At 66.7% G+C, this 57,671-nt stretch carries 39 protein-coding genes, 1 tRNA gene and 1 pseudogene (1 of these 41 running past the window's edge); 16 read left to right on the forward strand and 25 right to left on the reverse strand.

Going from position 1 to position 57,671, the window contains the following annotated elements:
- The coding region (locus J5X86_RS42630; RefSeq protein ID WP_208521995.1) for a hypothetical protein at nt 1-229 on the reverse strand (229 nt) is incomplete at its 3' end.
- 52 nt (nt 230-281) lie between these two features.
- Here J5X86_RS42630 and J5X86_RS52195 point away from each other — a divergent pair.
- The gene (locus J5X86_RS52195) at nt 282-1,076 is read left to right on the forward strand and encodes a transposase (RefSeq protein ID WP_208521996.1); all 795 of its coding nucleotides are present in this window, start codon (nt 282-284) and stop codon (nt 1,074-1,076) included.
- 201 nt (nt 1,077-1,277) lie between these two features.
- Here the strand turns inward: J5X86_RS52195 and J5X86_RS42640 are convergent.
- Nucleotides 1,278-1,354 (reverse strand) — tRNA-Met (locus tag J5X86_RS42640).
- A 127-nt stretch (nt 1,355-1,481) separates the two neighbouring features.
- A complete protein-coding gene (locus tag J5X86_RS42645; protein ID WP_208521997.1) occupies nt 1,482-2,579 on the reverse strand; it encodes a winged helix DNA-binding domain-containing protein in 1,098 nt (365 codons plus the stop codon).
- Between the two features lie 1,217 nt (nt 2,580-3,796).
- Between J5X86_RS42645 and J5X86_RS42650 the strand changes: the two genes are divergently transcribed.
- On the forward strand, nt 3,797-4,081 hold the full coding sequence (locus J5X86_RS42650; RefSeq protein ID WP_208521998.1) for a hypothetical protein: 285 nt from the start codon (nt 3,797-3,799) through the stop codon (nt 4,079-4,081).
- Here the strand turns inward: J5X86_RS42650 and J5X86_RS42655 are convergent.
- The 4 genes from J5X86_RS42655 to J5X86_RS42670 form a co-directional block, all read right to left on the reverse strand.
- A complete protein-coding gene (locus J5X86_RS42655) occupies nt 4,078-7,092 on the reverse strand; it encodes a Tn3 family transposase (protein ID WP_208521999.1) in 3,015 nt (1,004 codons plus the stop codon). The two genes, J5X86_RS42650 and J5X86_RS42655, sit on opposite strands and share 4 nt — an antisense overlap.
- 94 nt (nt 7,093-7,186) lie before the next feature.
- Nucleotides 7,187-7,381 (reverse strand): hypothetical protein, encoded by a 195-nt coding sequence (locus J5X86_RS42660; RefSeq protein WP_208522000.1) that lies wholly within the window; start codon nt 7,379-7,381, stop codon nt 7,187-7,189.
- 107 nt (nt 7,382-7,488) lie between these two features.
- On the reverse strand, nt 7,489-9,081 hold the full coding sequence (locus J5X86_RS42665; protein WP_208522001.1) for an MFS transporter: 1,593 nt from the start codon (nt 9,079-9,081) through the stop codon (nt 7,489-7,491).
- Nucleotides 9,082-9,190: 109 nt separating this feature from the next.
- Complete coding sequence (locus J5X86_RS42670) at nt 9,191-10,213, reverse strand: NAD(P)/FAD-dependent oxidoreductase (protein ID WP_208522002.1); 1,023 nt, start codon at nt 10,211-10,213, stop codon at nt 9,191-9,193.
- 96 nt (nt 10,214-10,309) lie between these two features.
- Between J5X86_RS42670 and J5X86_RS42675 the strand changes: the two genes are divergently transcribed.
- From J5X86_RS42675 to J5X86_RS42685, 3 genes are all read left to right on the forward strand, one after another.
- On the forward strand, nt 10,310-10,897 hold the full coding sequence (locus tag J5X86_RS42675; protein ID WP_374229395.1) for a helix-turn-helix domain-containing protein: 588 nt from the start codon (nt 10,310-10,312) through the stop codon (nt 10,895-10,897).
- 128 nt (nt 10,898-11,025) lie between these two features.
- The gene (locus J5X86_RS42680) at nt 11,026-11,898 is read left to right on the forward strand and encodes a trans-aconitate 2-methyltransferase (protein WP_208522004.1); all 873 of its coding nucleotides are present in this window, start codon (nt 11,026-11,028) and stop codon (nt 11,896-11,898) included.
- A 204-nt stretch (nt 11,899-12,102) separates the two neighbouring features.
- Complete coding sequence (locus J5X86_RS42685) at nt 12,103-12,993, forward strand: recombinase family protein (RefSeq protein WP_308124883.1); 891 nt, start codon at nt 12,103-12,105, stop codon at nt 12,991-12,993.
- A 71-nt stretch (nt 12,994-13,064) separates the two neighbouring features.
- Here J5X86_RS42685 and J5X86_RS42690 read toward each other — a convergent pair whose 3' ends face one another.
- The 6 genes from J5X86_RS42690 to J5X86_RS42715 all read right to left on the reverse strand — a co-directional run bounded on the left by J5X86_RS42690 (nt 13,065) and on the right by J5X86_RS42715 (nt 17,293).
- Nucleotides 13,065-13,619, reverse strand: coding sequence for a DUF1524 domain-containing protein (locus J5X86_RS42690; protein ID WP_208522005.1), 555 nt, complete (start codon nt 13,617-13,619; stop codon nt 13,065-13,067).
- 183 nt (nt 13,620-13,802) lie between these two features.
- Nucleotides 13,803-14,198 (reverse strand): peptidase inhibitor family I36 protein, encoded by a 396-nt coding sequence (locus J5X86_RS42695; RefSeq protein ID WP_208522006.1) that lies wholly within the window; start codon nt 14,196-14,198, stop codon nt 13,803-13,805.
- A 151-nt stretch (nt 14,199-14,349) separates the two neighbouring features.
- The gene (locus J5X86_RS42700; protein ID WP_208522007.1) at nt 14,350-14,532 is read right to left on the reverse strand and encodes a hypothetical protein; all 183 of its coding nucleotides are present in this window, start codon (nt 14,530-14,532) and stop codon (nt 14,350-14,352) included.
- Nucleotides 14,533-14,629: 97 nt separating this feature from the next.
- Entirely contained in the window at nt 14,630-15,304 is a 675-nt protein-coding gene (locus J5X86_RS42705) for a hypothetical protein (protein ID WP_208522008.1), read from the reverse strand.
- Nucleotides 15,301-15,900, reverse strand: a complete 600-nt coding sequence (locus J5X86_RS42710; RefSeq protein ID WP_208522055.1) for a sigma-70 family RNA polymerase sigma factor — start codon at nt 15,898-15,900, stop codon at nt 15,301-15,303. Before J5X86_RS42710 ends, J5X86_RS42705 begins: the two co-directional genes overlap by 4 nt.
- A 295-nt stretch (nt 15,901-16,195) precedes the next feature.
- Nucleotides 16,196-17,293 (reverse strand): integrase core domain-containing protein, encoded by a 1,098-nt coding sequence (locus tag J5X86_RS42715; protein ID WP_208522009.1) that lies wholly within the window; start codon nt 17,291-17,293, stop codon nt 16,196-16,198.
- Between the two features lie 848 nt (nt 17,294-18,141).
- Here J5X86_RS42715 and J5X86_RS42720 point away from each other — a divergent pair.
- From J5X86_RS42720 to J5X86_RS42755, 8 genes and pseudogenes are all read left to right on the forward strand, one after another.
- On the forward strand, nt 18,142-18,363 hold the full coding sequence (locus J5X86_RS42720; protein ID WP_208522010.1) for a hypothetical protein: 222 nt from the start codon (nt 18,142-18,144) through the stop codon (nt 18,361-18,363).
- The gene (locus J5X86_RS42725; protein ID WP_208522011.1) at nt 18,360-18,794 is read left to right on the forward strand and encodes a type II toxin-antitoxin system VapC family toxin; all 435 of its coding nucleotides are present in this window, start codon (nt 18,360-18,362) and stop codon (nt 18,792-18,794) included. Before J5X86_RS42720 ends, J5X86_RS42725 begins: the two co-directional genes overlap by 4 nt.
- A 456-nt stretch (nt 18,795-19,250) precedes the next feature.
- A complete protein-coding gene (locus J5X86_RS42730) occupies nt 19,251-20,348 on the forward strand; it encodes an integrase core domain-containing protein (RefSeq protein WP_208522012.1) in 1,098 nt (365 codons plus the stop codon).
- Nucleotides 20,349-20,383: 35 nt separating this feature from the next.
- Nucleotides 20,384-20,815 carry a hypothetical protein gene (locus J5X86_RS42735; protein WP_208522013.1) on the forward strand — a complete coding sequence of 144 codons (432 nt, stop codon included), beginning with the start codon at nt 20,384-20,386 and terminating at the stop codon, nt 20,813-20,815.
- A gap of 191 nt (nt 20,816-21,006) precedes the next feature.
- Nucleotides 21,007-21,453 carry a hypothetical protein gene (locus J5X86_RS42740; protein WP_208522014.1) on the forward strand — a complete coding sequence of 149 codons (447 nt, stop codon included), beginning with the start codon at nt 21,007-21,009 and terminating at the stop codon, nt 21,451-21,453.
- A gap of 2 nt (nt 21,454-21,455) precedes the next feature.
- Complete coding sequence (locus tag J5X86_RS42745; RefSeq protein ID WP_208522015.1) at nt 21,456-24,680, forward strand: M48 family metalloprotease; 3,225 nt, start codon at nt 21,456-21,458, stop codon at nt 24,678-24,680.
- A gap of 240 nt (nt 24,681-24,920) precedes the next feature.
- Nucleotides 24,921-25,583 carry a hypothetical protein gene (locus J5X86_RS42750; RefSeq protein ID WP_208522016.1) on the forward strand — a complete coding sequence of 221 codons (663 nt, stop codon included), beginning with the start codon at nt 24,921-24,923 and terminating at the stop codon, nt 25,581-25,583.
- Between the two features lie 46 nt (nt 25,584-25,629).
- Nucleotides 25,630-26,720 (forward strand): annotated as a pseudogene (locus J5X86_RS42755) (integrase core domain-containing protein).
- 111 nt (nt 26,721-26,831) lie between these two features.
- Here the strand turns inward: J5X86_RS42755 and J5X86_RS42760 are convergent.
- The 3 genes from J5X86_RS42760 to J5X86_RS42770 all read right to left on the reverse strand — a co-directional run bounded on the left by J5X86_RS42760 (nt 26,832) and on the right by J5X86_RS42770 (nt 32,870).
- A complete protein-coding gene (locus J5X86_RS42760) occupies nt 26,832-30,794 on the reverse strand; it encodes an NACHT domain-containing NTPase (RefSeq protein ID WP_208522017.1) in 3,963 nt (1,320 codons plus the stop codon).
- 187 nt (nt 30,795-30,981) lie between these two features.
- Nucleotides 30,982-31,368 carry a DUF6193 family natural product biosynthesis protein gene (locus tag J5X86_RS42765; protein ID WP_243982931.1) on the reverse strand — a complete coding sequence of 129 codons (387 nt, stop codon included), beginning with the start codon at nt 31,366-31,368 and terminating at the stop codon, nt 30,982-30,984.
- Nucleotides 31,365-32,870 (reverse strand): NF041680 family putative transposase, encoded by a 1,506-nt coding sequence (locus J5X86_RS42770; protein WP_243982951.1) that lies wholly within the window; start codon nt 32,868-32,870, stop codon nt 31,365-31,367. Before J5X86_RS42770 ends, J5X86_RS42765 begins: the two co-directional genes overlap by 4 nt.
- Before the next feature lie 267 nt (nt 32,871-33,137).
- Between J5X86_RS42770 and J5X86_RS42775 the strand changes: the two genes are divergently transcribed.
- Nucleotides 33,138-34,223, forward strand: a complete 1,086-nt coding sequence (locus tag J5X86_RS42775) for an integrase core domain-containing protein (protein WP_208522019.1) — start codon at nt 33,138-33,140, stop codon at nt 34,221-34,223.
- Here J5X86_RS42775 and J5X86_RS42780 read toward each other — a convergent pair.
- From J5X86_RS42780 to J5X86_RS42800, 5 genes are all read right to left on the reverse strand, one after another.
- Nucleotides 34,198-35,913, reverse strand: a complete 1,716-nt coding sequence (locus J5X86_RS42780) for a lipopolysaccharide assembly protein LapB (protein ID WP_208522020.1) — start codon at nt 35,911-35,913, stop codon at nt 34,198-34,200. The two genes, J5X86_RS42775 and J5X86_RS42780, sit on opposite strands and share 26 nt — an antisense overlap.
- 117 nt (nt 35,914-36,030) lie before the next feature.
- On the reverse strand, nt 36,031-37,185 hold the full coding sequence (locus tag J5X86_RS42785; protein ID WP_308124885.1) for an integrase core domain-containing protein: 1,155 nt from the start codon (nt 37,183-37,185) through the stop codon (nt 36,031-36,033).
- Nucleotides 37,186-37,428: 243 nt separating this feature from the next.
- Nucleotides 37,429-37,818 carry a hypothetical protein gene (locus J5X86_RS42790; protein ID WP_208522021.1) on the reverse strand — a complete coding sequence of 130 codons (390 nt, stop codon included), beginning with the start codon at nt 37,816-37,818 and terminating at the stop codon, nt 37,429-37,431.
- 6 nt (nt 37,819-37,824) lie between these two features.
- The gene (locus J5X86_RS42795; RefSeq protein ID WP_374229399.1) at nt 37,825-44,097 is read right to left on the reverse strand and encodes a polymorphic toxin-type HINT domain-containing protein; all 6,273 of its coding nucleotides are present in this window, start codon (nt 44,095-44,097) and stop codon (nt 37,825-37,827) included.
- A 746-nt stretch (nt 44,098-44,843) separates the two neighbouring features.
- Nucleotides 44,844-49,109 (reverse strand): LamG domain-containing protein, encoded by a 4,266-nt coding sequence (locus J5X86_RS42800; protein ID WP_208522022.1) that lies wholly within the window; start codon nt 49,107-49,109, stop codon nt 44,844-44,846.
- Nucleotides 49,110-49,960: 851 nt separating this feature from the next.
- On the opposite strand from J5X86_RS42800, the gene J5X86_RS42805 reads away from it, so the two are divergent.
- Nucleotides 49,961-51,058 carry an integrase core domain-containing protein gene (locus J5X86_RS42805; protein ID WP_208522023.1) on the forward strand — a complete coding sequence of 366 codons (1,098 nt, stop codon included), beginning with the start codon at nt 49,961-49,963 and terminating at the stop codon, nt 51,056-51,058.
- Between the two features lie 324 nt (nt 51,059-51,382).
- Here the strand turns inward: J5X86_RS42805 and J5X86_RS42810 are convergent, their stop codons facing one another.
- Complete coding sequence (locus J5X86_RS42810; protein ID WP_208522024.1) at nt 51,383-53,140, reverse strand: UvrD-helicase domain-containing protein; 1,758 nt, start codon at nt 53,138-53,140, stop codon at nt 51,383-51,385.
- A 5-nt stretch (nt 53,141-53,145) separates the two neighbouring features.
- Entirely contained in the window at nt 53,146-55,203 is a 2,058-nt protein-coding gene (locus tag J5X86_RS42815) for an ATP-dependent endonuclease (RefSeq protein ID WP_208522025.1), read from the reverse strand.
- 207 nt (nt 55,204-55,410) lie between these two features.
- On the opposite strand from J5X86_RS42815, the gene J5X86_RS42820 reads away from it, so the two are divergent.
- Nucleotides 55,411-56,502: an integrase core domain-containing protein gene (locus J5X86_RS42820; RefSeq protein ID WP_208522026.1), complete on the forward strand. Its 1,092-nt coding sequence runs from the start codon at nt 55,411-55,413 to the stop codon at nt 56,500-56,502.
- A gap of 153 nt (nt 56,503-56,655) precedes the next feature.
- On the opposite strand, the gene J5X86_RS42825 is transcribed toward J5X86_RS42820, so the two are convergent.
- Entirely contained in the window at nt 56,656-57,447 is a 792-nt protein-coding gene (locus J5X86_RS42825; protein WP_208522027.1) for a hypothetical protein, read from the reverse strand.
- Nucleotides 57,431-57,671, reverse strand: the 3' portion of a protein-coding gene (locus J5X86_RS42830; RefSeq protein ID WP_208522028.1) for a hypothetical protein. Its footprint extends 1,802 nt past the window's final position; 241 of the gene's 2,043 nt are visible here — the last part of the coding sequence; its start codon lies off the right edge, out of view; its stop codon occupies nt 57,431-57,433. Before J5X86_RS42830 ends, J5X86_RS42825 begins: the two co-directional genes overlap by 17 nt.

Raw genomic sequence — 57,671 nt, forward strand, 5'->3', positions numbered from 1 at the left:
CAGGCGCAGGCAACGGACGCATCGACATGATCTCCCCCTCGCCCCCAGGAAACAGACCCGACAACGAGCAGTGTCCACCGCACCCGAAGGTCATTTCAGGTGAACCATCACATCGACCAACAGAGTCCTTCAGGTCAAGGAGGCCGCCCCGGATGCCCTGGAAGTTGCTGATCGCTGGCACCTGCTCCAGAACCTGTCCGCCGCGGTGGAGAAGACCTGCCACCAGCATCGCAACTGCCTGCGCAAACACAGCGAAGAGGAAGACAGCGACGCAGACGCAAGTGCCGGAGCCGATGCAGTTACCGCCCGCCGAGCTGCCCCGCACCCAGATCATCGAACGGACCCGCCACCGCTACGAGGACATCCACCGGCTGCTGGAAAAGGGCTGGACGATCAGCGCCATCGCCCGCCGGCTGGACCTCGACCGCAAGACCGTGCGCCGCTTCCGCGACACCGACCTCGACCAGCTGCTGGTCTCCGCCCGCGACCGACGGCCCAACGGCGTCCTGGAACCGTTCAAGGCATACCTCAACGCCCGCTTCACCGAGGCACAGGGCCAGGTCGGCGGCACCCGCCTCTTCCTGGAGATCCGCGAACGCGGCTACCTCGGCAGCCGCCAAGTCGTCCGCAAACACCTCGCCGCCCTGCGCGCGGGCACCGCCGAACCCGTCCGGGCCGACATCCCCAGCCCGCGGAAGATCACCTCGTGGATCATGCGGCCGCGCGACACGCTCACCGAGAGCCAGGAGGAGCGGCTGCTTCAGGTCCGGCTCGCCTGCCCCGACATCACCCGGGCCTGCGACCTCGCCCGCGCCTTCGCCGACCTGGTGCGTCACCAGCGCGGACACCTGCTCCAGCAGTGGATCCGCCAGGCCGAGCAGGACGCTCCCAAGCCGATGAGCGGATTCGCCGGCTTCCTCCGCCGGGACCTCGACGCTGTCACCGCCGGCCTCACCCTCCCCTGGAGTTCTGGAGCCGTCGAGGGACACGTAAATCGGGTGAAAACACTCAAGCGGGCCATGTATGGCCGAGCCTCATTCGAGCTCCTCCGGACCCGCATCCTCACCCAGCCATGACCTTCACGGAACTGCGGACAGAGCCATTTTCAGAGGTTCTCATCACTGCCAGATCATGGAAACGAGCAGACATCAGGCGATCCACGATATCGCGCTCACCGGGCGCCGGCCCCGCGCCGGGCCGCCATCGGGGCGGCTCCGTAGGGCAGCGCCCGGACGCGCACCGGCCCCCTCGACATGGCGTCGAGGGGGCCGGTGCGTTGGTAGCGGGGACAGGATTTGAACCTGCGACCTCTGGGTTATGAGCCCAGCGAGCTACCGAGCTGCTCCACCCCGCGTCGGTCCGCCTACCCTACACGGCGCGGGCGAAGGGGTTCGACGTACTCCACGCCCCTGGTGTTCGGTGCGGGAGCGCCTTCTCTGGCTCCGGCAGCCTGACGGATGCAGTCGAGTCAAGGGCCGAACTCAGCTACCCGCGAAGCGGACGGCATGGGCCGACGCCTGCGGATCGGTAGCCGCCAATAGCCGGGAGCCCTCCGCCTCCAGCGCCTCCCGGTCAGCGATCCCGAGCCGCCCGAACGGCTCGACCAGGACCGCCGCCTCACCTCGCCGCCGCTCGAACTTCCACGTACCGCCGACGAATCCGTCGACCAGGACCGTGCCGCGAACGATCCCGTTGGCCGTCATCACCCGGCCCGGAGCCACCTCCCCGAGAATCCGGGACCGGTCGGCGTGCGACAGCACCAGGTTGTCGAAGCCGGCGACGAAACGCGCGGGCACCGGGGTATCCGGGTCGGGCAGGCCCGCGTCCGGCAGGTCGTACAGCACCCGTCCCTGATCATCCCGGTACGTCCGCAGTCCCAGCCCGGCCACGACCTGGCGCAGCCCCGTCAGCCCGGACCACTTCTGCAGGTCGGCGACGCCCGCCGGGCCGAAGGCGCCGAGATACCGCCTGACGACGGTCTCCGGGTCGCGGCTTTGGACCGCCCGCCCCAGCCACTCCTCCACGGTCGCGTACACCGGCTGCCCGCCCTTGCCCCATACCCCGCGCGGCGGCAGCTGCACGAGGGGTATCCAGTTGCGCAGTGCGTTCACCAGTGAGCCGGGATCCGCCTCCGGCCACCGTTCGCCCAGTGCTGCCCGCAGCTCCGCCGGGTTCCGTGCCCGTTCCCTCACCAGCATCCGCCCGGCAGCTATCAGCTCCTCCCGGTCCACGCTCCGCATTCCGGGCGCCCAGGTGCTGCTACGGAACTGGCGGTCGAGCATCGGCTGCACCAGCGGCCGCAGCGCCAGGGCGTCCGACGCGCTCACCAGATGCACCGTTCCACGCATCAGCACGATCCGCACCGCGCGGCGTTCGGTCATCAGTCCCGCCAGTTCGGCGAACGAGAAGCGCTTCAGCCGGGTCCAGAGTCCGACGTATGGCGCGTCCGGCGCCTGCGACTGCATGCCCACCAGGTGCTCGATCGCATCCAGAGCGGACATCTCGGAGCGTTCCAGCAACAGCTGGCGGTCCAGCAGAGCCCGGTTGAGTGTGCGGCGGTCGAGCACGATGTTCGGCATGAGGGAACGCTACCGACCCTTGCGGACAGGTTCCGTCCGCACGATGGAGTGGCCCCGCAACGGCTGTTCCGTCTCACCGGTTGGCCGAGCTCACTGAAGATTGACCAGCTTCGTCGATTGGCGCTACCTGCGGTGATCTTTGAGATCGCCGGGCTTCATTGCCTCTGTGCAAGAGGCGAGTGGGCCCCTCCCGGGGAGGGGCCCACTCGTTCGGGTCGAGCTCTTCTTCAGGCAGATCACGAATCCGATTCGCAGAGCGCGTAGGCCCGGATCTGACCGCCGTACCCGGTCGTGTGGCTTTTTGCCACCCACGACTTCTGGTTGCTGGCAGACGGGGCGTTGGCGTCCACCGTGTCTGCGGGAGACCCGCCGTTGGTGTATGTGGGGTTCCATTCGTAGCCTCCACCGATGAGGTGGGTCCCGTCCGGGCAGGTCGCTCTGGAGAGCTCACCTCCGTTGGCCCAGTTCCCTGCTACGACCTGGGTAGACGAAGCTGCGGCCGTCGAGGCCGTTGTCAGTCCGAAGGCGGCAGCGGCAAGCAGGCTGCTGGCTACGGCAAGTCCAGTTCGCAGAGTCTTTCGAATGAGCACGATTCTCCTTATCCGTTTCGGTTCGATAGCGGAACTCGGACGATAGGGCGGCGATGAGCCCAAGATCATGACTTGGGCCGGGAGATCATCCGATTGAGGGGAGTACCGGCTTCCGAAGTTTGCTGTTGCCGCCGGGCCACACCAGTCGCTCAGCGCCGGGTTGCTACGCGCCTGCTTCTACCCATGGCAGCGACCGTTTGATGGCTTGCGCGTGATCAGGACTGGCCGATAAGACTGCGTTGAGACAGGACAACGACTGGTGATCACGCCTCGTCCTCCGTCACATACCGCCGAAGCGCCCGCCCCCGCCGCCGATGCGAGAGGCGCAATGGGCTCCCAACCCGGTGTACGCCCGGCTGGGCAGCGCGGGCGGACACCGGCCGGTCGGCCAGGGGAATCAGGCGCAGGTGTCGAGCATGCCGGTCAACGCGGCATGCTCCTCCTGGTCCGTGGTGAGGTCGTATCCGTGCTTCACCGAGATCCAGGCCCGCGCGTCAGTGCAGTGGTAGCTCGCGAGGTCCGGTTGCCAGTCAGAGGGGTCCGGGGTCCGAGTAGGAACGGAACAGAAAACCGGTGCAGCCGTCAAATCTTTTGACGGGCCGTGAGTTGGGCTGCCAGGGTGCGCCCATGAGTGACGACCCGACGATCGGCTTCCTGAAGGCGGACGTGGCGCGGTTCTGCGCCGGTCTGGAGGAACTGGCCCCGGCGATCCGGCTACGGCTGCTCGTCGAGCTGCGAGCCGCGCTGAACGAGGTGACGGACGCGGCCTTGGACGAAGGCATGGCCGCGGCGAAGGCGGAGGGCTGGGGGCTGAGGCAGATCGGCGACCAGGTGGGCCTCTCGCACGAGAAGGTCCGCTACCGGCTCGCCCAGGCCGCGGGCAGGGGCGAGCCGGCCGGGGAGCCGTGCTAGACCGTGGTGGTCTTCTCGGGCTTGGCGGTGGAGCGGAGCTGTCCGCCCTGGATCTCGACGGGCAGGGCGAAGCTGTAGCGGCCGTGGAAGTTGATGTGCGCGAACTTCAGCGGTGAGAGGCGGGCGATGTCCTCGTCGCGGACGTGGATGCCCTCGGCGCGCATCTCGCCAATGATCTTCTGGAAGTACACCGTGTTCCACAGGACAACGATGTTGAGCATCAGCCCCAGTGCCCCGAGCTGGTCCTCCTGGCCTTCGCGGTAGGACTGCCTGAGTTCGCCCTTCTGTCCGTGGAAGATCTTCCGAGCGAGTTCGTGACGCGATTCCTGCCGGTTGAGCTGGGTGTTGACCCTGCGGCGCAGGAGTTCGTCGGTGAAGTACGAGGACAGATACGCGCTGCGGTCCAGGCGGCCGAGTTCCATGACGGCCTTGCCCGTGGGGGTGGGCTTGCCGCCGGGCGCGAGGACGCGCAGGGCCTCGGAGGCTTTGATCGTGCCGGAGTGCAGGGACCCGGCCAGGCGGAGCATCTGATCCCAGTGGGCGGTGATGTGCTTGAGGTTGATCTTGTCTCGGGTGACCGGGTTGAGCGGGCCGTAGTCGGCGTCCGGATCGGCGCGGTAGAGGGTGGCGCTGCCGACGTCGGCCAGGCGCGGGGAGAACTGGTAGCCCATGAGGCGGAAGAGCCCGAAGACGATCTCACTGGCGCCGTGCGTGTCCGAGGTGATCTCGACCGGGCGCAGGGCCGTCTCCTGCTCCAGGAGGCCGTCGAGGATGTAGAAGGAGTCGCGCTGGGTGCCGGGGATCAGGATGCCGTGCAGGCCGCTGAACTGGTCCGAGAGGAAGTTGTAGAACGTCACACCGCGTCGGCGGGTGCCGAAGTACTTGGGGTTCGGGCCGGAGTTGAGGGTGCGGATCGGGGTGACGAAGCGCAGGCCGTCGGCGGAGGCCAGCTCGCCGCCGCCCCACGCCTGCACCAGCGGCAGGCGCATGTGGTAGTCGACCAGGCGGGCGTTGGCCGTCGACAGGGTCTGTGCGCGGATGTAGTTCTGCTCGACCCAGAACAGGCGGTCGCGGTTGAGGGCATCGACGCCGTCGTGGACGATCGGCTCGATGCCGACGTTGGTGGCCTCCGAGGTGAGGACCGCGGCCACGGACAGGGGAAGGTCGTCCATGCGCGAGTTGGCCTCGGAGACGTGGGTGAAGTCGGACAGGTAGGGCACCCAGGAGTCGACCTCCAGCACGATCTCGGGAAGGTCGACGGCGGGCATGCGCGCCTCGATCTCCTTGTTCAGGTCGATCAGGGAGGCGGGCTCGTCCAGGCGGTCCAGGCCGGTGAGGATGATGCGGTCGCGGCCGCCCTGCTGCTCGATGCGGACGTTGGGGTTGGCCGCCAGGCCGTCGGCGAACTCCCGGTGGGCCTTGTCGAGCCGGTCGGTCCAGGCACCCAGGATCTTGTCGGGCTTGGGGTCGAGGTCGAGTTCCTCGCAGACCCGGGTGCGGGCCGCCTCCCACGCGGCGTCTTGCAACAGGCGGGCGTTGGGGTCGCCCCACTTGCGCAGGCCCGGCACGAACACCTCGTGTCGGTGCAGGGCCGTGCGCAGGGCCTCGGCGGAGGCGACGACCAGGGCGCGCTTCTCGACGCTGCCCACGGGCATCGGCGGGGGCGGGAAGACCAGGCGCCGCCAGGCGGAGGTGAGCATTCTGGCGGGGACTTCCCACGCCTGGATGGGGCGGCGCCGGCCCTTGAGCGACTTCACGAAGCCGATCGCGTCCAGCACCGGTTCGCCCGCCGGGCTGGCCTCGAAGGTGAACGTCTTGAGCAGGCCGGGCAGGAAGCGGGCGATGGTGTTGTAGCGGGCGGCGAGCATCTGCTCGGCGCCGTCGTCGGGCTGCTGGGCGAGGACCTTGACGGTGTCGGCCGCCGCGTGGACGGGGCCGACGTCCATCGCGTCGAGCATTGCGCGTACGTCGCCGTCGGGGTCGGCGGCCGTGGTGCAGATGGCGAGCCAGGCTTTGCATAGCTCGATCGCGGCGGCGTCGAGGTCTTTGAGCGTCCGCAGTCTCTGCTTGGTCATCTTGGTGGCGGAGCTGCGGATGATGTCGCCCATCACCAAGTCGAAGACCTCGATCGCCTCGTCGGCGGCGAGCTGCGGCATGACCGCGGCGAAGGCGACCAGGGTGGCCAGGCGCCGGTCGCCGGCGAGGTCGGAGACGGCCTGGGCGCGGGCGGCCTTGGCGAACCGCACCAGTGCCTGGAGTCGTCCCGGCGGTATCGCGTCCAGGTTCCACGCGTGGCCGCCGAAGGCGCGCAGGGATTCGTAGCGCTCCAGGGCCTTGCCCACCCCGTTCGCGGAGATGTCGCGCGGTGAGCGGCGCAGGCGGTCCAGCTCGGACAGGCGCTTGCCGGCGGGGACGACGACCAGTTGCTGCAGACGTTCGGCCTGCTCCGTGGTCGGGGCGGCGGCGAGGATGGCCCACAGGCGTTTCTCGGCACGCTCGCGGGTGCCGGAGACCAGGCGTTCCAGCACGGTCACCCCGGGCAGCACCACCTTCTTGTCCACCAGGCGCTTGGTCGCGAGGTCGAACAGCAGGGTGGGACGTTCGTTGCCGACCCAGGCCCGCTGGTACATCCAGCGGGCGAGCGCGAACCACTGGTCGAACTCGAACTTCGTGTACTCGTACTCGGTGCGCATCTGCTCCTGGTGGTCCCAGCGGGCCTCACTTGTGCCGTACCCGGCGAGCTCGCCGGGGTCCAGGCCGAGCTGCTCGGCGACATAGCCGACCACGACCGCGGGCACGTCCTCGGGGTTCTCCAGGAAGGTGCCCAGATAGCGGAGGGTGCCGAGCTGGAGGGCCCAGCCGATCCGGTTCCGCGCGCTCCGGGCGGCCATTGCCCGGCGCCGTGCGGTCTGATCCAGCAAGAAGGACCCGGCGAGCTGTCCCTCGTCCGGATCTTCGGTGAAGTGACCGAAGCGTTTGCGCTGTTCGTCGCTCAGAAAGTTGGTGGGCACCGGACCGCTCCTTGATCCGTCGGCGTGATTCGCGCGCGACGGTGCCAGGCGGGCTGACAGTGCGTGAGGTGATCCCCGATTCCAGCGCAGAGCATCACCCCATGTGATAGGCGGGCGGGGCGGCTTTACGTGGCGGCGGTGGGCTCCAGCCGGTGCAGGTGAGCTGTCCACGGGCGGCACTCACGTCGGCGAGCACAGCCTCGTACTCGGCGCCGACGGGCGAGATCATCGAGACGGTCACGGTGAGCAGGGCCTTGGCGCGGCCTTCACGGACTTTGGTCCGTGTCACGAAATCGGCGCACGATCAGCCGGACCGGGATCCGTCGGCTGATCGTGCGCCGGCGAACGCGATGTTCACGGAGCGGTGTGTCTGGTGTGCGTCTGGCTCGTGTGCGGTCAGCGGGCGGCGAGGGTCTCGGCGGTTTCTGCCTCGGCGGTGACCGCAGGTGTTGTGTTCTTGGGGCCGCGGAAGACGATGTAGACGAGCAGGGCGCCCATGACGGCGGCGCCTGCCCACATGGACTGCTGCCAGCCGTCGACGAAGGACTGCTGGGCTGCGTGGAGCAGGTCCTGGGCGTGCGGGCCGGCGTTGCTGGCTGCTTCGACAGCGTTGGCAACGCCGTCGCGGGCGGTGTCCGCGGTTCCCTGCGGGATGCCGTGCAGCCGGTTGTCGATGGCGCTGCGGTAGCCGTTGGCCAGCAGCGCGCCGAGCAGAGCGACGCCGAGTGCGGTACCGAACTCGCGGGTGACGTCGTTCAGGGCGGAGGCCACGCCCTGCTTGGCGCGCGGCAGGGACGCGGTGATGGCGGTGGTGGACGGGGTCATCGACAGACCCATGCCCAGTCCCATGGCGAGCAGTCCGGGCAGGATGGACAGGTAGCCGCCCTTGGCGGAGACGAGCAGGGCCATCAGTACGAGACCGAGTCCGGCCAGCGCGATGCCCGCGGCCATAGTGGAGCGGGAACCTATGCCCGCGGCGAGCTTGGGGGCCAGGCCGGAGGCGGCCATCATCATGACGGCCATGGGCATCATGGCGGCCGTGGACAGCAGCCCGGACCAGCCGAGCACGGCCTGGAAGAACGGGAAGAGGACCACGCCGATGCCCGCCTGGACACCGAAGACCACCAGCAGTGTGATCGAGCCGCCGCTCAGGCCGCGCTCGCGGAACAGCCGCACGTCCAGCAGTGCGCTGTCGCGGCGGTGCAGCTCCCAGGCCACGAAGCCGATGGCCGCGAGGAGACCGACGGCGAGGCTGATCAGAGTGACGGGGGCGGTCCAGCCGCGTTCGGGGCCTTCCTGCAGGACGAAGATGAGGCCGGTCGCGGCGAGGGTGGAGAGCAGCGCCCCGGCGGTGTCGAAGCGGTGGGCCGAGGTCTCGCGGGAGTTGGGAACCGACTTCGCCGTCATGGCCAGGGCCGCGAGGATCAGGGCCACCGGCAGAGCGAACAGCCAACGCCAGGAGGCGACGTCGACGAGGAGGGCGGAGAGGAACATGCCCAGGATGCCGCCGCCGCCGGCGACGCCGGTCCATACGCCGATCGCCTTGCCGCGCTGTTCCTCGGGGAAGGTAGAGGTGATGACGGCCAGGGTGATCGGCATGATCATCGCGGCGCCGATACCGCTGGCGACGCGTGCGGCAATCATCACCTCCGCCGTCGGGGCCAGGGCCGAGACGACGGTGGCGACGCCGAAGAAGCCCAGTCCGGCGAGGAGCATGGGCTTGCGCCCCAGGCGGTCGCCGATGGCGCCGAGCGGCAGCAGCAGGGCGGCCAGGGCGAGGGTGTAGATGTTGATGATCCACAGGACCGTGTTCTGCGAGGCGCCGAACTCCACTGCCATGTGGGTCTGCGCGACGTTCAGCCCGGACACCGAGGCGATGACCGACATCAGCGCGAGGGAGACGGTGATCAGGACCGTCCGCAGCTGACGCGCGTCTGGGCTGCCTTCGCCACTGGCTGGCGCGGCTTGTGGGGGCTGGGGTGTGCTCATGGATTTCCTCACAAAATAGGCATGCCGAGCTGACGCCGGGCAGGGCCGGCCGGTGGGTGAACGGGGCGGGTTGGGCCGGGCTGGTCGGCCGGGCCCCCGGGAGGCGTTGTCAGGGGGCGGGTGTCTCGCCCCGCGCGGCGGCGAGCGCGGCGTCGGTGTCCGCGGTGACCAGCACGGCGTTGATGTGGGAGCCGGCCAGGGCGCCGGCCGCGGCAGAGGCGCCGACCTGGGCGGCAAGGTCGGTGGCGTTGCCTGCCACCCACACGCCCGGCACCTCGGTGGTGCCGGCCATGCCGGAGGCGAAGCGGCGGCCCATGTGGTCTGGCAAGTCCTCCATGGGCAGCTTCAGCGCGTCCAGGCCCTCGGTGCGGGCCTGCATCTGTGTGGCGACCGCGAGGACGCGGCGGCCCACAACCTGGCCGCCGGTCAGGCGCAGCCCGGCGAGGGTGCCGTCCTCGTGGTTGACGACCTCCTGCACCGGGGTGTCGACGATGGGGATGTTGCGGGCGGCGAAGCGGGCGCGGGTGTCCTCATCCAGGGCAGTGCCGTGGGTGAAGTAGGTCAGGTCCTCGGTCAGTTGGCGGAACAGGAGTGCGTGGTGGACGGAGGCCGGGCCGGTGGCGAGGACGCCGATGGGCTGGTCGCGGACCTCCCAGCCGTGGCAGTACGGGCAGTGCACCACACTGTCTCCCCAGTGTTCGGCGAGGCCGGGGACCTCGGGCAGCACGTCCCGCAGACCCGTGGCCACCAGGAGGCGGCGCGCGGTGATGCTGTGGCCGTCAGCCAGGGTGAGGGTGAAACGCAAGTCTCCGTCGGCCGACGGGGCGGCAGAGGCGGCAGAGGCGGCAGAGGCCACCGTGCCAAAGACGATGTGTCCGCCGTACTGGCGGACCTGCTCCCGGCCCCGCCGGAGGATCTCGCGCGGCTCGGTGCCGTCCAGCACGATGAAACCGTGCATGGCCGCAGCCGGCGCGTTGCGCGGGGAGCCGTTGTCGATCACGACGACCGACCGGCGGGAGCGGGCCAGAGTCAAAGCACCGTTCAGCCCTGCGGCGCCCCCGCCGATCACCACTGCGTCGACGGTTCCACCGGGCAGTGCGTCGCTCGCGTACGGAGAAGTCGTCACAGCCATGTCCTCCTGCTCTTTCGTCATGCGTGGTCCCAGACACTGCGGACCATCTACACAGACGCTAACCCCGCATTGCATCTAGGGCATATAATGTTGCCCATGACGCAAGAAAGTGGAGAGCTGGACGGCCTCGTACGCAAACGAATCCGCGCGCTGCGGGTGGCGCAGGGCCTGTCACTGGAAGAACTGGCCACCCGCGCCCACCTCAGCCAGTCCTCACTGAGCCGCATCGAGAACGGCCAGCGCCGCCTCGCACTGGACCAGCTGGTCACCCTCGCCCGCGCCCTGGACACCACGCTGGACCAGCTCGTGGAGACGGCCACCGACGACGTCGTCACCAGTCCGACGATCGACAGCACCCACGGCCGGATGCGCTGGACCCTGAAGGCCGACCCCGGCATGAGCGTGGTGCGCCAGCGCCTGACCGACCCCCCGCCCGACAACCCCGCCCGCATGCGCGCCCACCCGGGGCGCGAGTGGCTCGTCGTACTGTCCGGCACCGCGATCCTCATGCTCGGCCAGCGCCGCTTCCGCATCGAGACCAACCAGGCCGCCGAGTTCCCCACGATGATGCCGCACGCGATCGGCGCCGGGGGTGGACCCTGCGAGATCCTGGGTCTCTTCGACCGCGACGCCCGCCGCGGCCACCAGCGCGACGACGGCGACGCTCAAGGCCCTCCCGAATGACGGCGCGAGCCGCACGACGGCCTCCGCAGCGGCGCCCTTTTGCGTGTTACGCAGCACCTACGGCCATCGTCTTGCGCAAACAGGGAGACAGTACGCCTCTGGCGCATAGTCGACCTACGGTGAAGAGCATGAACCAAGCACACACGCACACCCCCCACCACGGCGTTTCGCACGGCCACCACCACGAGCAGGACACCAGCGGCCAGGCGGAGATCCTCGACCTGGACGCCGAGGTCCTCGCCGAGCACACCGCCTCCATCACCGCGTCGCTGCCACTGAAGACCGCCCCCGGCCACATCGTGGACCTCGGCTGCGGCACGGGCGCGGGCACCTTCGCCCTCCTCGACCGCTTCCCCGACGCGCACGTCACCGCCGTCGACACGTCCGCCGAACACCTTCAGCGCCTGCGCACCAAGGCGTGCACCCGCGGCGTCGAGGAACGCGTGCGCACCGTGCAGGCCGACCTCGACGACGACGCCTGGCCCGACCTCGGCTCGCCCGACCTGATCTGGGCATCGGCATCGATGCACCACATGACCCACCCCGAGCGCGCGCTGCGCACCGTCCACGACGCGCTCGCGCCCAACGGCCTGTTCGCCGTCGTCGAACTGGCCGGCCACCCCCGCTTCCTGCCCGAGAATGCCCCCAAGGACCGGCCCGGCCTGGAAGAGCGCGTCCACGCCGCAGCCGACCGCCGCCAAGCCGAACACATGCCCCACCGCGGCGCCGACTGGGGCCCGATGCTGACCGCCGCCGGCTTCACCGTCGAGGACGAACGCACCATCGCCGTGGACATCGAGGGCGACCGCAGCGAAGCGATCGGCCGCTACGCCCTCGGCGTCCTGCAGCGCATCCGCAGCGTCATCGCCGACAGGCTCTCCCCCGAGGACCTCTCCGCGCTCGACCGGCTCCTCGACACCACCAGCCCGCACAGCATCCTGCGCCGCGACGACCTGACGGTACGCACCGAACGCACCGTCTGGGCCACCCGCCGCGCCTGACCCCTAACACGGGGTGCCACGCCCGGCGCGGTCACGCGGAACCAGGCCGTCACGTCCGCGTGGCACAAGGGCATTCTCGCAAATGACCATCTGTGCGAGTTCTGCGAGAGCCCCGGAACGTGATCCGTTTCCGCAGGTCGCGATTTGCAGAAGTCCTCTCAGAACTCGGGCGTTCTGCGAGACACCTTCTGCGACACTCATCGCGTGGATCTGACGCCCGATCAAGCCGCAGACGCGGTAGAACGCAACGACTGCCCCAAGTGCGAGGCGCCCGCCGGGAGCGCGTGCCGAACGCGCGGCGGGAAGACCGCGACGAAGTACCACACGCCGCGCTTCGTCCTCATCGCCGCGCTGCGCGAGGAACTCGAAGTCCTCATCCCCGCAGACCGCTCACCCGGCCGCCCCTGGAAGCAGGGACCGGCCCCCGCCGCGGTGCCCGCGCAGCGCACCGCGAAGCCCATCCGCATCGGGTACGCCAGGACGTCAACAGCCCGCCAGGAGCTGGCGAGCCAGCTCGAAGCCCTCCGAGAAGCGGACTGCCACAAGATCTACCAGGAGCAGATCAGCACCCGGATCAAGGTCCGGCCCGAGCTTCAGGCCGCGCTCAAGCTGGCCCGCCAGTTCAAGGAAGCCGCCCCCGACACCCCGGTCATCTTCACCGTCCACGAGCTCAAGCGCCTCGCGCGGAACGCGGCCGAGTTGATGACGCTGTCCGCCGAGCTCCAGGCCGACGACATCCAGCTCGAACTCCTCACCGGCCCGCTCGCCGGCATCTACGACCCCAATGGCATGGGCGCCATGTTCTTCGCCGTCCTGGCCGTCGCCGGGCAGATTGAGCGCAACTACATCCGGGAGAAGACCCTCGAAGGACAGGTCAGCGCCGCGAAGAAGGGCAACCACGGCGGACGCCCCAAAGTCATCGACGACGACATGCTCACCTTCGCCCTCGCGCTTAAGGACAAGGGGGTCCCCGTCCCCGAGATCGCGGGCAAGCTCACCATCAAGACCGGCAAGAACAAGGACAAGCACCCCTCCGTCGCCTCGCTCTACCGCGCGTTCGCCGAAGCCGAGCAGGCGGCGGAGGTGCGCTCGTGAGCGCAGAGACGGACGCCCACATCACGGCCCGTCAAAAGATTTGACGGCTACACCGGTTTTCTGTTCCGTTCCTACTCGGCCCCCGGGCCCCTGTCGCTCTTGGTCCGGTTGGAGCGGGCCGAGACGGCGATGAGCTGCGAGTGGGCGAGATCGTTGGCGAACGCCCGGCGGTCCGCGGTCGTCCACTGTGAGGCGCCGGACCGCCACGCCTCTTTCAACGGCACGACATGGTCGATATCGATCTTGGACGCCGCGTCGAGCACCACGCCGTCGTACGCCGAGCGCCAACTGCCGGCCGACGCCCGGCACTGCCCGTCCTGGGTGACGCCTTCGCCGTCCCGGGCGAGCACGACTTCCCGGGTGTCGCAGGTGCCGTACTGGGTGGCCCAGTGGGGGAACTTCGCCCGGCTGTATCCGGGGACATCGTCCTCGGGCGCGACGGTCAGCTCGTCCAGTTCCGCCCGGGCCTCCTCAGCAGTCGGGGGTTCCGGGAGTTCGGATACCGATACGGGAACGGTGGCGGAAGACGGAGTGTTCGGTGCAGCCCAGCTCAACGGAGCGGAACCGATGAAGCCGACGGTTGCCAGGATGGCGGCTGCCGCAGCGGCCCAGCGACGAATCATCATGACCGTCACCGCGACGTGCCCCTCCAGGCCGAACGCTCAGTTTCCGGTGGCTGTCACCCCAAAGTGGATGTGCGGCACCTGGACTCCATCTGTCCTCAAGGCGCTCGGGATACGGGACTTAGTTGGTCCTCGGCGAGCCGGGTTTCCCGCGCGGGAGGCACCACGCGGACTGGAGGACTTGTGTCAGCCGCAGTCGTTGCGGTTGATACGCAGGGATCGGGTCTGGTCGTTGAGGTTGTAGCCGCGCAGGTCGTGGATCGAGCCGCCGCTCTTGGTGACGCACACCCACCGACCGGAGAAATTCCGCTTCTCGTAGACGCGTGCCGTGCGGCCGGAGTTGTTCCGCACCGAGCTGCCGCGATCGCGGATGGCGGAGGGCAGGTCCTTCACGCTGCCGTCGACGGCCCGCTTCACCCACGGCTGCCCGCCGAAGCCGGTCTCGGGGTAGATGCACACGTAGCCATCGGGGCAGTCGATCGCCGCCGATCTGGCGGCCGCCGGCGCGGCAGCGGGAGCCGCGGCGGTCAGGAGGGGCACGGTCAGCGCAGCGGCCACCAGGCCGCGGGAGAGATGGTTCATGCCCCCATTGGACGGCCGCAACGCTGCTCGCGGGGACGCCGGGAGACGAAACCACACGATCGAGGAAATATGGCCACTGAAGGTGCACCAGCGGTGCACGCTTACGTTTCTGCATCATTCCAGCCCCTGGGGGCCTGCTTCCAGGACGGGCTCACAGGAGGTGCTGGAGCCAGACGGCGATGATGCTGACCGCGGCGGTGCCGGTGCCGTAGCAGGCTCCTTGCAGCACGAGACGGGTGGCGGTGCGACGGCGGCTCAGGGCCCAGCGGGCAAGGCGGATCGCCGGATTGACCGGCTTCTTGCGCGCCTCGGCCGAGGCGGGATTATGCTGCATGGCAGATGTTCCTCTCTGGAGACATCGTGCTGGGAGCCCGTCCGATCCGTGGCCTTGGAACCGGAGATCGGAGTCGGGCTCCTTTGCTGTTTCGGTGTCAGCGGCGGCTGGCGAAGTGGTGGAGCCGGTCGGCCAGGCGTCGGTCGGGGCGGTGGACGATGCCGCAGCCTGGCGCGCGGGATGCCAGCCGTTCGACCTCGGCTTCCAGACAGCCGGTCGGCGCGCTGGCCGTGGAGCCGTTCGCGCCCACGTATTTCGCGACGACCTCGAGCGCTTCGAAGAAGCCGTCATCCGCGCCATCGTCCATGGACTGGATGAGCTGGTGGAACCAGTGCTGGGCCTCGCGGTCCTCGCCGAGCTCGTAGTGGCGCAGGTGGAGGCAGTAGGCGGCGGCGCGGTGGCCGGCGCCCGCGGCCAGCTTCCACCAGAACTCGGCACTTTCGGGGTGTCCGGTCAGATACAGCAGGCAGCCGAAGACCAGGGCGCCGTCGATGTCCAGCTGCTCCGCGGCCGCTACGGGATCCGGCTCTTCCCCGGCCTGGGCGGGATCCTCGGCCAGGCGGTCGACGTGGCTGGCCGCCCCCGGCTCGTTGAGGACCCAGCGCGAGACCACGCTCAGGCGTTGCTGGGCCTGGGCGGCCCGGGCCAGGTCCGGGTTCGGGGAGGTGAGAGCGGCATCGGCGGCGAGCCGGCGAAGACCGGCTGCGACGTCGAAAGACCGGGAAGACGTGGGGATGGCGGCATCGGCCAGGAGGGCATCGAGAGCGGTCACTGTCCGTTTCCTTCCTTGGCTTCCTGGGATTTGGCGGGGAGTCCCAGCTGCACTCGCAGACGTTCCTTGGCTTTGCGGCAGTGGTAGTCCACGGTGCGGTCGCTCAGGCCCATGAACCAGGCGATCCGGGAGGTGGGGTATTCCAGGATGTAGCGCAGGACCACCACGTCGAACTGGCGGGGCGGCAGCTCGGCTATCGCCTCGTACAGGCCGGTGCCGCTCTGCATGACCCTCAGCTTGTCCCGGGCGGCACGCAGGGCCTGTTCGATCGGGCCGTTGATGACGAATGCCGGCGGCCGTCCCTCGGTCTCCAGCCTCCGCCCCACGATCCGGCGTACGACCGCCCAGGCGCGCTGCTCCAGGTTGCCCTCCTGCAGCAGCTGATCCCAGCTCGCAAGGATCTCCAGGAACGCCTTGTGGATCGCTTCCTCCGCCGCTCGGCGGCCGCCGAGCTGGGTCTCGGCGTAGTCATGGAAGAGCTCCTGGTGCCCGAGGTAGAAGGCCTCGAAGTCCAGCGGGAGCTGCAGCGGAACGCGCACCGGCTGAGGCGCTCCTGCGTCCGGAGACGCGGCGCTTTCGGAAGTGCTGTCACCGATCACATCGGCCTCCCGGCAGCGTCACGCATCGCGGGGACATCCATCGCACGGTTCCTCTTCGTCGAGGTGGGGTGGACACGGCGCACAACAGGTGTACGTCGAAGGCTTCTTGGGCCTCGTGTTCCACCTAAGCGATTTCCCGGCCGAACCACGCATCCGCAACCCGAGAAAAACTACTCAGTGATCTCCAGCAAGCACGGTAAGTAGTTTTATGTGAAAATACATGACACTTGATCAAAGCCCTGACCAGCGCAAGCGCAGACGCTGCGCTTGCCGATAACTTCATCCGCGCAGGTCATGCGGCATGCTGGTATTCGTGGAGGAGGCCGCCGAGGCGATCACGTCGTCGTATGTCGAGGCGGGCTAATGTGTCCGGATTGTCGATCGGCGCAGGTAATGGGTGCAGTGGGCGGGCGTTGGCGATGCCCTGGTGTGGTCGGTGTCCGTTGTAGAACTGCTCGAACTCTCGTAGGGCGTGGAGCAGGTGCCGGTGGTTCCAGATCAGGGTGCGGTCCAGGAGTTCCCGTCTGCAGGTCTGTACCCACCGTTCCATGAGCGAGTTCATTCTCGGCATCTGAACGCCGCTGAGGACGACCTTGATCCCCGCATCCGCCAGGACGGCATCGAACAGGTCGGGGAACTTCCCGTCCCGGTCCCTGATCATGTAACGCGCCCGGCAGCCCACGTCCTCAAGATCCATGACAAGGTTCTTCGCAGCCTGCGCCACCCACGCTGAATTGGGGTGCGCGGTGGCACCCAGCACCCGGATCCGTCGGCTCGCGTGCTCGATGACGGCCAGCACGTACATCCGAGCCCCGGACAGCGTGACCGTTTCGAAGAAGTCACAGGCCAGCAGGGCCTCGGCCTGGGAGCGCAGAAAGTCCGCCCACGTGCTGGAGGACCGCTCGGGCGCCGGATCGATGTTGGCCTCCTGCAAGATCTCCCAGACGGTGGAAGCGGCCACCTTCACGCCCAGGACGAGCAGTTCACCGTGCAGGCGCCGATACCCCCAGCCGGGGTTCTCCCGCGCCAGGCGCAACACCAGGGCCCGCACCGAGTGCACGGTCCGAGGCCGTCCCGAGCGCCTGGGCCGGGAGGCGGCAGCATGGCGGCGGGCGAGAAGGTCGCGGTGCCAGCGCAGCACCGTGTCCGGACGCACCAGCAGCCGCACTCCGCGGAGCACGTCCATGGGGAGCCGGTGCAGCAGCGCCGCCAGAAATGCCCGGTCGCTCGGGGTGAACCGCACCCGATTCTTGCCGAGTTGGCGCTCCAGCACCATGATCTGGTGCCGCAAGGCGAGTATCTCAACAGTCTTGTCTCGATCGCCCATCGGTAGCAGGCGCAGCATGGCGAACGCATTCGCCACGCCCATGTAGGCCAGTCGCAGCAGCACAGTCGATCATCTTGCCGCCGCGAGCGCCGGCCTCGCGAGAGCGCCCGATCGGGCGACTACGCCGATCGACCTCCGGTACACCGTGCGCACCGCATCCCACCAGGGCGGATGATATTTTCGGCAAGCGCACCTCTGCGATCTGTCTCGCTACGGCGCCACAGAGCCGGATACGGCGCTCGCGCCCTGGGAGTGCCCCATCTGCCGGCGGACGACAAGGGGCTTTGCCCTGCCTTGACGCGGGGCGCACCCTGGCAGCCAGGAACCCCACGTGCGAGCTGCCTGCGAAAACCGGCCCGGAGAGATCAGCAGCAGTCCGCCCTCCCCCTGTCGCATGGGGAGCACGACACCGTGCTCCCACCGCGAAAGGTGGTCGAGAGCCGACAAGGGGTCCTTATGCCTCTCGATGCAGAGAGCATCCGAATCGATCGGGTGACCCCGGGGGCCTGCGGTTGACGACGGCGCGCAGGGACTCGGTACGGCGCGGTAGGTCTACCGGATCGGGTGACGGACGAATCGGGCACCGTTGACACGTCTGCGAGTTGGGAGCACGAGGGCTCCCAGAGGGCTCCCACTTACTCCCAGCCCGGACATGGTTAAGGCCGCCTCCGCTACCCGCGGAAACGGCCTCCGACCTGCGATGATGCTGGTCGGGACGACAGGATTTGAACCTGCGACCCCTTGACCCCCAGCGTGCGACAACTCTCCGCGACGGTCCGTTGCGGACGGTAGCGGTTCTGTTCGGGGTCGTACACAGCCGTACCAAGCTCTTCTGACCGCTTGCGGCAGCCTCGCACCGATGCGCCCCCTGTAAACACCTACCGAAGCGTGCCCCGCGATACCCTGGCCATATGTCGATTCAGGTGCCCGAAGACCTTGAGGCCCGCCTGCGCCAGCTGGCCGCGGCCCAGGGCATCACCGTGGACGAGCTGGTCACCAAGGAACTCACCAAACTCGTCGTCTCGCGCCCCGTCCGCGCCCTCCGCGGCAAGGGCGTGCTGCACGCCGACAGCAGCGCACCCCACGCCCGCGACCTCAAGGCCTACATGCGCGGCGAAGCGGACGACGCGTGAAGCTGATCGTCGACGCGGGCCCCGTCTTCGCCTACCTCTCCGCAAACGACCCTGACCACGCCCGCTGCGTCGACCTACTGGAGAGCTTCGACGGCGAGCTCGTGATCCCCCAGCTCGTCCTGGCAGAGGTCTCCTATTTCATCAACACCCGGGTCAAGCGCGCGGTCGGCGCCAAGAAGGCTGCCGAGGCCGAGCTCGCCCTCATCGAAGACATCACCGCAGGTGCCTTTCGGGTCGAACCTGTCGAAGAGCGGGACTGGCCCCGGATCGCCGAGCTCGTCGGCCGCTATCACGACTTCCCGCTCGGTATCACCGACGCCTCCGTCATGGCCGCGGCGGAGCGCCTGGACACTCCCAAGATCGCGACCCTCGACGCCCGCCATTTCCACGCCGTCGCCTCCGCACGATTCGGGCACTTCGAGATCCTCTAGAGATCTTTAACAGTGCGGGTTACGTGAGGGCGGGACGGCTGTCGTGGGCCACAGCCATGCCGGGAAGATGAAGCATCGCGACACGGTGGTTTACTGGCGGCGGGCGTTGACTTCGGGCGGTCAGCAGGCCCTGGCTTCCAAGGGCCCCCGCGTTCGCGGTCACGATCCGGACAGCCCGGCTCGTGAAAGCCCGAGGCAAAACGCCCAGTCAGGACTCACGTGTTCGCCGACTCGGACTCGGTATCGGCACGCTCGTGTGTGTCTTTGCGATAAGCGCGCAGGGAACGACCGGCGTGGCGGAGTGCGAGCGCCGCTGCGATGGTGCTCAGACCTGCCCTTGCCGGAAACCTCATCCGCCCTGGTGGGGGCGGTCCTTCGGGTTTCCCGAAATCTGGCCGCGGTCGCTCGAGCTCGCGCTCTCGCGCAGTTGCCGTCAGCGCGCCATGATGATCGATCGTGCTGCTGCGACTGTCTTACCTGGGTGTGGCGAACGCTTTCGCGATGCTTCGCCTGCTGCCGATGGCCGACCGGGACAAGGACGCGGAGATCCTCGCTCTGCGCCACCAGATCACCGTGCTGGAACGACAACTTGGCAAGGACAAGATCCGGTTCACGCCGACCGATCGGGCGTTCCTGGCGGCGCTATTGCACCGGCTGCCGATGCACGTCATGCGACAGTTACGGCTGCTCGTACGCCCCGACACGGTGCTGCGTTGGCACCGCGACCTCGTCGCACGCCGCCATGCCGTCTCTTGCCGGCCCAAACGCCCGGGACGACCGCGTACCGTGCGCTCGATCCGCATCCTGGTGCTGCGGCTGGCGAAGGAGAACCCGAGCTGGGGGTACAGGCGTCTGCACGGCGAGTTGCTCGTGCTGGGGGTGAGGGTGGGCGCGTCCACCGTCTGGGAAATCCTGAAGGAGGCCGGCATCGACCCTGCGCCCGAGCGGAACTCCAGTACCTGGGCCAGTTTTCTGCGTTCCCAGGCTGAGGCGCTTCTGGCCTGCGACTTCATGGAAACAGTCACCCTGTCGGGGGTACGGTTATACGTGCTCGTGGTGATCGAACACGGCAGTCGCCGGATCCGCGTCCTGGGCGCCACCACGCATCCGATCGCCTCCTGGGTAGCGCAAGCTGCGAAGAACCTCGTCATGGACCTCGAAGACCTCGGCTGCCGGGCACGGTTCATGATCCGGGACAGGGACGGGAAGTTCCCCGAACTGTTCGATGCCGTCCTCAAGGACGCGGGGATCGACGTCGTGCTCAGCGGCATCCAGATGCCAAGGATGAACTCGATCATGGAGCGCTGGATACAGACCTGTCGCCGCGAGCTCCTGGACCGGACGTTGATCGGGAACCAGCGACATCTCCTCCACACCCTGCGCGAGTTCGAGCAGTTCTACAACGGACACCGACCACACCAGGGCATCGCCAACGCCAGACCGCTGCACCTCCTGCCCTCACCGATCGACGATCCGGACATGTTAGCCCGCCTCGCCATACGTCGACGCGATCGCCTCGGCGGCATCCTCCATGAGTACCGACATGCAGCGTGACCTGCACGGATGAAGTTTCCGGCAAGGGCACTGTCATGAGCCCTGCCCCCGATGAACGCGACCGCATCCGGGCAGCCATGGACCAGATCCTGGCCGGCGCCCCCGAGCACTCCAACGGCGCCCTGACCATCGTGGCCCTCGCCCAGGAGGCCCAGGTTCCGCGCAACGCGCTCACCCAGCGCCACCTGGACCTGAAGAACGAGTTCTACGAGAAGGTCCGCGCCCGCGGCGCCATGCCGGACAGCGAGAAGCGACTGCGCCGGCAAGTGACCAAGCTGAAGGAACTGCGGGCGGCGGACGCCAAGGAGCTGGCGGCCCTGCGATCCGACGTCGAAGCCCTGGTCGGCGCCCTGCACCAAGCGCAGATGGAGAACCGACAACTGCGCCAACGGCTCGCCGCTCCAGACCCCACCGTGCGCTCGCTGCCCACACAGCCCCGGCCGCGAGCCGTCCGGAGACGTTCCTGAACGACTTGCAGCGGCAAGAGGCGGGACCTCGGTGCTCCACCGGAATGTCACCAAACCTGCACCGACAACGCCCAGGCGATGACCGGTGGGCGGCCAGCACAATGCCTTATCAAGTAATGCGAGTACAAGGCGTTGCACCGCCTTGTAGGTTCAGAACTCAACATGTGGCGGATAGCTCACACTTTGGAGTCATGATGGCCACTACGCTGCCCGTTGTCGACCTGGGACGCCGTGTTGTCGCTCGGCTCGCCCCTGATGAGCTGCCGCTGTTTGACCAAACTTGGCAAGCAGTTGGCGAGCGTCCGAGGCGACGGGTTTCCCGGCAGGAGCCGCTCGGCTTCGGTTTGCCCGGCGCGGATGAGGTGCTGGTCACCGCTGTTGCTTCTGGCGTAGTGACCGCCGTGGTCAGCGACTTGGGCAAAGACCTTGGCTCCTGGTCGGCCCGATTGCTGGGTCGCCTTCGTCTCCGTCGGCGGGTCAGGGCGGTGCCCAGCCCTCTGCCTGTGCTTCCCCCACGCCGGCTACGGCAGATCCGGGCCATCGCATTCCGCAAGGCGCGCAAACTTGGCATGCCGGTGGCCGATGCTAACGCCTTGGCCGACGCGCTGATCAGTGAGCTGACAACAACCGAGCGTTGAGCATGGATGCGAGGAAGCGGCACGTCCAGTTCCTGTTTCCGTCCGGCACAAGCGCTGCGTTCATCCTGCTGGTGCTCATCATGCTCGCGGTGCCAGCGACGTGGTCTCCGCCGCCGTTCGACGCCCTGGCACACAGCCTTCACCCATCCAACGACTCCTGGGGCGGCAGCCTGCTCGCCGTCTCGTCTCTGTGCCTTCTGGCAGTCACGCAGTACTGGCTGGCCCCTTCCTGGAAGATTCGCCGTCGACGGCTGCGGCCTATTCACCAGGTTGCGCCGCACGAACCGCGCGCGGACCTTGAGCGGCTTGTCGAGATAACGATGCCGGACTTTCCAGTTCGGATCCTCATCGACCTTGTCAACCCGGCAATAGACGGACTGGCCTTTGGGCATGTGTTCCGCAGGTACGTCGTGCTCAGCCGGGGTGTCCTGCTGGCCCTCTCAGAGCGAGACCGGGAAACGGCCTGGAGGGTGGTAATGCACGAGTTGGCCCATATCCGCAACCGGGATCTAGACATCACTGCGATCACCGTTGCGATGTGGCGGTCGTTCCTCGTCCTTGTCGTCGCACCCGTCCTGGCCGCCTGCGCCATCGGCATAGTGCGTGGCACTCCTCCGATTGGAACGCCGGGACTGTCGCCGGATTCCGGCCCAGGCCTTTCGTGGATGCTCGCAGCGCAGATCGTTGGCCTGACCGCGTTGGCCTGGCTCGCCCGAAGCGTTGTCCTGCAAGCACGCGAACTTCACGCAGATGCACGGGTGCTGACCTGGCATCCGGACCCTCAGCCGCTACGGCACCTGTTCTACAGCGCCTCCCAACGCCGGTGGCCGAGCGCAATCCTTCGCCGAGCTACGCATCCAAGCCCCGCCGCACGCGTCGCCGCGTTAAGCGAGAGCGGCAGGCTGCAGCTGCGCCAGGGATTCGCCTATCCCTTTTTGTGCGGCGCTTTCGTCACGATGCTCATCGTTGATCCGAAATCACTGAGCGGGCCCGGATGGCTCGATGGGTTAGCGGGGCCCTTCATCGTACTGACCTTCGCCCTCATGGCGGGAACATTCCGTACGGCAGCTGGCCTTCGCGCACACCCAGCCGTGCGCGCGGCAGACAGCCTCCGCATGCGGCTCGGCCTCGCCGTCGGGCTGCCGGCAGGCTTGGTGCTTTCGCCCTACAGGTTCACGGCTCATGCCCATGCCGCGCCCCCCACGGATCTACAACCAGCCAAGTTGCTGGCTTTAGCGGGGGCCGGATGGCTGCTGGGAATGTGGCTGGAATGGGTGATGGCCTCTAATGCGGCGGCCCAGCTCTCGGCGCCGCGCAATCCCATCTGGGCGCTCCTGCTGTCGGTGACAGTGATATCTGCAATGGCGCAACAGCTTGACTCCTCAGCGCTCAACGCGCAATCCACGCCGGACTCCAATGGCAGCGTCCTCGACCTGCTGATCCTGCCCGCGGCTGTCCTGCTGGCAACGATGCTGCCGCTGGTCGTGCCCGTCTGGGCGCAGCGAGGCAACACCAGCAAAGGCAAGCAAGCCTCATCGAGGATCCGCCGTCTCACCGGCGATGTCTGGCGGCAGGTGGGTCGTGCCAGCCCCGCTCAATACGGCGTCCGCCCCAAGCATGCCCCAGCCTTCGCGGTACTCGCCGCCCTCTTGGCGGCGCCGCCAGCGGGCGTTCTCGCTGCGGCCTACTGGGGTAGAGCCTGGGACACGTCCTGTGCCACGGCCTCGACCACCAGTCTCGCCGTCTTGGGAGGTAGCCTGGGCGCCGCGCTGGGTGCCGTGACCGCGGCGTACGTGAAAACCGCGCCAGTACTCAGGGCGATGCTGGTCGGGTTGGGTAGCGGGATGCTCTGCCCTGCGGTGCTCCGACTCGCTGCACCGACTACGCCATGGTCGTGGCTAGACCTGGTGCAGCAACAGATCGTTCTCGCGGCTGTCTTGGCCGCCCTAGTTATGTCGGCGCTGCGGTACCCCGCCCGGCGTACGCATCGCGATGCGTACGCCGACGTCCCTGACCAACCACCAATTCAGCCGATTCAGCCGATTCAGCCTGAAAGCATCACGGTACCCCTGATCCCAGTACGAACTCCGCGCAGACCAACCACTGCCCCGCCAGGTGGCGAGCCCGAACCGGGTGCACACGTTGGCGAGCACGTCCCACCCCCGATCGGGGCCGTACGCCACTCCGCGATCAACCCCACCCCGCACGCCATTCAGCAGGCTCCCGCCGAGAGAGTGACCATCGCGGGCATGAACATGTTCGCAAAGGCAGCCAGCGACTTCCTGGAGGGGTTCGCCATCCTCTTCACGGTCTCCTCCCTGTTCCTTCTTGCCATGGCGCTGGTCATACTTTTCCTGAGCCTAATTGTCGGCGTCGTCGGTGCTTCTTTGGGCATGGTCGCTGATTTCTGGAGCATTCCCCGGGGCCGGCTGGACGTCGTCCTGAGTGGGTACCCACTCGAGTTGCTGTGCCTGGGGGCCATGGGGGCACTGGGGGGAACGCTGAAGCTCGCCGGTGGCCTCTGGGCTCCTCAGACAGTCACCATGGATGGCGAGGATCTGGCCATCACCACCAGGCGGTTTCGGATGGGAAGCGGCTACACCCTCCGCATACGTTGGGATGCCATCCAACACGTGAGCGTGGTAGGCCGAACTCGCCACCCCGAACTCGTCGTGTGGTGCACACCTGAAGCCGTGGCGGGCACGATTGGAAGCAAACCGTTCACCGACGGCGTCAAGATCGCCAACCTGCTCGTCGCCTTTGGGTGGCCGGAACGCAAGAAGCGGACTGCCGAACTGCGTGCCGCCCTCGCTCAGTTCGCCGGCGATAAGTACGTTGAGAACCCTGAAGTCGAACTGGCCGCCCGAAAGCGTTCTAGTCAGCCCGGCGGGGGCACTCCTGATCCAGTCCCCCCGGCCACAAGTTGCGTGGCAGACCTCGACCCCGGCGTGTCGACGTCCCTAGTGGCGCGGTGGGCAGTGCGGGCACGCTCCGGTGACCCGGTGGCCCGCGAGCGCATGGACGACGTGATCAAGGGGCTTTTCGAGCGGCATGAACATCTGGGCGGGCAACATCAGAATTGCCCGCTCGCCAGGAGCCTGGCGGCGATTGTCAACCGTGACGACTCCAACGGCAGGCTCCTCGACCTTGAGGACCAACACGAAAGCGACCTCATCGCTCTGATCTTGAACTCTGTAGTACAACAGGAAAGGGGAGAATCGGTGTAGGCCGGACTGGCGAAAAGGCAGAGGGGCCGCCCTCGCGAGCGCCTTCGGCGACTCGACCGGTGGGTCGGCGAGCTTCGCGAGTTCCTGCCTTGGATCAGACGCGTCTACCGGATGTGGCACGACTGACTCCAGCGACGTGTCACGACGTGGCGGCAGCATCTCGGCTGGCTGCCGCCTGTAGTCCACCACCTCAGACCTACGGGGTGCCCAGTGGCGTCTGGCCAGACGGCTACAGGGTGGGTGGCGCCACCCGGGCGGCAGCCTCCGCCAGAGTCTTCACGGGCTCCAAAACTTCAACACGCTGAACTTGACAGAGAAGCGGGTCGGCTTCCAGACGGCCGTACATACAACACCTGCCCCTCTGCGGGGATCTGCCGCCAGGTCTGCTATGCCCGCCACGGCACCTACACCTGGCCCACCGTCCGGGCCAAGCACCAGGCGAACCTCCAGTTCGTCCTGGATGATCTGCCCGGCTGGGAACAGGCGATGATCAGGGAACTCGGAGCTGAGAAGTTCCGCGGCGTCTGGGTGCGCATCCACGACTCTGGCGACTTCTTCACCGACGCCTACACACGCAGCTGGCTTCGGGTGATGCGCGCCCGCCCATCGGTCTTCTATGCCTACACCAAAGAAGTGGCCAGGTTTCGTGCCCTGGTGGAGCCGGGCGCCCCGGACAACTTCCTGTGGGTATTCAGCTTCGGCGGCGCCCAGGACGCCGCGCTGAACCCCGAGTGGGACCGGGTGGCGGACGTCTTCCCGGATGAGGAGTCCATTGCCGCAGCGGGCTGGCACTCGCAAGAGGGGAATGATCTCCTCGCGGTGCTGGGCCCGCGCCTGGTCGGGATCCCCGCCAACCTGTGGGTGCCGAAAACCTCATCCGTAGGCTGTGACCTGCAGGATTAAGGATGCGGCTGAGAGTCACCGGGCTGGTACGCCAGGATGATCCATCGTGCTGCTGCGACTCCTCTACCTCACGCTTACCAACGTGTTCGCTCTCCTGCGGCTGCTGCCGATGAGCGACACCGACAAGAACGTCGAGATTCTCACCCTGCGCCACCAACTGGCCGTCCTTCAACGCCAGGTCGCAAACCCCGCCTCACTCCGCCCGACCGCATATTCCTCGCCGCCCTGCTGCACCGGCTCCCCCGCACCACACTCCGGCGACTTCATCTGATCGTCTCCCCCGACACGGTCCTCCGCTGGCACCGCGACCTCCTACACCGCCGCCACGCCAACGCCTCCCGCCGCAAACGGCCAGGACGACCACCCACCCACCGCAGCATCCAAACCCTCATCCTGCGCATGGTCCGAGAAAACCCGAGCTGGGGATACAGAAGAATCCACGGCGAACTCGCCACCCTCGGGATCAAGGTAGCCCCCTCCACGGTATGGGAGATCCTCCAGCACAACGGCATCGATCCCGCACCCCAGCGCGACCGCCAGACCTGGACCACCTTCCTCCGCAGCCAAGCACACGCAATTATTGCCGCCGACTTCTTCGAAACCCGGACGCTGACCGGAGCACGCCTGTACGTCTTCGCCGCCATCGAGCACGCCACGCGGCGTATACGCGTTCTCGGCGCAACCGCCCACCCCACCGCAGCGTGGACCACCCAACTTGCCCGGAACCTCGCCATGGACCTCCACGGGGCCGGCGCGACGGTGAAGTATCTGATCCGTGACCGCGACCGCAGATACACGGATGCCTTCGACGCCGTACTCGAAGACGAAGGCGTCGCCATCATCAAGACCGGTATCCGCGTACCCCGCATGAACGCAGTAATGGAACGCTGGATCCGCTCCTGCAGAACCGAACTACTCGACCGCACCCTCATCTGGAACCAAGCGCACCTCCTGCACGCACTCCGCGAATACGAAACCTTCTACAACCAGCACCGACCCCACCGCACCCTCCGCGCCGCAGCACCCCTGAGCCCACTCCCCCGTCCCCTCACCAATCCCGAACAGCTCAACCGCCTCGATATCCGGCGGAAGGACCAACTCGGCGGCACTCTCCACACCTATGAACATGCCGCCTGACCAGCTCGGATGTAATAATCGGCACCCACAGCGTTGAAGAGCGGCGAAACAGCAGCTCACCGAGTTTGATGAGCTAGTCAGCCGTCTGCGTTTCTGACAGGTGCAGCTCGGCTAGCCCTCACGAGCACTCAGTTTTGCGTACAACTCAGGCGAGGTTTCTCGCATGACCTGGTCCTGCTCATATTGATACTTCCCGGTGATGTCGAGCAGCCGGTGCGAGGCGAAGTCGCGATCGTCGCCAGCCTGACTCGGGTCCTTCATGAACCCTCTGAGCCAAGTGATGGCCTCCACCTCGTACTGCTGGCCCACGCTCACCAAGGACGCGGCACATTCGACGCGCTCGGCACCGGGGACGGCGGTGTCGTTCATAATCCCCCGCAGCAAATGTGCGGCTTCCGCTGCCCACAGAGGTCCGAGCCACCCGAGGGCTTCGGCAAGGACACGGCGACGGGCTGGCGTATCGCACTCGGAGGCGGCTATACGGCCCCGTAGATACTCTGCCGTCTGGGGCGCATGCTCCGGGCGAAAGTAGCCCATGCCTCGGATCGCGTTGTCTCGGGCGTCCTCATCGGTCGAGGCATCGTCAGCGATGGTCCGAAGGCCTCCGAATGCCTCGGCCGCATACTCCGGTCCGAGGTCGAGCAGCATGTGTGTTGCGCGTACTCGATCATCCGAAGGCGTGGTCGACGCGGCGATAACGCCGCGTAGGATCGCGGCGGCCTCGGTGACGTACGCAGGTCCCAGTTCGGTCAACACGAGCGCGATGTCCAGAAGATCGGAACCCATGCTCATCTCCGCGATGCGCCCACGCAATACGACAGCGCCTTGTTCGGCCTCCGTCAGCCCCAGTTCGCTGAGTTCCTCCGCCGCCATCAGGAACCCATCGAAACCCCCTTCGGGGTCGGCGAGCACGCGGCACATCTCTTCGACGGGCGACGACGGATCAGGTTCCTGTGCGCGAGGCGGCGTTCCCGGGCTGGATTCGCGCGGTAGCAGAGTGCGCAGCTGGGATTCGGCTGCTGTCCGCGTCGTGTCCGCGATGGCTGGATTCTCGGCCAAGGTTCGCAGGGCGGCCACGACCTCGTCGAGGCGATGGGGACTCGAGGCGACGATCATCTCCGCGGCGGTCATCACGTGATCGGGTTTCGGGGCCTCGTCCGTGAGGAAACCGAGCAGCTTCACGGCTTCTTCGTCGGCGCTCTCAGCGTCGAGGATGCTCAGTTCCCGCATTGCTTCTGTGCGTTCGAACACATCGGTGTCCGGGGCGTCCACGATGCCCCACAAGGCATGCACGCACCGCTGGCGATACGCCGGCCCGAGATCGCCGAGCAGACGCGCGGCATTGAGCCGGTCGGAGGGGGCGGCATAGAGGTTGAGGGCCGACATGAGGAGCTCCGCGGCGGCTTCGTCCACGTACGTCTCACCGAGGGAGGCCAGGGTCTCCGCGGCCTGGCAGATGCTCTCCGGTGAGGCTGACCGGTGGTTGAGCAGCCGGCGCAGTGCGTCGGCCGCGCATTCGGTCTGGGTGGGGTCGATGTCGAGCAGTGTCTGCACGATTTCACCGACGCTGTTGGGGTCCGTCGACTCGTCGTCCGCCATGGAGCGGAGGGCCTCGATGGCGTGATGCGGGCGGGAGTCGGCCAGTGCGCGGGCCACGATCACGCGGCCGTATGTCGGCCGCCTGCGGTCCTTCGCCAAGGCGTGGAGGTAGTCTCCGATCAGGGGTGCGCGGATACGACCCGCGATGTGGAACCAGGTTTCCAGGCGTTCCTCTCTGCGATGAACGGCGCCTTCGCGATGCACGGCATCCCGCAGATGACCGACGAACGTCGAGATCAGCGACTCCGTGTCCCGCCCAGTGGTCGGCGTGTCACCTTCTCCCAGGAGATATCCGGCGAGCAGTTGCCCGTTCCGTCCCCGCGCTTGGAGATGACGCACCAACTCGGCAGCAGTCTGCGGATGCAGATACGTGTGGTGCACGAGGGTGTCCCGAGCGACGTTGTCCTCGGGCCCGGTCAGATTTATTCCGTTCGACTGAGCCCATGTGTCCTGCCGGGACTGCGCCCGCAGCGCTCGGCTCATGACACCCAGCCAATCTGGGTGTTCGGCGTCAAACCGGGCGGGCAGGCGCTCGGCGTGCGCCTCGGCCCCGAGGTGCTCGGCAAAGCTCATGTGAACGATGCGCAGACCGGAGCCGGTACGGACGAACAGGCCGGTGTCGGTGAGCGTCTTGGCGACCCGCTCCGACCAGCGGGGGACACGACGAGTTTCCCTGCGACCGATGTTGCGCTCCGTCCGATCGACTGCCTCTGGCAGCAGGTCCCTGGCTGAGCCAGAGACTTGGACCTGTGCTAGGTGATGGACGAGATCCTCTTTCTGCTCGCGGAGAGCCTTCAATACCCGCGCGGAATGACGGGGGTCATCGCCCTGCGAGGGGATGCTGCTGCGCACCTCCCGGAGGAGGTTCAGGAACTGGTCGTACAGGGTGTACCGATGCGTCGGCAAGGCGCGCTCGGGATCCTCCTTGTGGAGCATGGCGGCGAGCGTGGCCATGAGAGGCACCCGCACCAGGTCGCGCAGTTCGGACCGGTTGGCCTGGACCAGAAATCGGGTGGCTGCCGACTCGTCGCCGAACCAGTTGCGGGCGAAATCGGTCAACTGTCGGTGATCCAGGCGCTGCAGGGCGTACGTACCGAAGCCGGCCGTGCCCAGCCATTCCTCCTCTTCAGTGGACAGCGGACGTGCGGTGATCACCATGCGCATCCCGCCCTCCTGCCGCGCGTATGCGGCGAGGGTCTTCAGCATCTGGAGATGGCGAACAGGATCGGAGATCTCGTCGAGGCCGTCGATCAGCAGCAGCCAAGGTTCGTCGGCGGCGGTGGCCAGTAGGTCCTCGGGTAGCTTGTGCTGCAGTTGCGGCCCCAAGGCCTTGACCACCGCTGTCAGGATCCGTGTGGTCATCGGCCCTTGGGCTTCGGCCAGGTCCAGCGCCGAAACCCAAAGGGGCAGCAGAGGCGCCAAGGGCCGGGGGTTCTCGCCTGGAGATGCACCGAGCATTCGCCGTGCGAGGCGTGCCGCCTCCTGACGTGTGAGGGTCGACTTGCCGAGGCCGGCTTCTCCGAGGACCAGGAAGTGCCGGGAGCCGGACCGTGCCAGCACCTCGTTGAACGGCTGCGGGGCGAAAGCATCGGGGCTTGTGGGGGCGCTAGCGAGGACGGTCTGGCGGACGTACACATCGACGGCAGGTATGGGCCGTTCGATTTCGACAAGGGGATTCGAGAACAACTCGGCGGCTCGAACCTGTGCTTGGAGCAGAGCCTCGATGCCGTTGTCTGTGCGATCCAGCGCCGTCGCGGATAAGACGTGCCGGCGGTGGCGGAGCGCCCAAATCAGATGGCGTCGGTGGTACCACTGCTGCCGTTCGTTGCGATCTTGCCCCACAGTGGCCAGATGTTCCCACACGTTAGCCGCCTGCTCCGGCCTATCGAGCACCCGATGCAGCAGGGTTTCGGCAGTGGCGCGGTCGGGCTTGCCCGCGTCCAAGTCCAGCACGAGCAGCCGCAACAGCCCGTGGAAGTCGGCGAGTTCGCTCACCGAGGGCGCATGCCCCGTCCGCGCCCGCCACGCGCGCTCCACATGAGCCCGGAGAACAGGCAAGGCCTCCGCTTCTTCGGCGTTGCGGGCCGCGAGCTCGTCCGAGGCGGTGGCCAACCGGTCGATGACGCAGCGGAGATGACGCGTGATGGCCTCTGAGGCAGCGGCGTCCGTCACAATCACCAGCCGGTCCCGCTCCGTCTCCAGCCGTCGGCCACCGACGCCAGCGTGCCACTGCGCGACCGCCTGATCGATGGCTTCTGCGAGATCCGAGGTGTCCGACTTGCGGAGCTGCAAACCCCCCTTCGACTGGATGAAGAGGCGACCTTCCCCGCTGTCCGAGCCCGCCCCGTCTGCCGGTTCCGTCCGGACCCCGCCATCGTCCATCGCGTATGCCGTCTGCAACCCCACGGCGCGTACCCGCGCATTCGGCACCAGCTTCTCTGGCAGTGGCTCGCGCGCCAAGGCGTGCGCTGCCAACCAGGCGAAGATCCTGGGCTCATTTCCTACGCCGCGTGCTGCCCCCGCGCCGCCTGCCGATGATCGTGTGGACACAGGGCAATTTAAGCAAGCAGCACCGACAAACCGCAGCCGCCGGCGGCGACTTCACCAACGGGCGGTTTCGATGCTCGTGCGCTGATCAGGGTCTGGAGTCTGAGCTTGTCGTTTAACCTCCGCTGCGTGCTGCCTCGTGGGCGGCGAGTTCTTCTGGGGTGCCCAGGAAGGCGGGTCCGCAGTTGGCTGGGAGGCGTTCGACCACCATGGCGATGGCTTCCTCGGGGGTTTGTGCCGGTCCCACGGTCTGCGAGCGGAGAGGGCCTGATACCCAGTAGCTGCCTTCGGCCACGGGTTGGATATAGGGGATGTCCCATGTCCATCGCTGTTCGGTGCACCGGCTGAAGTGCAGTTCGCCCATGCCCGTCCACGGGAACAGCTTCCGCAAGCGTGGTTCGGCATAGGCCGCTTCGAGCAGCTCCAGACGCACGCGGCCGTCGGCTCGGACCGCCCTCCAGCCTGCTTCCACAACGTCCTCACTCAGTAGCCTCTCGCTCATTGGGGCATCATGCACCCCGCCCCTCGTGCTCGAGAGTTCGGTGATTGGTCTGATGCCCGCCGGGGTTTTGTGCCTGTCTTGTGGTGAGTGGGGCGGGTGTATGCCACGCCGGTGGCCAGAACGCGTCCCACGTCGTGGCGTGGTGCCGGTCGGCGATTCTTCGAACCGGCCGGACGTCCCGGACCGGGGGCGGAGGGTTTCGGTGCACGCGCTGGCGAGGGGCTCTTCGCGTGGAGGTTCCGAAACCCCCGGCGGACCCGGGCCGGGGTGAGCTTGTTCGGCTTGGCCGGCTTCTCCCAGGGCCGCCGCAGGTCGACGGCGAGCGGGCGAGCGAGCCGGAGCTGGGTGTGGGCGGCGATCACCAGCCAGGTCCAGCGGTCGGCCGCCTGCGGGCTCCGCAACCGCGGCTTCGTCCATCCCAGTGTCTGCTTGAACAGGCGAAATGTGTGCTCGACGTCGAAGCGCCGGAGGAAGGACTGCCAGCAGCGGTCGACATCGGCCGTTGTGGCGTCCGTGCCCGACCACCACAACCACACCGGCTTGTTCACCCCGCCCGATGGCAGGTGCTCGACGACCAAGCGGATGACGGTTCCCTCGATGACGGGCAGCGGCCCCTCGTAGTCGCTCCAGGCTGCCCGTCGGGTCAGCCGCGGGTGCAGCCGGTCCCACGCCTGCGCGGTGGCCTTTCCGTAGAGACGGGTGTCGGTGACCGTCACGGCCTGCGCATCCCCCCAGGTGGCCGGGTCACCGAAGACGAACTCGCTGCCGTGCTTGGGCGGCCGGCCGCCCTTGGGGTCGTAGACGCGCGGTGGCGTCGGCCGGCGCATCACTCGGTCCGAGCGCAGACGGCCGAGGATCTCGACGGGTAGCCCGCCCAGCAGGTGCGCGATGCGCGGAGCGTCGTACCCGGAGTCGAGCACCACCAGGATGTCAGGATCTCCGTGGTGCCACTGCCCGGCGGTGATGAGTCGCTCGACGACCTCGCGCAGCTGGGCGGTGGTGGTGACGGCGAGATCGGCGCCGGGCTGAAGGCGGACCGCATCCAGCACCGCGGTCCAGGAGGTGCGGCCGGCCTCCAGCGCGGCCACGACCGAGTATGGCCAGCCCGGGATCATCTGGTGCTTGGCATCGCCCCGGCCGTAGGTGTGGCAGAAGGAGCGGTCCGGGCAGGTGGCGGCGTCCGGCCGCAGCCATGGTGACACATCGACCGCCAGGGCCAGGCGGCCGTCCGCCGCCTTCGGCAGCGGAAGCCCGGCGATCGTCCGACGTAACCGGTCTACGTCCAGGCGCCCCTTGTCCAATGCTCCATACAAGGCACCGTGACCGCGGCGGTGTTCCGGCGCGAGCGCGAGGTCGACCAGTGTCCTGACCGGCCCTTCCGTACACAGCAGGGCGTCGGCGAGCTCGAACAGCGCGTCACCGCGCCCGTTCAGGCAGTCGTAGAAGTCACCACGGAAGCGTGACAGCGTCGCAAACGCCTCCTGCTGATCGCTTTGTTGCAGCACACTCTTCTCCACGGCCTCGGTCTGGTCAGGTGTGTCCTTGGTCGGAGCACATGATCAGGCCGAGGCCACCTGCGCGTCCGGCGAATGCCCGGGTGAGCGACCCAGTTCGAGGGACGTTTCGACCTCGTCAGATAAACGACAAGCTGAGAAGCTGTTGTCTTTCCGGGCTTGTGGACGGCGTTTTCGCTGGTCGGGCTGTGGGGCTCGGAAAGTCGTCGCTGCAGGTGGCGTCAGGTATTCGGTCTCGGCTGGCAGCATGTCCACGTGACTGTCTCGCTGGTGTACAAGGTCGTTCGCAAACTGCTGTCCATACCCCGGGTACTGCTTCGCCGGGAAGCGACGAAGGACGCGGAGTTGCTCGTGCTGCGGCACGAGAACGCGGTGCTACGTCGCCAGATCAGCGGCCGGGTCCGGCATGAGCCCTTTGATCGGTTCTGGCTGGCTGCACTGTCGGGGCTGATACCCCGCCACCGGTGGCGTGAAGTCTTCCCGGTCACGCCCGGCACCCTGCTGGCCTGGCATCGCAGGTTCATCGCGGCGAAATGGGACCACAGCGTGCGACGCGCTCGGACCGGGCGACCACCGACCAGGGCGGCGCTCAGGGAGCTGATTCTGCGCCTCGCCCGGGAAAACGCAGGGTGGGGCCACAGACGGATCCAGGGCGAGTTAATCGGCCTCGGGCATCCAATCGCCGCATCCACCGCATGGGAGATCCTGAACGCTGCGAGTATCGATCCGGCCCCACGCCGCGCCGGCCCAACCTGGCGCGAGTTCCTCACGAACCAAGCCGAGGGCATCATCACTGCAGATTTCTTTCATCTTGACACCGTGGTCGGACGCAGACTCTACGCGCTGGCCTTCCTCGAACACGGCACCCGGCGCCTCCACATCTCAGGCGTCACGGCACATCCCTCCCGGGACTGGGCCGTGCAGCAGGCCCGGAACATAGCCGCCGACTTGGACACACGTATGGAATCCCTGCGGTTCCTGCTCCATGACCGCGATGGCAAGTACGGCCAGTCCTTCGACGCCGTCTTCCAGGCCGACGGCATAGACGTGATCAAGAGCGCGCCACGAGCGCCGAGGATGAACGCCCACTATGAACGGGTTATCGGCAGCATCCGGCGCAAGGCCCTCGACCACATCCTGATCACGAACGAGTCACACGCCCGACATGTCCGCGCCGCCTACCAACGGCACTACAACACACACCGTCCTCATCGAAGCCGAGGCCAGCTACCTCCTGACGCCCACCAACAGCCCACCACCCCGCACGACCGCGACGCACGCAGACTCCTGCGTACACGCGTCCTCGGCGGCGTCATCAACGAGTACCGCTCTGCCGCCTGATCAGCAGCGATGACTCTTCGAGCCCGACACGCTTGCGCAGTGACACACCACGGCCCCACGAGGGGACCGCATCGGGAGACAAGCCGAGGATCTCCGCGGCGTCCCATGCTGCGGCGACCTGTCCGCCAGGCTCGATCCCGTACTCCTCCTCTTGACGTTTCGTCTCCGCGTCACCGATTCGCTGCAGCACGTAGTGTGGATACGCCTTCAACCCCGCCTCCATGTTGCGCAGGCACCAGGCAGCGGCATTCTCGCCGTCTCCTGCCTGCAAATAGAGGCGCTCCATCAAGTCGCACGCCCCGGTGTCGCCAGCCAAGGCCATCGGTTCGGCCCAGGCGATTGCTTGCGGGATCTGGCCCGCCGCCTCGGCCAGTTCCGAGATCCAGCCCCAACTGTTCTCCTCACCCAGCTCTGCCGCCCGTTGGTACCAGGCCAACGCCTCGGACGGGTCCCGTCCCCATTCGCGCGACAGTTGTGCGATCGCGGCCGTGGTGTCCCGGTCCCTGACCGGTCGCGCCTTCAGCCAGCCGAGTGCCTCTGCCTCTGCTCCGGCCCGCTCAAGCAGCAGGCGGGCGTCGCTCACTTCGCGTGGGTTCCCGTGCAGGGCAGCATCACGCAATAGGGCAAGAGCTTCATCGAGCCTGCCTGCATCCTCCAGGAGCCAGATACCCGGACCGCATGAATACGGTGCGCCGCTCTCAGCCCAGGACCGCATCCATGTAATCGCCTCATCTAGACGCCCAGCATTGATCAATGGCCGCGCCGGGCACCAAGCGTCGCGGTCGCCGGTCTCTGCCGCCCTGCGTAGCCATTCGATGGCCTCTTCCACCCGGCCCAGACGCTCAAGCAATCGGACCGCTGGCCACAGAAGTTCGGGCTGCCCGGGGACAAAGCGCTCCTGAAGCCACTCAAACGCCTGATCTGTTCGGCCATCTCGTTCCAGGAACTCTACGTAGGCTGTCACCGCCTCGTAGCTGTGCGACTCCGCGTGCTCACGCAGGACGCCTTCGATCTCGCCGGTCCTGCCCGCTTCGGCCAGCAGCTGCACCACCGCCGCTTCCGGGCGCTTGGTTGTAAGTGAGAAGCCACCCATGGCCGCCCATCTGTACCAGTCGATCGCCTCGGTCAGTTCGCCTCTCTTGTGGAGTAGCTCAGCGAGCTTCTCCTCGCAAGGGACGCCGGCCGCCACTGCGGTTCGCAGCAGGCGCTCGGCCTGCTGCGTGTCGTTGCGCACCAGCGCCCGCTCGGCCAGCTCAGCGGTAGCTTCTGCCAATCCCGACTGGGCCGCCTCTCGCAGTACCTCGTCCGCCTCGTCTGTGCGCCCCTGCTGGTCATACCAGGCCGTGAGCAAGCGCCTGTGATGATAGGCATCGGCTCGCACGAGGTCACGCGCCTCATCGATCCGGTCTTCCCGGAGCAACAAATCCACTGCCTTCAACACTGCGTTCGTGTGCCCTACCCGAGAGCCACGTAGATATAGCTTGAGCGCGAGTTTGGGCTTGTGGCTGCGCAGCAAGTCCCCAGCGTCAGCCAGGGCAACCGTCTTGCCGGCCTCCGCAGCACGCTCGAAGCAAGCTAGGGCCACGGGCAACTTGCGCGTGCCGCCCAGCAGCCGAGCAGCCGCGAACCATGCCTCCGCCGAACCGGCGCGGGCGGGGCCTGCGAGCAGTTCCAGCGCGATGCGCAGCAAGCCCCTCTCCTCTGCAGCGGCCGCCAGCCATGTCCGCAGTTCATCACTCCCGTGAGCCAGCACTGCTTGCCAGATGCTCTCCGCGACCGGCAGCCCTGAAGGGTGTCAATATTCCATTTAGGCTGCTGAGCTGGGCCTTTCCTGTGTGTGGTGAGGCAGCCGGGGTGACGTGGTGTGGTACTCGTTGAGTAGTCCGCCAAGTACCTGGCGGCGCCTGACCGCGGCAGCGGGCAGGGGGATGACGTTCGGGTCGTCGTCGGGTGCTCGTAGGCCAAGGCTTCGGTGGGCCCGTCCCGTGTTGTAGTGCTCGGCGTACAGGTTGAGGACGGTACGCAGGTGTCGTTCACCGGTGATCAGAAGGCGGTCGGTGCATTCGGCGCGGGCTGTACGTATCCATCGTTCGGCGAAAGCGTTGGACCGGGGACTTTGCGGCGGAGTCGGTATGACGGCTGTGCCGTTGCCGGCGAAGACGGCGTCGAACGCGGCGGTAAATTTGCTGTCCCGGTCACGGATGAGGAACCGGAAGCACCCAGCCCTGTCGCCGAGGTCCATGAGCAGGTTGCGGGCGAGTTGAGTGACCCATGCGCCGGTCGGGTGGGCGGTGACGCCCAGGACGTGAACGCGCCGGGTGGCAGTCTCCATGACGAAGAAGACGTAGAGGCGTTTGAGGAAGACGGTGTCCACGTGCATGAAATCGCAGGCCAGAAGCGTGTGAGCCTGGGCTCGGAGGAAGGTACGCCAGGTCTGCTGGGATGCGCGCTGCGGTGCGGGCGGTAGGCCGGAGCGGCGCAGGACGCGCCGGATCGTGGCGGCGGCAACCCGATGACCGAGCCGTCGGAGTTCGCCTTGGATCCTGACGTATCCCCAGGTCGGGTTCTCTCGTGCCAGGCGCTGGATGAGCGCCGCAATCCCTTCCGGCAACGGTGGTCGACCGGGCCTCACTGGTGCCTGCCGCCACTTCCAACGCACCAGACGACGGTGCCAGGCCAGCAGCGTCCCCGGGGTGACCAGCCGATGGCGGCGCAAGGCGGATGGCAGGTGCCGCGCGAGAGCAGAGAGCACAGCACGATCAGCCCATGAGAGCCGCGGCCGCTGGACCTGCCGACGCAGCACAGTGACCTCATGACGAAGGGCAAGGATCTCGGCGTTCTTCGCGGCGGTCGATTGGCTCCTCGGAGTACCGCTATGCCGCCTGATCAGCAGCGATGACTTTTCGAGCCCGGCAGGCATAAAGTCGCAGGTCAACGCAGCGGCCCAGTTCTGGAACCCCACAGCAGTCCGCTGACGTTGCCGTCACTCAACCCAGAAGGGTCTGCCGGAAGTATCTCCGGGCAGGCCCTTCTTCGTTCATCAGGCCACGATTACCGATCTCGCCAATACGTGAATTAGCCCGATTCTGTACACCTCGAAAGCGCGCGAATTTCCTCTCTGAACGACTGTCTCCTGAGCAGTTGCCAAGAAGTCGTCACGCCAATCGCCGCTCCCGCAAATCGGCTCACAGACGAGAAGAGTCCGCTACTTCTTCGAGACCGTTGAAATCCCACCCGCCGCAAGGGTGAACATTCGGGCCAGCACCTTTCGGGTATCCGGGTCTCGATCGAGCCGTTCCAACGATTCGAACCTCGCCGGATCAAGATCGATCGTGGCAACTCCGCCAGCATCTCCGTCATCCATGGTCGAGAACAGGAGAAGGCATCGGTAGGCCCTCACAACGCCCCCTCTCCCTTCACGCATCAGCGACTGAAGGACGACGCTTCCTTCCTTGACCTGGCTACGGAGTGCGTCCACTGAGGACCACCGAGTTGCCCAGCCTCGCCCCTCCGCCTCCAATTGGATCGCGAGTAGCGTATCGAAGCTGATATGACACACGCGGAAGTCGGGGTCGGTCGAATGGATCAGCGACATCAGGCACTACTCCCCGTCGTAGACGTCAATGCGGATTGATGTATCTGGGTCGATACGCCCGTTCCTGATCCTTGTGAGGAGTTCGTCCTTGCGGTGATGACCTCCCAGAATCGTGCCGTCACGCGAGACGAGAATTCCGTCTCCTCCCCCAGGCTTGTTGATACCGTCCAGGAGTTCCTCATTGCTCAGCTCCTCGTGATACCACTGCGACGCCGGATCCCGGGTCTTCTGCCCATCGGCATATTTACCGATGTCGCCAGCCTTCTCATAACGAGTGGAGATCCCCGGCCCGCACCCAGAATTGTGCACGAGGACCGGAGTTTCACCCGCGAGCACATAGTACGTGTGGAGGTCGGTGATGGTGAGGTTGTGGACCGTGGCTTGGTGGGTCCAGTGCTTGACTGCGGTGATCTGGATGTGGGTGCTGGCGGAGGTGCGGAGCCATTGGCCGGTGTGGAGGTCGGTGGCGTTGATCCATGCGTGGAGTTCGGGGACCCAGAAGGGGTGGCCGTCGGTTGCGGTGATGGAGGCGGTTTTGTTGCCTTTCTTGCCGTCGAGGTCGAGGGTGATTCTGACGAGGTGTTTCAGGCCGTTGCCCTTGATCTCGGCGGTGACCGTCTTGGTGGTGGTCTTGCCGGTCTTGGGGTCGGTGGTGAGGACCTTGTCGCCGATCTCGACGTCCTCGATGGGCTTCGTCGTGCCGTCGGCCATCAGCACTTCGGTGCCTGGGGTGAAGCTGTTGCAGGCTTTGAGGACCTTGAGCCCCTTGAAGACCCGGGCCCAGGGGAGGTCGAGCGAGGCCGCGCCACAGGCTTTGAGGCTCTTGCCGCTCAGGCAGCTCTTCCACGCGCCGACATCCGGGGAGGCCACGCTGACCGCGACCGCGGTCACCAGTTTCTCGAAGCCGTTCTGCTCGTAGTTCACCAGCCCGATCGCCTCGGCGGCCGAGCAGAATCCCCCGGGCCGGGTGGACGGCGAATAGCACTTCTGCTGCGCCCATCTCTGAAGCTGCTCTTCGCTGTCGTACCCCGGGAAGCGCTTCGCCAGTTCGCCGGCGGACGGAATCCTGATGCCCTCGAGCCGCAGCTCACCCTTCTTCTGGGTGATGTTGATTGTCCGCCCGGGACGGTAGGAGTTGCCGCCGCTGGGCCGGGCTCGAGAAGGGCCGCTGGAGACCGGATAGAGGATGCGGCCACTGGTGTCGTAGCAGCCTTCTGTCGTGCAGCCCGGGCCGTGGCTCGGAGTCCAGTTGTTGTTGGCGCCATCGGCGCTGCAGCCGTCGCAGAAGCGCCCGGTGGGGTCGGAGCCGGTGACCGGGTTGTTGTTGGCGTAGGCGTATCCGTTGATCTGCTGGGGGTCGGTCAGGTCCATGACCGGGTCGACGGACAGGAAGCGGCCGGTGGTGGGGTCGTATTCGCGGGCGCCCAGGTGGGTGAGGCCGGTGGCCTTGGTGTCGTCGGTCCCGCCGACGAAGCCCTTGGTACCGGGCCAGGCGGCAGGTTCCTCGCCACGCAGATCGCCGAAGGGCAGGGTGCGTCGCTGGGTGAGTTTCTGCGAGATGGCGTCGATGGCGAGTTGTGCGGTGCCGTGGTGGTCGGCGAGTGTGAAGGAGACGCTGCCGTCGTCCTGTTGTACGGCCTGGTGGCCGCCGCCGAGGTCGATGTAGCGGGTGACGCTTGGTGTGGACGAGCCCTTGGGGAGCGTGATTTCGGTGGTGCCCAGGTAGAGGGTGGTTTCGGTGGCGGTTCGGCCGAGGAGCCGGTTGCCGTCGGCGTCGTAGAGGTATTTGGTGACCTTGTCGGCGCCGCCCTCGACCGGCTCGGTCACCTTCGACAGGTGCCCCTCGACGTCCCAGTCAAGGGTCTGGGTGTCGCCGCCCAGCGTTCGGGTGGTGTTGTTGCCACTCTTGTCGTAGCCGAAGGTGTCTACCGCGGCTCCACTGGGCCCGGTGGCTTTGACGGAGGTCAGAGTGTGTGGCTGCGCGCTGCCCGGGTTGGGGTAGTCGTAGGTGCGCTTGGTGTCCTTGGCGGCATCGCCCGAGGGGTCGTGCAGGGTTTCCGTCCTGCGGTTGCCGACCTGGTCGTAGGTGTAGGAGGTCCAGTAAGGAGCCGGGCCGCCCAGCACACTGCCGCCCGGGGTGGTGGCGCATTCCTTGTCGCCCTGGGTCCATGCCTCGGTCAGGCGTTGCAAGTAGTCGTAGGTGAAGCACTGGTTGTCGGTGCCGGAACGAGAGACGTCCGATACCGACAGCACGTTGCCCGCCTCGTCATAGCGGTACGTGTCGTACTGGTCGACGCCCGCCACGTCCTGACGATCCGCCCGGGCGGTGGCCAGACGCTGGGTGCCCCACTCGTAGGTGTTGGTGGCCCACGTCTTCTTGCCGCCGCTGGAGAGTTCGTACTGCTGCGGTTTGCCGGTCAGGCTGTAAAGGACACTGGATTTCACGCCCTGGCTGCCGTCGATGGCGATGGGGCGCAGGGTCTCGTCCTCGTAGGTGTAGGCCACGGTGGCCGCCGGAAGAGATCCGGCCTTGGGGTAGCCCTTCCCTTCCACGAGTCCGGAGACTTTGTACGTGGTGGCGGACAAATAGGTGCCCTGGAGTGCGCCCTCTTCGGCGGGGATGGTGACGGACGTGCGCAGTGCTCGGTAGAGGCGGTCGTAGGCCACGATCTTGGTGGTGTAGGCCCGGCCGTCGTCGTAGCGGGTGGATTCCGCCAGGTAGCCCTTCGAGTTACTGACGGTGTCGTAGACCCATTTCGCTCTCAGCTCGCCGGTGGGCGAGTCCTTGTGCAGCTCGGTGCGCCGGCCGAGGCCGTCGTAGACGTAGGCGAGGGTGGTGTTGCGTCCGTCGGTGGTGGAGGTCAGCTGACCGCGGTCGTCGTAGGCGCTGCTGGTAGTGCCCTTGTCCGGGTCCTTGGCGTTGGTGAGCTGGCCGAGGAGGTCGTAGCTGTAGCTCCAGGTGTTCTTGGCCGGGTCGGTGACTGTCTTCAGTTCGCCGCGTGGTGTGTAGGTGTAGGTGGTGGTGTCATAGGCGGCGTCGGCCGTGCGCTGGTGGAGTTGGCGCAGTTCGGTGGTTTTACCGCGGGCGTCGGTGAGGGTGGTGGTGGCGGTGCCTCCTTCGGGTGGGATGGCCGTGGTGCGATCGCCACCGTAGATCGTCTTGGTGATGCCCAGAACCGTGCCGCCGTCGCCGTTTCCGGCTATCTGCCGTGCCTCGGTCTGTCTGCCCAGGCCGTCGTAGGCGTAGCGGTTCTGCGTTTCGACGTTCAGTGCGTCTTCTGGCTTGAACAGGGTGCCGCTCGGCTTGCCATCCGCGTAGTAGGTGGCGAAGTCCTTTGCTTGCAGGCCTCGCTCGTCGTAGAAGACGTCGGTCAGCAGCCGTCCGCCGTCCGGTCCGGGAGCTTGTGTCTGCCGTTCACGTAGCAGGCCGTCGTAGAGCGTGTAGGAGGTCTGCTGGGTACCGTTGTTCCCGAGTGTCTTGGTGCCCACCGCCACCGGCTGCCGGTCGGTGACGGTGTACGTGAACTCGTACGTAGGGGTCTGGCCGGTGAGCCGGTCGGCCAGCCAGATCTTGGTGGAGCGGCCCAGGGCGTCGTAGGCGTAGTTGGTGACCTTGTCGTTGGTGTCGATCTGGGTCAGTGGCAGGCCGCGCAGCACGTCGCGCGTGGTGGTCGTGGTCTGCGCGGTGCTCGCGTCGCCGGTCTTGGCGGGGGGCGAGGTCACCTTCGCGCTGGTGGGCAACCCGGTGGCGGGAGTGTAGGCGGTGGTGGTGGTGCGGCCGTCGGTGCGGGTGGTCCGTTTGAGGGTTCCGGCCGTGGTGACGGTGACGTCGGCCGTCAGGTCGGTGCTGGTGAGCGTTCGTCCGTAGGAGTCGTAGGTCGAGCCGGACTCCACGTAGACGGCGGTGGTTCCGTCGTACTTCTTCAGCACCGCGGTTCCGGTGGCGTCGCCTTTCGTGGGGGCGTCGCCGTAGGCGCCGCCGTCGTAGGCGGTGCGCGCGTCGGAGATGACGTCATCCGGTCGGTTGGCGGTCGTGTCACACGCGGTGGCGACCGCTTCTACCCGGGAGGGGAGGGTGAGGATGTTCTTGTCGGTGTTGGTGGCGTAGGTGGTGCGGGTGCAGGTGTTGTCGGCGGCGGTGTCGTTGTCACCGAAGTCGTCGACCTGGGTGACTCGGCCGGCCACCGTGTCGAAGCTGGTGGCTGTTGATGCGGTCCGCCATTTGGTCCCGGCGCCGTCGTCCAGTGAGGTGAACGTCTTGGTGTGGGCGGTCCCGGTGAGGTTGGCTGTGACCGTTCCCCAGTCTCGGACCTTCTTCGCGGTCTCGTGGTGCCAGGGCCGGTTTATGGTCTTGGTGAGGACCTTGCCGACCGGTCCGGAGAAGCTGACTGTCTTGTAGGCGAATCCGGCCGCCGAATCATGGTCGCTGATCGGGTCGCCTTCGTCATCATCGAGCGCGACGGTGACACTCTTGGTGCCGCCTCCGGTGTCCCTGCGGTCGCCGTCCATGCCGCGCAGGAAGTAGGTGTCCTGCTGCGACTTCATCGCGCCTGCCCCGCCCTGGCCACCGGTCTGGACACGCACCTGCCCGTAGCCACGCCACTGCGACCAGGTCTTGAACTTCTCCTTGGTCAGCCCGTCGTCGTCGTAATGCCAGGCAGCGCCGCCCTTGTAGTCGTAGGCGGTCACCTGATCAGGCGCTCCACCGGTGCGGTCGGTTGTGGTCACGGAGGTGACCACGTACTTGTTGAACCACTGCCGTTCAGGGTCATCGCTCGTACTGCCACCGATGTACTGCGGGAAGCAGCGAGTGGCGTTCGTCTGCGGGGCCGGGAGGGAGTTCCAGTCGCATGCCTCGGCGGAGTACTTGACGTCGATCTGCCCACCGGACTCATCGGCGACCGTGGACAACCGGTCCTTGATGAACGGTGCGTAACCGTCGCCGGTCTTATCCAGGCGGTTGGCCAGCTGGGTATAGGCGAACGTGGTCTTCGGTAGCGTGATGGCTGGGGCAGCGCTGTGGCCGGTGCGCTGAATGGATTCCAGCTCCAGCTGGTAGTCGGTATCGGACATGCCCCAGCGATGGGCGAACGCCCAGGAGTCGACATCCTTGTAGGTCCCGCTGTCGAGGGCCTGTGCGGTGATCCGGGTCAGCCGCTTGCGAGTGAAGAACACCGGCGAGAGGCGACCGTCGTCGCAGTCCTCGTCCACTGTGCAGTTCAGGTCCCAGGGGGTGTCGTACCAGTAGAAAGCGTCCTTGTCGATGGATTCACAGTCGGTCTGCGCATCAGGCAGGCAGCGCTCGCCGCTGGTGAAGTCGACCTTGGCCAACGCCTTGGTGCCGTACATCGAGGACGACTTCAGGCCGTATTCGATCCGGTCCAGGTCACCCCCGCGGACGTAGCGGGTGTTGTCCTTGGCCTTGAGGTTGCGGCCGTAGGAGTTCGTTTCCTTGTCGTAGTAGTAGGCGATGGCGTTACCGTGGGGATCAACCACGTAGTCCAGGTTCCATCGCCACGCCTGCTGGCACCAGGAGTCGGCGAACGTCGCCCCGTGACAAGGCTCGTCGGCACCGTTGCCGAACACCGGCGTCGTCCAGGCGGAATCGGTGGTCTCCTTGCCATCGGCCCATCCCGGCAGGCGGTTGTAGCCGAAGTAATAGCGGTTGCCGTCGGGTGTGGTGACCCGCCAGTACTCGTCGTTTCTGGCGCCGTTACCGCGCACGTTGTCGGTCGAACCGTAGAGACGGTCGATCTTCGTGCCGTCGTCACTCTTCAGCTTCCAGGAGTTGGTGCCGTTGGGCACCAACTCCCCACCCTTGCCGTTGAAGGAGATGAAGGCGTTGTCGTAGGCCCAGCACAGATCTCCCGGCTTGCCGCCGTCCGCGTTCTTCACCCCGTCTTCCGCGCATGGTTTGTAGCGGCGTTCGATGTAGCCCGGCCACAGGTCGAAGCCGTCGCCCACCCAGGAGGACTGGTTGTTGGTGTTCGCGGTGCGACCGTCGACTCCGCCCGAGGAGTACGACACTCCTACGCTCGGTGTCAGTCCGCCTGGCACGTCCGGTACGGGCATACCGTACGACCAGGTGAAGTCGCCGGTGTTCAGTTTGGTGTCCCACGTCGCAGAAGGCGAGAGCGAGGTGGCCTTGTAGTCCCCCTTGTCCCCCTTCTCTTCTGCCACGGCCGCCAGCACCGTCGGTTCACCCGCACGCAAAGACACCTCCTGAGCGGTGAGAGTCCGCTTCTCGGTGTCGTTGACGACCTCGACAGGCTTGGGCATACGGCACTGCCGTCTGGTCGGCGTCGTCAGCACGCAAGCGGGCAACTCGACCAACGTCAGCCGGGACGCGTAGCCGCCACCATAGGCCCCGGCGAAGGACGCATAGTCGAGTCGGGCCCGTACCCGGCCCGCCATAGTGTTCTTTACGCTTTTCTGCCCCGTGTCGGGCTGCAGCGTGAACAGCGGTCCGTCAACCCCGGCCTTCCGCGCTACCTCGCGACCCAGCACCCGTGCGGTAACGTCACCACGAGCTGCCTTGCCACGCACCCCTTCCGCATCCAGGGCCAGCGGCAGGCCACGCACCTGTTTGGGCCCTGCCCCGGCCTTCGCACCGGCTGCGGGAAGTGTCACCACTGCTGATGCCGCCCCCGGCCAACTGGCGCGAGGAGTGGACTGCGGGGTACGGGGTCCCTTCATGACGGTGCGCGGCTTGACCTTGCCGATCGTGCCGGGCACCGGCTGCTCCGCACGAGGAAGGACAGGGCGACCTTTCCCGTCGTCTGCGGCAACAGCAGGCTGCGCCACTCCCTGCACCAAGGTCGCGACCATGACCACGGCCGAGGCCAGCGCGACACGAGGTCGCAGTGTCCGTAACCGGTTGCTCGATCTGCCGTTCATCCCTGTCCTTCATCCCTCGCTGTATGCACCGCCGGAGGCATACGCCACGGGGCGGAGAGAAAGCCGATACTCAGGAACTGCCGGTGGCCTTGTGGCCGGAGGCCATTCGGCCTCACCCTCTGCGAAGGTCAGTCGCTGTCCGGTACGTCCGTGGGCATGGCAGGCATACCAACGGCTAGCTGTGCGACCTGCGCATCCGTCAATGCACCCTGAAAAGACCACACGTCGGACATGGCGCCCGGCCAGTACTCACCCCAGGTGGTCCCGGTCTTGGCCCGCCCCAGTTGCAGCGGCTGCGTGCCTTTGAAGGACAGCACGTTGTCCGCTTGGGAGATTTGGTCAGTGCAGGCCGCATCATCCGATACACCGTCCCCATCGGTATCCGCACAGGCGGTCTCTTCCAGTTCTCCGTTCACGTAGAGCTTGAGCTGCTTGACGAACCCGTCATAGACCAGCGCCAGATGTGTCCAGTCAGCAGGGCTGGAGAACTGTCCGTTCTCGATCTGCGTGATCGTGGCGTCCTTGCTGTCCGCACTCGCCATGGAGATTCGCCACCGGCCAGAATCCGTATCCGGCGTCGCACTGGGCACATACCGCACCGAGAACGCGCTCTGTGCCGAACCAGGTGCGCTGAGCAGCGCTACGCCGTTCTTCGGTACGGCCGCGGCTTGTGCCCATGCCGTCACCGTGAAACTCGCGCTTGTGTCCACCGGCAGCGTGGAAGTCGTGGCGTAGTCGTTGACGCCGTCGAGCAGGAGGCCACCGTCGACCCAGCCCGCTCCGACCTGTGCGCCGCCGTTGAGCGTCATGTCGTTGCCGGACGCGGAGGCGTCCGGTGTGGTCAGTGGCGAACCGGACGCCTGCTGGAACATCCAGCGTCCCTTGACCAGCGCGCGCTGCTTGAACAGCTGCTGCGCCTCGGTGGCCGAGACCGGGCGGTCGAACAGCCGCACATCGTCGATCGTGCCCGGGAAGTGGTTATCGACCCCTCCGCTGTAGGAACCGGCGCCGATGTACATCGACTGATCCGCATAGAACGCACCGGCCAACTGAGTCGATCCGGCCTTGGCCCCGTTGACGTACAGGGTGAGGGAGTTGGCCACCGTGTCGTGCACCCCGACCAGATGCACCCACTCCCCCGCGCGCGCCTGCGTCCCGTCCGGTTGCATGGCCCGGATCGGCGTCGCGTCGGCAGTATCGGCGGAGTACTGGTTGACCGCCCACCGGTCATAGGTCTTGGAGTAGTACAGCTCGAAGCCCGGAGCGCAATTCCCGGCCTGGGCCGTGATGACCGCGGCGCCGTCCGGCTTCTTGTCCAGCTTGGCCCAGGCCGAGACCGTGAAGCTGCGCGAGGTGTTGACGTGAGGAGCGCGCTCCTGGCCGATCCTCGCGTATCCGTCCGTGCCATTGAACCGAGTGGCCTTGCCCGCCACACCGACCACTCCCGTGGTGGCGCCGCCCGCGTACTTTGCGGGGATCACTCCGCCGTGGCCCTGGATGTCGGTAGCGCCGGTTTCCTCGTCGAGGTGGAAGACCGCCACCGCAGGCCGCCCTGGGTCACCGACGGTCTGGTGGGCGTAGAGCTTGTCGACCTCGTCCTGGGCGACGGGCTTGTCGAAGATCTGCATCTCGTCGATCGTGCCGGGGAAGAAGTCCTTCGCATCCCCAGCCGACGCGCCCGCGCCGATCCGCAAGCCCCGCCGGGCATTCCAGTCGATGTCGTGGGACGCCGTGCCCGCCAGCTTGCCGTTGACGAACAGTTGCAGCTTCTTGTCCACGCCGTCGTACGCGCCGACCAGATGCGTCCACACCCCGGCCTTCACTCCGCCCGGTGTGCCGGACATCGCCCGCACGATCGTCGCGCCGGGCTCGTCGGCGGCGAAGGTGTTGAACACCCACCGGTCGTACGAGGCGGAGTAGTACAGCTCGAATCCGGCGGTCTGGTTACCGATCTGGGACGCCACCATCGCCGCGTGGTCGGGCACTTCCGACAGCTTCACCCACGCCGATACCGAGAACCCGCGGGTGCCGTCGACCACGGACAGGTCGGTGGACGCGTAGCCGTCCGTACCGTTCAGCGACAGGGCCTTGCCGACGACGCCTTCCGCTCCGGTGGCGGCGCCACCGTGCAGAGCGAGCGTACGAGGCGGCGTCGAACCGTCCGCCTGGGCGGCGCCGGGCTTCTCGTCCAGTTGCCACGTCGCCCGCTCCGGCTGCCCGGCCTTCACCCGGAACTGATAGGTGCGGATCTCCGAGCCGTTCCCCGCTTCGTCAAAGGCCTGGGCGGTGGCGAAGTTCAGGCCCGGCTTGGCCGGAAGGACCTTGACCGACCTGGCCGCACCGGCGGAGGTGGACACCTGGTTCGCCGACACCGGGTCGCCGTTGAAACCCCACCGGTACCGCGTCACATCGGTGGAGGCGGAGTTCAGTTCGAACGTGCCGTACTGTCCCACCCCGTCCAGCCACGGGTCCTCAGGATCCTCCGGGTCCGACGCCGGATACTCGCCCGACGCGACCGCGGGTGCCTTCGGCACCGAGGTGTCGTAGACGAAGTAGCACCCGGTCGCCCCTCCTGCGTACGACCACGGCGAGTACTGCGCACCGTCGTAGGAGCGGACGTACCAGTGAACGGTCTTGTTCGCCGGAATCGAGGACGGTAACGCGATCGCGAAGTCCGAGCCCGATCTCTTCGACGAGGTCAACGCGGGTTTCCAGCGTGCGATCAGTCCCTTGCCGTCGCCCGCGTCCCACTTCGCCTGGAACTGCACCGCGACACTGTCGCGGTCCGGGTCGGTGACGTTGTTGGCGTAGACTTTGCCCAGGGTGCGCACCCGCGCCGCGTCTCCCGGCTTCTTGCAGACGCCTCCGTACTCCATGGTCAGCTGCGACATCCTGACCTGTGTGGGCGGGCGGTTGTACTTCACCCGCAGATACGCGTCATCCGAGAACCGCTTCCACCCGTACCGGTCGCTCTCGCTGGAGGCTTGCAGGCCGAACGTCATCGTCGACCACTTCTTGTCCGCAGCCTCCTGAACGGCGGACCGCACGGAGAACTCCGCGTCCTTCGCCGCACAGCCGTCGTAGCCGTAAGCGAACGACTCCGTCTTCAGGTGATCGATCCAAAAGCCGTCCGTGTTCTGCGAGTTCCACGTCGTCGAGGACGAGATCCCCTTCGTGCGCCACAGCTGCACGCCTCGCGCGTCACACGACGCGGACCATGTGTTCCGCACCACGAACTCCGCTGACAGTACCGACTTGCCCGCGAACCGCGATGTCGGGATCCGGTAGAAGAGGCGCTTGGTGTCCTGCGGCTGGCAGTAGGCCCAGCCGCAGTAGCCCATGCCTCCGTCGGAGTCGCCGTTGAACTTCCACTGCGGTGACGACGCCCAGTACTTCGACGCCATCGTCCACGCCGACGCCTTCGGTGAGTACCACTGGGGGTCGATGAACACCGGATACACCGTGCCCTCGCCCTTCAGCACATCGGCGTCGGGCTTCAGCACCAGCTCATCTTGGGCCGCCGGGACCTCCACCCCCACCGGGGCCAGCTTTCCCGACTCTCCCGCGGCCGGTTCTTCCTCCTCAGACCCGGCAACATCGGCGGTTTGTACCAGCACACCGGCGGGCCCTTGTGCGCCTGGGCCGGGGCTGGAATCCCACATCACCGGCTGGGGCGCTTCGAACACCGCGCCGCCCGCGCCCTTGTCGTTCGCCGCGACCCCGCCAGTGCCGGTTTCCTGGACGTCCAGGCCACCCGTGTCAAGCTTCAGCCGTAACTCCGCCAGTTCCTCACTGGCCGCGGCCTCGGCGGACTTCACCACCAACAGCTGGGTGAAGCCGTCCTCCTGGGCTCCCATCCGCAGGTCCACATCCGGCAGGACCTCCGGATAGGTGGCCGTGTCCCCCTGTAATCGCGGGGCCGGCAGGTCCGTCGGCCAGGACAGGGCCAGCTCACGCCCCGCCTTCGTCATCCGCACCAGCGGTGCATCACTCCCGCCACCGGAGAACTTCAAGTCCACGGTCGTCGCCTTCGGCGCAACCATCCCGTCGCCGGTCTTCACCAGCGCGGTGTCGATGGCCTTCCAATCACCATCCACGCGCGCTCGAACGGGACGCAGATACTCCCTGGCCTCCAGCTTCCCGTCAGGAGTGGCGAACACCTCGCTGCTCTCACCCCGCAGTGAGGCGATCTCCACCGGCTTGCCCTCACGCTCAGCAGCCGCCCGCGCCAGCTCCTCACTCACCGCGCTCTTCACACCGCGCGCATCCTTGGCCACCGGCGCGGAGCGCACGTCGGCGCCCAGTGCACCAGCATGCGGGAGCGCTCCCAAGATGACCGAGGTAACCAACGCCACCCCGGACACACGCGCACACCGCCGAATGCCCAAAGGCATAGCAGACTCCCCCCACAAGGTCTCCCCAGACCTTGCTCGGTTATGAACAATTCTCGATGGAATCGTGAACGCGAGAGTAGACATCACCTCGCACACCAGTCCAGGTAGCCAGAAAAGGACATCGCTCAACATTTGGAGCAATCGCCACATCTTTTCCTGGTGACTTGCGCCACATCTGACACCGATAGGGAACCGCTGCCTCAAGCCGGCTCGACACGCTGACCACCGACACACCCCCAAAGGCGTCGTCACTGGTCAGCATCCTCGACGGACGTCCTGTGATGGCAGGGTGATGACATCGCCCCGGTTACGCCATGATCAGCCACCTCATGCGCCAGGCGTCGGCACCTCCACGGTGGAGTCACCTCTCCCCCCACGGAGGTGAACACAATGGCTTCTCAGTCTCCTGAACGCGGCCGGGTGTACCGGCGTTGCGGCTGCCGTCGCCCCGACGGCCGACAGTACGGTGCCCGCTGCCCCAAGCTCCACGATGGTTCAAGGCACGGCTCGTGGGCTTTCGCTGTCGACCTGCCCTCGGCCGACGGCAAGCGCCATCCGCTCTGCCGTAGCGGATTCGCCACTCAGAAGGCCGCCGAGACAGCGCTCGAGCGAGCCCTGGAGTCCGAGCGCACCGGCCTGGACTGCAGCGACGATCTCACCCTCGCCACGTATCTGACCGAGCGGCTGTCCTCGAGGAAAGGGCGCTCAAGCCCACCACGTTCGCCCTGCGCTTGCCGAGAATGTCATCCGCCCTGATCGGAGGCCTGCACCACGCCCCACAGTCACCGTCCTCGGTCGCTCGAGTCGGCGCTCTCGCGTAGTCGGTGGGCCACGCGTCATGATGATCGATCGTGCTACTGCGACTGGCCTACCTGGGTGTGACGAATGCGTTCGCGGTGTTGCGTCTGCTGCCGATGAGCGACCGAGACAAGGATGCGGAGATCCTGGCCCTCCGACATCAGATCACGGTGCTCGAACGCCAACTCGGCAAGGAAAAAGTTCGGTTCAGCCCGAGCGATCGAGCCTTTCTGGCAGCGCTGCTGCACCGGCTGCCGTTGCCCGCCCTGCGGCGTGTGCGGCTGCTCGTGCGTCCTGACACGGTGCTGCGCTGGCATCGCGACCTCGCCACACGCCTCCATGCAGCCTTATCTCGACCCAAGCGACCTGGTCGACCTCGTACCGTGCGCTCCATCCGGATTCTGGTACTGCGCCTGGCGAGGGAGAATCCGGACTGGGGGTACAGGCGTCTGCACGGCGAACTGCTCGCGCTGGGGGTGAAGGTGGCCGCATCGACCGTCTGGAAGATCCTGAAGGAAGCTGGCGTCGATCCAGCGCCCGACCGGAGCTCCAGCACGTGGGCCGACTTCCTGCGCTCCCAAGCCGACGCCCTCCTGGCCTGCGACTTCTTTGAGACGGTCACCTTGTCCGGCACGCGGATGTACGTACTCGCGGTGATCGAACACAGCAGTCGCCGCATCCGGATCCTGGGCGCCACCGCACACCCGACCGCCTCCTGGGTAACGCAAGCTGCGAAGAACCTGATCATGGATCTCGAGGACGTCGCCTGCCGGGCGCGATTCATGATCCGCGATCGGGACGGGAAATTCCCCCAGCTGTTCGATGCCGTCCTCAAGGACGCGGGGATCGAGGTCGTCCTCACCGGCATCCAGATGCCGAGAATGAACTCGGTCATGGAGCGCTGGATACAGACCTGTCGCCGCGAGCTCCTGGACCGAACCTTGATCTGGAACCAACGCCACCTGCTCCACGCCCTGCGAGAGTTCGAGGAGTTCTACAACTCCCATCGACCGCACCAGGGCATCGCGAATGCCCGACCGCTACACCCACTGCCCACACCAATCGACGATCCCGATGAGCTAAGCCAGCTCGACATACGACGCCACGACCGCCTTGGTGGCATCCTCCACGAATACAGACATGCCGTGTGACCTGCACGGATGAGGTATTCGGCAAGCGCAACGCCTCCCGGCTCCGGCGACCTCAGCCGCAGCAGCGTACCGTCCTCAAACTTCATGTCCGAAACCATCGTGCCTCCCTGTTCAGAAGGCGATTGTCGGACATCAAGCGTCATGTGCGCACAACTTTTCGGACGACACCGGGCGTCGCGTCAACACCAGTACCGCCACCCCCCTCCCGTTTATGCAGGTGAGCCACGCATTTGGAACACGAAAGAGTGCCGCCTCAGTCGGGCTCGATGCCACAGTGCATCGAGCCCGTTTCACTTACCACGCCAGAGCCACGAAGCTCCCGAACTACGCCTTGACGTACGGAACGCTCTTGGCGTCGAGCAGCGAGGCAACTCGGTCGGTGTGCTTGCGATGAACCGCGCACACGAGCAGCTGCTGTGCCCGGGAGCCGCCGACGTAGAGGACGCGCCGGGCCTCGGTATTGTGGTCGCCTTCCCAGTCGTCCAGGACCGTGCGCTCGGTGACCTTGTCCACTCGTAGCCTGTCCGGCAGCACGAGCACGACTCCGGGGAACTCCATACCCTTGACGCCGTGGACCGTGGAGTAACGGATCGAGGGGTTGTTGCCGAAGCTGGCGACGCCGGCCCAGGCTCCCTCAGATGGCGCCTTGAACAGGTTGCCCAGGTCGCTGGAGGCCGGGGCCAGCACGGTGCCCCAGTCGGCCGTCTTCAACGAGTCGCGCACCGAGGCGGCAAAGTCACTCCGGGTCTTTCCTTCGGCATCCAGACTCAGGGCGAGCCGCACCGCGAAGCTCTCCAGCCACCGAGGCTCGACACCAACCTCTTCGCAGACCGCGGCAAAGCTGTGGTGCTGTGTCTCCCGTCCCACGGTCAGCGCCGCCAGGATGGCCCGCTGGACCTGGTCGACAGCCTTCTTGCGAGCCTTGGGATCCGTCTCCCGTGACCTAAGCTTGCAACCGGCGTTGGCGATGGCCAGAACCCGGTTGCTCCCGGCGCCCTCCAGACTCACCACGCCAGCCGCCTTCATCCCGTGGGCTTCGGCATGCGACAGGACTACAAGTTCATCCGCGACCAGCTTGTACTGCTCGGCGACGTCCAGCGCCGCCGGCACGATCTGGTCGAGCGCCGAGAACTCGATCAGGTGGACCGGGGTCTGCACTACGGAGTGCTCTCCGCGAGCGCTCTCGAGGAGTTGGCCGGACCTCAGCCCACTGTTGAAGGCGACAATGGCGGGAGAGCTGCGCCAGTTGTCTTCGAGCGCGAGCTGGACGGGCAGGCTGGCAGCGAACTCCTGGACGACGGCCGGGGTCGCGTTCCGGAACTCGTAGATCGACTGGTCGACGTCGCCGACCATGACCACACGGACGCCGCAGTCCCGGAGGAACTCCAGGATGCCAAGCTCTTCTCGGCCACAGTCCTGCGCCTCGTCCACGATGACCTCGGCGAAACGAGCTCGCAGCAGCCCTTCAAGGATCGTCCGCTCTTCGGCGCTGCCCAGCCAGAACGTGGCCAGAACGCGGGCCGCCTCGCAGGTGATGGTCCCGGCTCTGAGGAGCCGGCCAAAAATGTGGGAAGCGCTGACTTCCGTTTCCTGCTTGCGCTGCGCCAACATGCGGTGCGCCCCAGCGTCCCCGAAGTCCTGCGGCACCCGGTTCAAGTTCAGGTGAGCCCGACCATCTGGATCAAAGTCGAACCACTTCAGCTCCAGGTTCTTCGTCCGTCCCATGTCCCGCAAGCGAAAGCTCGTGCAGGCCACGTCATGCCAGGACTGCACATAGTTCGGCTTCTGGCGGTAGGCCTTCAGGTACAGCGGGGTGACGATGAAGCGGTGGATAAAGGTATCGAACGTGCCAACGAAGTGGGGCGTCCGCAGGGCCTCCCCCTGGTTGCCACAGCGACGTCGGACCTCGTCCACGGCTGCGTTGGTGAAGGAGATCAGAGCGATCCCACGTCGGGGCTCCTCTGCGGTCCGCTTGAGGAAGCGGGCGACCATGGCGCGCGTCTTGCCGGCGCCAGGGCAGGCGGCCGCGAACAGACTGTCTTCGGCGTCGACGAGCGCCTGCTGGTCGTCGGTGAGCTTCACCTCGTTCAACGTGCCTCACCCGACGCGTCCGTCAGGACGCCCCGGACGGCGTCAGTCAGGTATTGAGGGGCCTCGAAAGTCCCTCCATTGGCGATCGTCAGGGCTACATCGTGCGCGAACTCGCCCTTGCCGATGAACTTCTTGTGCTTGCGGAGCTTCAGGTAGAAGCCCCAAGCAGGCCCTCGCTCGTTGTCGAGGATCTCCTGCCACTTCTTCTTGGATCGCGGCTTCTGCTTCAGGAAAGCCGCCTTGAGCAGCGGCTCATTGGCCTCGGGCCCAAGAAGGTCAGCCTCAAGGGTGTGGGGAGCCTCGGCGACGATGAGGTGGTCGGCGGCCCCGATGGACTCGGCGTGAGCAGTCAGCCGGTCCTTGCGGTTGTTCACCGCGGTGTCGTCATCGTCGTCTTCCGGCTCGTCCTCTTCTGGTTCGGCGTCCTCGTCGCCGGAGTCACCTTCGGCTGGGACGACCGTCGGCTCCTGGGCCTCGCCCTGGCCGTCCTCGGTCTCCCCGTCCTCGGCCTTCTTCTCCTTGGGGATGTCCGGGTCGCCATCGGTGATGACGGTCAGCTTGTCCAGCAGCCGGCAGCCGTTGACCTCCGACAGCAGCAGCGTGATGTACGGGGCGAAGTCGACGCTGCCCACGTTGATGATCGTGACACCCTGGAAGTCCCGGCGCTGCTTGGCCTGGTCCTCGCCGCCAAAGACGCAGTGGCGGGCGATGACCGGCAGCAGAACGGCCTCGGCTATGCCTTCGACCAGAATGACGCGACGGGCAAAAAGCAAGCCGGCCCGAGTGGCATCCAAGTACTGGTTGATCTTCCGTCGCTCGTCGTCGGTCAGGGCGAGCTTGGCCAGAGGGAGCGCCTGGGTCTTCCGGCGCAGGACCACCTTTTCCTCGCCCTTCTCATCCCGGACGGTCTCCTGGTCCACCCGCGTGCGCAGGGCCACGACGTTCTCGATGCCGACGCTGCTGGCCAGGTTGGGCGAGTGCGTGCTGGCGATGACCTGAATGCGGCCGGCCGGACCCTGGGTGTCGTCCTTGAGGGAAGCCTCGGCCTGTTCCTGGAGGTAATCCAGCAGGACGGCCTGGAGCTGCGGGTGGAGGTGAGCCTCGGGCTCCTCGACGAGGAACAGCGTCAGCTCCATGTGCTGGGCGTTGCGCAGTTCCAGGATCACCGTCGCGATGAACAGCAGGTTGGCGTAGCCCAGGCCCGACTCGGCGAGGTCGGCCGGCGGAATGCCAGCCTCGGCCATCTTCACCCGCAGACTGCGCGCCAGGCGATGCAGCTCGTACTCGGCGAAGGTGACTTCCACCGTCTGCCCGCGGACGGAGTCGGTCAGCTCGCCCAGGTGGCCCTGGATCTCCTTGGTCGTGGCGGTCAGGACGGGATGCTTCTTGAGCTCCGTGAACGAGTCGTTAGCCTGCGCCCGGAACTCTTCCTGTTCGTCTTCCTCGGTGAGGTAGCGGATGATCCGCAGCAGCCGGTTCCCGTCCGATGAGTCCAGCTCGCGCTGCGCGTCCCTCAGCGGCGCCAGGTAGACGTGCGCGATCTGGTCGCGCTTGTCGGGCTCGGCGTCCGGCCCGTCCACCGGACCCGCGGTCACGGTCGGACGCATCTGTTGCCGGACCTCGTCCCGCTTGTACGTCGTCGTGTACGCGGCCTGGTTCGATTCCACGTCGAGCGCGGTGATGTAGTGGGCCCGTTGGGCTGTCGACAGGCCGTCGTAGGTGGCGCGAAACTGGGCCTCCTGGCCTTCGCGGCCATGGGACAGGTCGACCTCGTCGAACCAACGCGTGGCCCGGCGGTTCAGCGGTGTGGTGGCCAGCCGGAGCGCTTCGATGACGTTGGACTTACCGGAGTTGTTCTCGCCCACGAGCAACGTGATGCCAGGTTGGAAGTCGACCTCGATGTCGTAGCACGACCGGAAATTCTTGATACCGAGCTGCCGCAGATACATTCCGGCTCTTGGCTTGTCCTGGCTCACTAACGCACCCCCGCTAATCCATGAACCCATAAAATCGGTCACCTGCACCATGCGACACATAGGGCAGCCCTTGCCCACTTTGACACATCATCCACACGGCGCTCGAATTAACCGAAAAGTAACATAGCGTGGTTGGGCACATTGCGTTGCTGTCACGCCGACCGTGACTGCTCGTCGGACCCTGTGCCGCTCGAAAAGTCATCGCTGCACGTCATGCCGCATATCTTGTGCCGCTCGAAAAGTCGTCGTCGCAGGTGGGAGTGGTACGGCCAGTCCGCTGGGATCATGTCCCCCGCGATCGTGCCCTTGCTGTACAAGGTGACCCGAAGCCTGCTGACTGTTCCATCGGTGCTCCTCCGTCGCGGGACAGCGAAGGACGCGGAACTGCTGGTGCTGCGGCACGAGAACGCGGTCCTGCGCCGCCAGTTAGCCGGACCGGTGCGCTACGAGCCCGCCGACCGGCTCTGGTTCACCGCCCAGTCCTCGCTGATACCCCGGCGCCACTGGCGTGAGATCTTCCCTGTCACCCCCGGCACCCTGCTCGCCTGGCATCGCAGGTTCCTCGCCGCGAAGTGGGACTACACCGCGCGCCGTCGCACCGGACGCCCACCCACCACAGCAGCGATCAAGAAACTCGTCCTACGGCTGGCCCGGGAGAATCCGAGGTGGGGGCACCGGCGGATCCAGGGGGAGCTGACCCGACTCGGGCACCGGATCGCCGCGTCGACAGTCTGGGAGATCCTGCATGCCGCGGGCGTCGATCCGGCGCCGCGCCGCGCAGGCCCCACCTGGCGCGAGTTCCTGACCGCGCAAGCCGAGGGCATCATCGCGGCAGACTTCTTCCACATCGACACCGCACTCGGCAAGCGGCTGTACGCGCTGGTGCTCCTCGAGCACGGCACCCGGCGACTGCACATCACTGGCGTCACCGCCCACCCGACACAGGACTGGGCCGTGCAGCAGGCGCGGAATCTCACCTCCGACCTGGGCCCACGTATCGGCTCCCTGCGCTTCTTGCTGCGCGACCGCGATGGCAAGTACGGCGAGACATTCGACGCCGTCTTCCAGGCCGAGGACATGGAGATCCTCAAAAGTGCGCCACAAGCTCCCCGTATGAACGCACACTGCGAACGCATCATCGGCAGCATCCGACGCGAAGTCCTCGACCACCTCTTGATCATGAACGAGGCCCACGCCCGCCACGTCCTTGCAGCCTATGAGCGGCACTACAACCAGCACCGACCCCATCAAGCCCGCAACCAGTTACCGCCCGACGCTGACCACCAACCGGCCACGGGGCACGACATCAGCCCCCGCAAAGTCCTGCGCACCCGGATCCTCGGTGGCGTCGTCAACGAGTACCGATATGCGGCATAACGTGCAGCGACGACTTTTCGAGCGGCACAGGCTGGCGGACACTGTGCAACGCCATCCGAAGATGGCTGCGCGCGGTGACTGAGCACACCGCAGTGGTCGTGGCACCCGCGCTCCGCGCTCACCCCGGCGCCCATCAGTGACTCTTGGAGCACCTCACGCGCCGAGGTGCGGTCCGCCTGGCGGGCTGTCTGGGTGGTGTCCGTTGGCGGACTGGATCTGCGGTGCGAGGGCACGCAGACGGGCGGCAAGTTCTGGCTGGTCGTAGCGGGTGAAGATCTGGGCGAGGCTGTCGACGAGGTTCATTCGGGCGGGCGTGGGGAGGTCCTGCACGAAGGTCTGGAGCAGGTGGGCGACTTGGACCCAAGCGGTATGTGGGGCGTAGGCAGTGATTTCTCGTGTCAGCTGACTGAGGGCGTCGATGGTGTTTCGGTCGGCGGCTTCGGGTTGGCGGATGAGCCAGTAGGCGAGCGCCAGGGTGGGCGTCGTGGACAGGGCTCGGTGCAGTTCTTCTGCCTGGTGCTGACGTTGACGGTTGGCATGTTCGTTCTGGGCCTCGTCGTGCATCCGGCGCTGGAGGCAGACGACCGCGTCGATGTCTGAGCTGTCAACTGTCAGTTGCACCTGGGCCCACAGGAGGCGGACGGGAGCATCGTCGAGGTCGTGTGAGCTGCCCAGTCGGCTGTTGATGTGGGTTTGGGCAGTCTGGTGTTCCGTAAGGGGATACAGGCCGCTCACGGTGCGGGCCGTTTCTAGGGCGTGGTGGGTGGCTGCCGCACGGGGGTCGTGGTGTTGCCGGGCGGCGGGTATTTCCTCCCATCGTCCGGTCAGGTGTGCCTGGAAGTTGTAGCCGGGGGCGTTGCTGGGCAGCGCGTAGGTGATGTTGTTATTGGTGAGCTGGCCGGCCCGGGGAGCGGGCCAGCCAGCTCGGTTACGGTTGCGGCGCATGGGCGTCAGGGGGTGCGGCGGGGTCTTCGGCCCTCAGGCGGGTCAACAGCTGGTCGCGCAACTGGGTGGCGTCGCTGGGTTGTTGCGAGGGCGGTGCGGGGGTCCAGCTGTAGAGAAGGTTCTGCATGGCGATCATGCGTGGTGCGCTGTAGTGGGGGTCAGCGGGGCGGTGTACGGCGTGCAGGAAGATCTGCTGAATGGTGGGGCTGAAGTCGGGTGTGTCC

The sequence above is a fragment of the Streptomyces sp. NEAU-YJ-81 genome (genome assembly GCF_017592595.1).
Lineage (GTDB): Bacteria > Actinomycetota > Actinomycetes > Streptomycetales > Streptomycetaceae > Streptomyces > Streptomyces hygroscopicus_B.

Excerpts from the sequence above, each read along its gene's own strand:
- J5X86_RS42765 (WP_243982931.1), bottom strand. The coding sequence starts at position 31,368 with ATGAGCGAGAGGCTACTGAGTGAGGACGTTGTGGAAGCAGGCTGGAGG.
- J5X86_RS42740 (WP_208522014.1), top strand. The coding sequence starts at position 21,007 with ATGATGGCCACTACGCTGCCCGTTGTCGACCTGGGACGCCGTGTTGTC.
- J5X86_RS42800 (WP_208522022.1), bottom strand. The coding sequence starts at position 49,109 with ATGCCTTTGGGCATTCGGCGGTGTGCGCGTGTGTCCGGGGTGGCGTTG.
- J5X86_RS42700 (WP_208522007.1), bottom strand. The coding sequence starts at position 14,532 with ATGCAGCATAATCCCGCCTCGGCCGAGGCGCGCAAGAAGCCGGTCAAT.
- J5X86_RS42820 (WP_208522026.1), top strand. The coding sequence starts at position 55,411 with ATGTCCCCCGCGATCGTGCCCTTGCTGTACAAGGTGACCCGAAGCCTG.
- J5X86_RS42665 (WP_208522001.1), bottom strand. The coding sequence starts at position 9,081 with ATGAGCACACCCCAGCCCCCACAAGCCGCGCCAGCCAGTGGCGAAGGC.
- J5X86_RS42825 (WP_208522027.1), bottom strand. The coding sequence starts at position 57,447 with ATGCGCCGCAACCGTAACCGAGCTGGCTGGCCCGCTCCCCGGGCCGGC.
- J5X86_RS42720 (WP_208522010.1), top strand. The coding sequence starts at position 18,142 with ATGTCGATTCAGGTGCCCGAAGACCTTGAGGCCCGCCTGCGCCAGCTG.
- J5X86_RS42735 (WP_208522013.1), top strand. The coding sequence starts at position 20,384 with ATGAGCCCTGCCCCCGATGAACGCGACCGCATCCGGGCAGCCATGGAC.
- J5X86_RS42795 (WP_374229399.1), bottom strand. The coding sequence starts at position 44,097 with ATGCCCAAGCCTGTCGAGGTCGTCAACGACACCGAGAAGCGGACTCTC.
- J5X86_RS42745 (WP_208522015.1), top strand. The coding sequence starts at position 21,456 with ATGGATGCGAGGAAGCGGCACGTCCAGTTCCTGTTTCCGTCCGGCACA.
- J5X86_RS42695 (WP_208522006.1), bottom strand. The coding sequence starts at position 14,198 with ATGAACCATCTCTCCCGCGGCCTGGTGGCCGCTGCGCTGACCGTGCCC.
- J5X86_RS42645 (WP_208521997.1), bottom strand. The coding sequence starts at position 2,579 with ATGCCGAACATCGTGCTCGACCGCCGCACACTCAACCGGGCTCTGCTG.
- J5X86_RS42680 (WP_208522004.1), top strand. The coding sequence starts at position 11,026 with ATGAACCAAGCACACACGCACACCCCCCACCACGGCGTTTCGCACGGC.
- J5X86_RS42670 (WP_208522002.1), bottom strand. The coding sequence starts at position 10,213 with ATGGCTGTGACGACTTCTCCGTACGCGAGCGACGCACTGCCCGGTGGA.
- J5X86_RS42690 (WP_208522005.1), bottom strand. The coding sequence starts at position 13,619 with ATGATGATTCGTCGCTGGGCCGCTGCGGCAGCCGCCATCCTGGCAACC.
- J5X86_RS42675 (WP_374229395.1), top strand. The coding sequence starts at position 10,310 with ATGACGCAAGAAAGTGGAGAGCTGGACGGCCTCGTACGCAAACGAATC.
- J5X86_RS42650 (WP_208521998.1), top strand. The coding sequence starts at position 3,797 with ATGAGTGACGACCCGACGATCGGCTTCCTGAAGGCGGACGTGGCGCGG.
- J5X86_RS42790 (WP_208522021.1), bottom strand. The coding sequence starts at position 37,818 with ATGTCGCTGATCCATTCGACCGACCCCGACTTCCGCGTGTGTCATATC.